The 57,671-nt window shown below is 66.7% G+C and carries 47 protein-coding genes, 3 tRNA genes and 1 pseudogene (1 of these 51 running past the window's edge); 29 read left to right on the top strand and 22 right to left on the bottom strand.

Translation table 11 applies throughout. The features are described from left to right. A protein-coding gene (gene rarD / locus AC5RWD_RS05430) for an EamA family transporter RarD (protein ID WP_494019030.1) crosses the window boundary here: on the bottom strand, nt 1-783 show its 5' portion. Its footprint begins 306 nt before the window's first position; 783 of the gene's 1,089 nt are visible here — the first part of the coding sequence; it begins with the start codon at nt 781-783; its stop codon lies beyond the left edge, outside the window. A 115-nt stretch (nt 784-898) separates the two neighbouring features. Here rarD and AC5RWD_RS05425 point away from each other — a divergent pair, with 115 nt between their 5' ends. From AC5RWD_RS05425 to AC5RWD_RS05395, 7 genes are all read left to right on the top strand, one after another. Further along, complete coding sequence (locus AC5RWD_RS05425) at nt 899-1,897, top strand: DNA topoisomerase IB (protein WP_494019029.1); 999 nt, start codon at nt 899-901, stop codon at nt 1,895-1,897. Nucleotides 1,898-2,115: 218 nt separating this feature from the next. After that, nucleotides 2,116-3,552, top strand: a complete 1,437-nt coding sequence (locus AC5RWD_RS05420; protein ID WP_494019028.1) for an FAD-dependent oxidoreductase — start codon at nt 2,116-2,118, stop codon at nt 3,550-3,552. A gap of 154 nt (nt 3,553-3,706) precedes the next feature. Continuing rightward, a complete protein-coding gene (locus AC5RWD_RS05415) occupies nt 3,707-5,083 on the top strand; it encodes a GAF domain-containing protein (RefSeq protein WP_494019027.1) in 1,377 nt (458 codons plus the stop codon). Between the two features lie 135 nt (nt 5,084-5,218). Continuing rightward, nucleotides 5,219-6,742, top strand: coding sequence for an acetaldehyde dehydrogenase ExaC (exaC, locus tag AC5RWD_RS05410; RefSeq protein ID WP_494019026.1), 1,524 nt, complete (start codon nt 5,219-5,221; stop codon nt 6,740-6,742). A 27-nt stretch (nt 6,743-6,769) separates the two neighbouring features. Next, entirely contained in the window at nt 6,770-7,204 is a 435-nt protein-coding gene (locus tag AC5RWD_RS05405) for a DUF779 domain-containing protein (protein WP_494019025.1), read from the top strand. Nucleotides 7,205-7,576: 372 nt separating this feature from the next. Further along, the gene (locus AC5RWD_RS05400) at nt 7,577-13,087 is read left to right on the top strand and encodes a peroxidase family protein (protein ID WP_494019024.1); all 5,511 of its coding nucleotides are present in this window, start codon (nt 7,577-7,579) and stop codon (nt 13,085-13,087) included. A gap of 249 nt (nt 13,088-13,336) precedes the next feature. Then, nucleotides 13,337-14,884, top strand: a complete 1,548-nt coding sequence (locus AC5RWD_RS05395; RefSeq protein WP_494019023.1) for an amino acid permease — start codon at nt 13,337-13,339, stop codon at nt 14,882-14,884. 41 nt (nt 14,885-14,925) lie between these two features. Here the strand turns inward: AC5RWD_RS05395 and AC5RWD_RS05390 are convergent, their stop codons facing one another. From AC5RWD_RS05390 to AC5RWD_RS05355, 8 genes and pseudogenes are all read right to left on the bottom strand, one after another. After that, entirely contained in the window at nt 14,926-15,561 is a 636-nt protein-coding gene (locus AC5RWD_RS05390; protein WP_494019022.1) for a DUF2461 domain-containing protein, read from the bottom strand. A 100-nt stretch (nt 15,562-15,661) separates the two neighbouring features. Continuing rightward, nucleotides 15,662-15,805, bottom strand: a complete 144-nt coding sequence (locus AC5RWD_RS05385; RefSeq protein WP_494019068.1) for an SGNH hydrolase domain-containing protein — start codon at nt 15,803-15,805, stop codon at nt 15,662-15,664. 65 nt (nt 15,806-15,870) lie between these two features. Continuing rightward, nucleotides 15,871-16,275: pseudogene (locus AC5RWD_RS05380) on the bottom strand (hypothetical protein); the annotation flags it as partial. Nucleotides 16,276-16,451: 176 nt separating this feature from the next. Then, on the bottom strand, nt 16,452-16,730 hold the full coding sequence (locus AC5RWD_RS05375) for a hypothetical protein (protein ID WP_494019021.1): 279 nt from the start codon (nt 16,728-16,730) through the stop codon (nt 16,452-16,454). A gap of 247 nt (nt 16,731-16,977) precedes the next feature. Then, complete coding sequence (locus tag AC5RWD_RS05370) at nt 16,978-17,724, bottom strand: acyltransferase family protein (protein WP_494019020.1); 747 nt, start codon at nt 17,722-17,724, stop codon at nt 16,978-16,980. 213 nt (nt 17,725-17,937) lie between these two features. Then, nucleotides 17,938-18,159 (bottom strand): hypothetical protein, encoded by a 222-nt coding sequence (locus AC5RWD_RS05365; RefSeq protein ID WP_494019019.1) that lies wholly within the window; start codon nt 18,157-18,159, stop codon nt 17,938-17,940. Nucleotides 18,160-18,662: 503 nt separating this feature from the next. Continuing rightward, nucleotides 18,663-20,144, bottom strand: a complete 1,482-nt coding sequence (locus tag AC5RWD_RS05360) for a catalase (RefSeq protein ID WP_306925094.1) — start codon at nt 20,142-20,144, stop codon at nt 18,663-18,665. Between the two features lie 18 nt (nt 20,145-20,162). Further along, entirely contained in the window at nt 20,163-20,636 is a 474-nt protein-coding gene (locus AC5RWD_RS05355) for a Fur family transcriptional regulator (RefSeq protein WP_102973871.1), read from the bottom strand. A gap of 76 nt (nt 20,637-20,712) precedes the next feature. Between AC5RWD_RS05355 and AC5RWD_RS05350 the strand changes: the two genes are divergently transcribed. After that, a complete protein-coding gene (locus tag AC5RWD_RS05350) occupies nt 20,713-21,984 on the top strand; it encodes an MFS transporter (protein ID WP_494019018.1) in 1,272 nt (423 codons plus the stop codon). 40 nt (nt 21,985-22,024) lie between these two features. Next, nucleotides 22,025-22,894, top strand: coding sequence for a zinc metalloprotease HtpX (gene htpX / locus AC5RWD_RS05345; protein ID WP_494019017.1), 870 nt, complete (start codon nt 22,025-22,027; stop codon nt 22,892-22,894). On the opposite strand, the gene AC5RWD_RS05340 is transcribed toward htpX, so the two are convergent. Together AC5RWD_RS05340 and AC5RWD_RS05335 are read right to left on the bottom strand one after the other, a co-directional pair. Beyond that, complete coding sequence (locus tag AC5RWD_RS05340; protein ID WP_494019016.1) at nt 22,887-23,396, bottom strand: GNAT family N-acetyltransferase; 510 nt, start codon at nt 23,394-23,396, stop codon at nt 22,887-22,889. The two genes, htpX and AC5RWD_RS05340, sit on opposite strands and share 8 nt — an antisense overlap. An 89-nt stretch (nt 23,397-23,485) precedes the next feature. Further along, on the bottom strand, nt 23,486-23,977 hold the full coding sequence (locus tag AC5RWD_RS05335; protein WP_306925085.1) for a YajQ family cyclic di-GMP-binding protein: 492 nt from the start codon (nt 23,975-23,977) through the stop codon (nt 23,486-23,488). 197 nt (nt 23,978-24,174) lie between these two features. Between AC5RWD_RS05335 and AC5RWD_RS05330 the strand changes: the two genes are divergently transcribed. Then, nucleotides 24,175-24,408 carry a hypothetical protein gene (locus tag AC5RWD_RS05330; protein WP_494019015.1) on the top strand — a complete coding sequence of 78 codons (234 nt, stop codon included), beginning with the start codon at nt 24,175-24,177 and terminating at the stop codon, nt 24,406-24,408. A 115-nt stretch (nt 24,409-24,523) separates the two neighbouring features. Continuing rightward, a tRNA-Tyr gene (locus tag AC5RWD_RS05325) sits at nt 24,524-24,605 on the top strand. Between the two features lie 138 nt (nt 24,606-24,743). Here AC5RWD_RS05325 and AC5RWD_RS05320 read toward each other — a convergent pair. Beyond that, complete coding sequence (locus AC5RWD_RS05320) at nt 24,744-25,070, bottom strand: transposase (RefSeq protein ID WP_494019014.1); 327 nt, start codon at nt 25,068-25,070, stop codon at nt 24,744-24,746. Nucleotides 25,071-26,453: 1,383 nt separating this feature from the next. After that, nucleotides 26,454-27,614: a LysM peptidoglycan-binding domain-containing protein gene (locus AC5RWD_RS05315; protein ID WP_494019013.1), complete on the bottom strand. Its 1,161-nt coding sequence runs from the start codon at nt 27,612-27,614 to the stop codon at nt 26,454-26,456. A 386-nt stretch (nt 27,615-28,000) separates the two neighbouring features. Between AC5RWD_RS05315 and AC5RWD_RS05310 the strand changes: the two genes are divergently transcribed. Further along, the gene (locus AC5RWD_RS05310) at nt 28,001-28,435 is read left to right on the top strand and encodes a thioredoxin family protein (RefSeq protein ID WP_494019012.1); all 435 of its coding nucleotides are present in this window, start codon (nt 28,001-28,003) and stop codon (nt 28,433-28,435) included. Between the two features lie 121 nt (nt 28,436-28,556). On the opposite strand, the gene AC5RWD_RS05305 is transcribed toward AC5RWD_RS05310, so the two are convergent. Further along, complete coding sequence (locus AC5RWD_RS05305) at nt 28,557-28,835, bottom strand: putative quinol monooxygenase (protein ID WP_003804267.1); 279 nt, start codon at nt 28,833-28,835, stop codon at nt 28,557-28,559. 103 nt (nt 28,836-28,938) lie between these two features. Between AC5RWD_RS05305 and AC5RWD_RS05300 the strand changes: the two genes are divergently transcribed. Beyond that, nucleotides 28,939-30,612, top strand: a complete 1,674-nt coding sequence (locus AC5RWD_RS05300) for an AMP-binding protein (protein WP_494019011.1) — start codon at nt 28,939-28,941, stop codon at nt 30,610-30,612. Between the two features lie 53 nt (nt 30,613-30,665). Here the strand turns inward: AC5RWD_RS05300 and AC5RWD_RS05295 are convergent, their stop codons facing one another. Further along, complete coding sequence (locus AC5RWD_RS05295) at nt 30,666-31,667, bottom strand: DNA-3-methyladenine glycosylase family protein (RefSeq protein WP_494019010.1); 1,002 nt, start codon at nt 31,665-31,667, stop codon at nt 30,666-30,668. A gap of 154 nt (nt 31,668-31,821) precedes the next feature. Here AC5RWD_RS05295 and AC5RWD_RS05290 point away from each other — a divergent pair, with 154 nt between their 5' ends. The 8 genes from AC5RWD_RS05290 to AC5RWD_RS05255 all read left to right on the top strand — a co-directional run bounded on the left by AC5RWD_RS05290 (nt 31,822) and on the right by AC5RWD_RS05255 (nt 40,552). Continuing rightward, nucleotides 31,822-32,226 carry a VOC family protein gene (locus tag AC5RWD_RS05290; RefSeq protein WP_494019009.1) on the top strand — a complete coding sequence of 135 codons (405 nt, stop codon included), beginning with the start codon at nt 31,822-31,824 and terminating at the stop codon, nt 32,224-32,226. A 62-nt stretch (nt 32,227-32,288) separates the two neighbouring features. Beyond that, nucleotides 32,289-33,674: a cystathionine beta-synthase gene (locus AC5RWD_RS05285; RefSeq protein ID WP_494019008.1), complete on the top strand. Its 1,386-nt coding sequence runs from the start codon at nt 32,289-32,291 to the stop codon at nt 33,672-33,674. 105 nt (nt 33,675-33,779) lie between these two features. Further along, nucleotides 33,780-34,943: a cystathionine gamma-synthase gene (locus tag AC5RWD_RS05280; RefSeq protein WP_494019007.1), complete on the top strand. Its 1,164-nt coding sequence runs from the start codon at nt 33,780-33,782 to the stop codon at nt 34,941-34,943. After that, nucleotides 34,940-36,262 carry a glycosyltransferase 87 family protein gene (locus AC5RWD_RS05275; RefSeq protein ID WP_494019006.1) on the top strand — a complete coding sequence of 441 codons (1,323 nt, stop codon included), beginning with the start codon at nt 34,940-34,942 and terminating at the stop codon, nt 36,260-36,262. The genes AC5RWD_RS05280 and AC5RWD_RS05275 overlap by 4 nt, the downstream gene beginning before the upstream one ends. Before the next feature lie 39 nt (nt 36,263-36,301). Then, complete coding sequence (locus AC5RWD_RS05270) at nt 36,302-36,850, top strand: winged helix-turn-helix transcriptional regulator (protein ID WP_494019005.1); 549 nt, start codon at nt 36,302-36,304, stop codon at nt 36,848-36,850. Next, entirely contained in the window at nt 36,847-38,319 is a 1,473-nt protein-coding gene (locus AC5RWD_RS05265) for an MFS transporter (RefSeq protein ID WP_494019004.1), read from the top strand. The genes AC5RWD_RS05270 and AC5RWD_RS05265 overlap by 4 nt, the downstream gene beginning before the upstream one ends. An 89-nt stretch (nt 38,320-38,408) precedes the next feature. Continuing rightward, nucleotides 38,409-39,812 carry a glycosyltransferase 87 family protein gene (locus AC5RWD_RS05260; RefSeq protein ID WP_494019003.1) on the top strand — a complete coding sequence of 468 codons (1,404 nt, stop codon included), beginning with the start codon at nt 38,409-38,411 and terminating at the stop codon, nt 39,810-39,812. Beyond that, nucleotides 39,809-40,552 (top strand): SDR family oxidoreductase, encoded by a 744-nt coding sequence (locus tag AC5RWD_RS05255; RefSeq protein WP_494019002.1) that lies wholly within the window; start codon nt 39,809-39,811, stop codon nt 40,550-40,552. The genes AC5RWD_RS05260 and AC5RWD_RS05255 overlap by 4 nt, the downstream gene beginning before the upstream one ends. 45 nt (nt 40,553-40,597) lie before the next feature. Here the strand turns inward: AC5RWD_RS05255 and AC5RWD_RS05250 are convergent, their stop codons facing one another. From AC5RWD_RS05250 to AC5RWD_RS05230, 5 genes are all read right to left on the bottom strand, one after another. Continuing rightward, nucleotides 40,598-42,283 carry a phospholipase D family protein gene (locus AC5RWD_RS05250; protein ID WP_494019001.1) on the bottom strand — a complete coding sequence of 562 codons (1,686 nt, stop codon included), beginning with the start codon at nt 42,281-42,283 and terminating at the stop codon, nt 40,598-40,600. A gap of 57 nt (nt 42,284-42,340) precedes the next feature. Further along, nucleotides 42,341-43,561, bottom strand: a complete 1,221-nt coding sequence (locus tag AC5RWD_RS05245; protein ID WP_494019000.1) for an acyl-CoA dehydrogenase family protein — start codon at nt 43,559-43,561, stop codon at nt 42,341-42,343. A gap of 75 nt (nt 43,562-43,636) precedes the next feature. Then, complete coding sequence (locus tag AC5RWD_RS05240; protein ID WP_494018999.1) at nt 43,637-45,160, bottom strand: APC family permease; 1,524 nt, start codon at nt 45,158-45,160, stop codon at nt 43,637-43,639. Nucleotides 45,161-45,173: 13 nt separating this feature from the next. Then, nucleotides 45,174-46,394 carry a glutathionylspermidine synthase family protein gene (locus tag AC5RWD_RS05235; RefSeq protein WP_494018998.1) on the bottom strand — a complete coding sequence of 407 codons (1,221 nt, stop codon included), beginning with the start codon at nt 46,392-46,394 and terminating at the stop codon, nt 45,174-45,176. A gap of 2 nt (nt 46,395-46,396) precedes the next feature. Next, the gene (locus AC5RWD_RS05230) at nt 46,397-47,095 is read right to left on the bottom strand and encodes a Tat pathway signal protein (RefSeq protein ID WP_494018997.1); all 699 of its coding nucleotides are present in this window, start codon (nt 47,093-47,095) and stop codon (nt 46,397-46,399) included. A 196-nt stretch (nt 47,096-47,291) separates the two neighbouring features. Here AC5RWD_RS05230 and AC5RWD_RS05225 point away from each other — a divergent pair, with 196 nt between their 5' ends. From AC5RWD_RS05225 to AC5RWD_RS05205, 5 genes are all read left to right on the top strand, one after another. After that, complete coding sequence (locus AC5RWD_RS05225; protein WP_494018996.1) at nt 47,292-47,945, top strand: MOSC domain-containing protein; 654 nt, start codon at nt 47,292-47,294, stop codon at nt 47,943-47,945. Between the two features lie 412 nt (nt 47,946-48,357). Next, the gene (locus AC5RWD_RS05220; protein ID WP_494018995.1) at nt 48,358-50,499 is read left to right on the top strand and encodes a DEAD/DEAH box helicase; all 2,142 of its coding nucleotides are present in this window, start codon (nt 48,358-48,360) and stop codon (nt 50,497-50,499) included. A 283-nt stretch (nt 50,500-50,782) separates the two neighbouring features. Further along, a tRNA-Thr gene (locus AC5RWD_RS05215) sits at nt 50,783-50,854 on the top strand. A gap of 61 nt (nt 50,855-50,915) precedes the next feature. Then, nucleotides 50,916-50,989 (top strand) — tRNA-Met (locus AC5RWD_RS05210). 218 nt (nt 50,990-51,207) lie between these two features. Then, complete coding sequence (locus tag AC5RWD_RS05205) at nt 51,208-52,173, top strand: hypothetical protein (RefSeq protein ID WP_494018994.1); 966 nt, start codon at nt 51,208-51,210, stop codon at nt 52,171-52,173. A gap of 112 nt (nt 52,174-52,285) precedes the next feature. On the opposite strand, the gene AC5RWD_RS05200 is transcribed toward AC5RWD_RS05205, so the two are convergent. Continuing rightward, nucleotides 52,286-53,029, bottom strand: coding sequence for a GmrSD restriction endonuclease domain-containing protein (locus AC5RWD_RS05200; protein WP_494018993.1), 744 nt, complete (start codon nt 53,027-53,029; stop codon nt 52,286-52,288). A 213-nt stretch (nt 53,030-53,242) separates the two neighbouring features. Here AC5RWD_RS05200 and AC5RWD_RS05195 point away from each other — a divergent pair, with 213 nt between their 5' ends. From AC5RWD_RS05195 to AC5RWD_RS05185, 3 genes are all read left to right on the top strand, one after another. Then, entirely contained in the window at nt 53,243-53,806 is a 564-nt protein-coding gene (locus AC5RWD_RS05195; protein WP_494018992.1) for a dihydrofolate reductase family protein, read from the top strand. A gap of 83 nt (nt 53,807-53,889) precedes the next feature. After that, nucleotides 53,890-54,549: an NAD(P)H-binding protein gene (locus AC5RWD_RS05190; RefSeq protein WP_494018991.1), complete on the top strand. Its 660-nt coding sequence runs from the start codon at nt 53,890-53,892 to the stop codon at nt 54,547-54,549. Nucleotides 54,550-54,640: 91 nt separating this feature from the next. Continuing rightward, entirely contained in the window at nt 54,641-56,212 is a 1,572-nt protein-coding gene (locus AC5RWD_RS05185) for a Na+/H+ antiporter (protein ID WP_494018990.1), read from the top strand. Nucleotides 56,213-56,297: 85 nt separating this feature from the next. On the opposite strand, the gene AC5RWD_RS05180 is transcribed toward AC5RWD_RS05185, so the two are convergent. Next, nucleotides 56,298-57,500 carry an ROK family protein gene (locus AC5RWD_RS05180; RefSeq protein WP_494018989.1) on the bottom strand — a complete coding sequence of 401 codons (1,203 nt, stop codon included), beginning with the start codon at nt 57,498-57,500 and terminating at the stop codon, nt 56,298-56,300. Nucleotides 57,501-57,671 lie beyond the last annotated feature (171 nt).

Raw genomic sequence — 57,671 nt, 5'->3', positions numbered from 1 at the left:
GTGGGTGGTCAGCGAGGCAGTCCCGCTTGCCGCGAGGAAAATCATGGTGGCCGCGGCAAGGGGAGCGAGGACGATCGTCTCCACGGTGAGGCTGGTGATGGCGTCCGCACGCGGCCCCACCCGTTTCTTCACGAAGCCGTACAGGCCGAAGCTGACGGCCAGGGTCAGGGCGATCCAGGGCAGCTTCCCGTAGGACACGGTCAGCACCCCCACAGCGATGAAACCGATTCCGACGGCGGCCCACTGCAGCGGCCGGAGCGTCTCCTTGAGGACGAACACGCCCAGGAGGACGGACACCAGCGGGTTGATGAAGTAGCCAAGCGAGGCCTCGACCGCCTGCCCCGTGGTGACGCCGTAGGTGTAGGTCAGCCAGTTCACCGCGATGAGGCCGGCGGCGGCCGCCAGGGTCCAGAGCACGGAGCGGTTCCGCAGGGCCGCGCCCAAAACGCGCCACGCGCGGGTCACCGTGATCAGGAGGGCGCAGAAGATCAGGGACCAGACCACCCGGTTGGCCACGATTTCCACTGCACCAGCCGGCTGCAGAACGTAGAAGTACAGCGGAAGCAGCCCCCACAGACCGTAAGCGCCGATGCCGAACAGAATGCCCGCCGTCGTCTCCTTATCCACAGCCTTGGGCACTCCGGTCCTGGGTGCCCCGTGCGAACCAGGCTTGCCGGTGTGTGGGGTGCCGGGGCTGGTCATGCCCAAGGGCGCGGCGCCTGGTGAGGGGGCAGTTGGAACAGCTGAAGAGAAGGATCCGTCGGGGTTAGGCACACGATCCATAACATCATGCGCGGGAGCGGTATTCCGCCTGGTGCGAACCAAAGACTGCCTGCCGGAGCCAATTAGTCAGTAGGCTTGCCATTATGGGTATGACTCAACGCGGGGCGACGGGTCCATGAGGCTCCGCCACAGCAACGCTTCCGGCCGCGGTTACCGGCGGGTGCGCGCCGGCACTGGGTTTAGCTACAGGGACCTGGACGGTTCCACGCTGCCGCCCGGGCCGGTCCGGGACCGGCTGGAGAGTATCGGAATCCCGCCCGCCTGGACGGACGTGTGGATAGCTCCCTTCGAGAACGGTCACATCCAGGCCACGGGCCTGGACGCGGTAGGCCGGCGGCAGTACATTTACCACCCGGAATGGCGTGAACGGAAAGACCGCGTGAAATTCGACCGCGCGCTCCAGCTCGCCGAATCGCTGCCCACTGCCCGCCGCCTGGTCACCATCGACCTGAGGTCCGACGGAGTTACCCGGCAGCGCGTTTTGGCCGCTGCATTCAGGATGCTGGACAGCGGTTCGCTGCGGGTGGGGTCGGAACGGTACACGAACGAAAACGGCAGCCACGGGCTCGCCACCTTGCTCTGCGCCCACGTCCAGGTCCGCAAGGACTGCCTGTTCCTCAGTTTCCCGGCCAAGAGCGGCAAAACCTGGGAGTCACGCATCGATGACCCGGACCTTGCGCCTCTGGCCCGGACGCTGAAGCGGCGCGGCGGCAACGCGCGGTTGCTGGCCTACAAAAACGGCCGGACGTGGCACCCTGTGACCAGCGCCGACATCAACGGCTACGTCAAGGAACGCACTGGCGGCGACTTCACCGCGAAGGACTTCCGGACCCTGCGCGGCACCGCTGCGGCCGCCGTCAGCCTGGCCCGGAGCGGGCCGCAGAAAACCGAGGCCAAGAGGAAGCGCGCCATCAGCGTCGCCATGATGGAGGCGGCAGCGGTGCTGGGCAACACGCCGTCGATAGCCCGCAAGAGCTATGTGGACCCGCGGCTGCTGGACCACTTCGTTGCCGGCGAGACCATCGACCCGAAGCGGCTGGACTCGGCGGAGTCAGAGCTGCGGGCACTGCTGTACCGTGAGGGCGATGTGGTGGCGCTGCGCAAGAGCGGCTGACCCAGGCGTGCCCGGCACCAGGGCACTCACCGGAGGACGCCCTCGTGACCCGGGCACTCCCCGGGGGACGCGCCAGCGGCCGCGAACCGGTGCCTGCAGCCGCAGGCCGTCACGGACCGCCGTGCGCCGTCACGGGTGGGACGCCCGGCCGGGCGGACAATTAGAATTGAAAACTGCGCGCCGGTGGGGCGCGGTCTCCCGTTCCGGAAGGGCTTACGGTGTCCAACACAGCTGAATCCACGGCCAAGCGCCCGCTCCGCGTCGCGATCGTCGGCGCCGGACCCGCGGGCGTCTATGCCGCGGACATCCTGACCAAGTCCAACGAGGTCAAGGACGGTGACTTCGAGGTCAGCATCGACCTCTTCGAGGCCTACCCGGCACCGTACGGCCTGATCCGCTACGGCGTGGCACCCGACCATCCGCGCATCAAGGGCATCGTCAACGCCCTGCACAAGGTCCTGGACCGCGGCGACATCCGGTTCCTGGGCAACGTCACCTACGGCCGGGACCTCACGCTGCACGACTTCCGCGCGTTCTACGACGCCGTCATCTTCTCCACCGGCGCCATCAAGGACGCCGAGATGGACATCCCCGGCATCGACCTTGAGGGCTCCTTCGGTGCGGCCGACTTCGTGTCCTGGTACGACGGCCACCCAGACGTTCCCCGGGATTGGCCGCTGGACGCCAAGGAAATCGCAGTCATCGGCAACGGCAACGTGGCCCTCGACGTCGCGCGGATGCTGGTGAAGCACGCCGACGAGCTCCTCGTTACCGAGATCCCGGACAACGTCTACCAGGGCCTGAAGAACTCACCGGTCACTGATGTCCACGTCTTCGGCCGTCGCGGCCCCGCCCAGGTCAAGTTCACCCCGCTGGAGCTGCGCGAACTCAGCCACGCCCGCGACGTCGACATCGTGCTTTATCCGGAGGACTTCGAGTTCGACGAGGCCTCCGACGACGCGATCCGGAGCAACAACCAGACCAAGACCATGGTGAACACCCTGACCAACTGGCTCGTCGAGGAGCACGCCGAGTCCGAACAGCCGTCGTCGCGCCGTCTTCACCTGCACTTCCTGCACAGCCCGGTAGAGATTTACGACGACGGCGGGTCCGGCAAGGTTGCCGGCATCAAGTTCGAGCGCATGCAGCTTGACGGCACCGGCAACGTCAAGGGCACGGGGGAGTTCATCGACTACCCGGTGCAGGCCGTTTACCGCGCGATCGGCTACCACGGCTCTGCGCTGGACGAACTGCAATACGACGCCAAGCGCGGGGTCATCCCCAACGAAGGCGGCCGCGTCCTCGACGCCGACGGGAACCCTGTCCCCGGCATTTACACCACCGGCTGGATCAAGCGCGGCCCGGTCGGCCTGATCGGGCACACGAAGGGCGACGCCCTGGAAACCATCGGCTTCCTCCTCGAGGACAGGCTCAGCCTGCCGCCGGCACAAAACCCCGACCCGCAGGCGATCATCGACCTGCTCGAGGAACGCGGCATCGAGTACACCACGTGGGAAGGCTGGAACAGGCTGAACGCCCACGAGGCCGCCCTCGGTGCATCGTGGACGGAAGCCGCCGAGGCCGACGGCGGCGTGGTGCGCGAACGCATCAAGGTGGTCCCGCGCGAAGAGATGGTCCAAATCTCCCGCGGCTAGATCCCCTCCCGGGTGACGAGTTTTTGTCCAGATGATGGCCGTTTGGCACGTTTCAAGTCCCGTTAGACAAAAACTCCAACCACGCGGGCTCTACTGCTGCCCAGTTGGGTGGACTAGACTGTCGCGGGCAAGCGTTCGGGCGAGTGGGAGTTCGATGAAGAACCTGATCCAGCCGGCGGCACCTGAAACTAAGGACTCGGTGCTGGTGCAGCGCAGCGCCCTCGCCGGCCACGAATTCCTGGACACCCACGCACAACCCGATGCCTTCCCAAGTGCCGAAGAGATCCCCGGGCTCCGCCGCCTGATCCGCGAATCCTGGCAGCGGTCCGCCAAGCTTCGGGCCAACCCGGACAACCCCGAGGCGCCGCTGGCCATTGCCGCGGACGAACTGGAGGACTACCGCCGCCAGCACCCCCTGGCCGCCATCATGCCCGTCATCCAGAAACTCCTCATCCGGCCCAGCCACGACAGCGGCCTGCTGGTTGCGGTCGGCGACGAGGTGGGCAGGCTGCTCTGGGTGGAGGGCGATACCGGCGTGCGCAGCCGCGCCGAGGGCATGATGTTCGTTCCCGGTGCCGACTGGTCGGAGGCGACCGTGGGGACCAGTGCCCCCGGGACCGCCCTCGCTTTGGGCCGCGGCATCCAGATTTCCGGCGCCGAGCACTACAAGCGTTCAGTCCACCCGTGGAGCTGCACAGCGGTGCCGTTCCAGGACCCCGATTCGGGCGCGCTGCTGGGGGTCGTGGACATCACGGGCACGGAGGCGGCCGTGGCGCCGCATACGCTCTCGCTCGTGGAGGCCACGGTGGCGGCTGCCCAGGCCCAGCTGCGCGTGGAACGCCTGCAGCTTGCAGCTACCCGGGAACGCGCTAAATCACGACGGCGGCACCAGGGTTCCGGGGCGCCCGGCGGTTCTGCGCGCGAAGGCAGCCTGTATCGCAACAGCCTGCAGCTGCTGGGCCGCGACCAGGCCCTGCTCAGCATAGAGGGCCGCAGCGTGGTGTTGTCCGCCCGGCACAGCGAGATCCTTGCCCTGCTCAGCACCCACCCGGACGGCCTCAGCGCCGAGGAACTGAGCGTCCTCTTGTACCCGGGGGACGGCTCCACGATGACCCTGCGCGCCGAGATGGTGCGGCTCCGGAAGGTCCTGCAGCAGCTGAACCCCGCTGCGGTGCCGGAGTCGCGGCCCTACAGGCTGGCTGTGGAGCTCCTGCCGGACAGCAGCCAGGTACTCACCTGCCTGCAGCGCGGCGCCCACCGGATTGCCCTGGACATTTACCGCGGCGCCGTCCTGCCCCGCTCGGAGGCGCCCGGAATCGTCGAGCTCCGAACCCGCGTGTCCGCGCTGCTGCGCGAGGCCGTCCTGACGGACGGCAGCGCCGAGTCGCTGCTCAAGTACGCGGAGCTGCCGGAGTCCGCGGACGACGTCGACGTCCGCCGCGCCGCCCTGAAGCTCCTGCCGCCGCGCTCGCCCAAGCGGGCCGCCGTCGTCGCCGATCTGGAGCGGCTGGAAGCCGAACTGCGCGTATAAGCGGCGCCCTCCCACCTGCCCCATAAGGCGTGGCCCCAGGTTGCAACCTGGCTGCAACCTGCCCGCTCCTAGGCTCGGTGCATCGGCGATCACCATGACACATCGCCACCGTGTTGCACAGCAAAGGAGCTAGCAATGACCGTTTACGCACAGCCCGGCACCGATGGTTCGAAGGTCACGTTCAAGGACCGCTACGAGAACTGGATCGGCGGCGAGTGGGTTGCACCCGTGAAGGGCCAGTACTTCGAGAACATTACGCCCGTCACCGGCAAGCCGTTCTGCGAGGTGGCCCGAGGCACCGGTGAGGACATCGAGCTGGCCCTGGACGCGGCACACAAGGTTGCGCCGTCCTGGGGCAAGACGTCCGTCGCGGAACGCGCCGCCATCCTGAACAAGATCGCCGACCGCATCGATGAGAACGTCGAACTGCTCGCCGTCGCCGAGACCTGGGACAACGGCAAGCCGGTCCGCGAGACCCTCAACGCGGACATCCCGCTGGCCGCGGACCACTTCCGCTACTTCGCCTCCGCCGTCCGCGCCCAGGAAGGCCGCCTGTCGCAGCTTGACGACGACACCACGGCGTACCACTTCCACGAGCCGCTCGGCGTCGTGGGCCAGATCATCCCGTGGAACTTCCCCATCCTGATGGCCGTCTGGAAGCTGGCCCCCGCGCTCGCGGCGGGCAACGCCGTCGTCCTCAAGCCCGCGGAACAGACTCCCACGTCCATCCTGGTCCTGATGGAACTCATCGGGGACCTGCTGCCGGCCGGCGTAGTCAACGTAATCAACGGCTTCGGCGTGGAGGCGGGCAAGCCGCTAGCCTCCAGCCCGCGCATCCGCAAGATCGCCTTCACCGGCGAAACCACCACAGGGCGCCTGATCAGCCAGTATGCCTCCAACAATCTGATCCCCGTGACACTGGAGCTCGGCGGCAAGAGCCCCAACATCTTCTTCAACGACGTCGCCGAAACCAACGACGCGTTCTACGACAAGGCACTGGAAGGCTTCGCGCTGTTCGCCTTCAACCAAGGGGAAGTCTGCACCTGCCCGTCCCGCGCCCTGGTCCAGGACGACATCTATGACTCCTTCATGGCCGACGCCCTGGCCCGGACCGAAAAGATCATCCAGGGCAACCCGCTGGACACCGATACCCAGATCGGCGCGCAGGCCTCCAACGACCAGCTGGAAAAGATCCTCTCCTACATCGACATTGGAAAGCAGGAGGGTGCCAAGGTGCTCACCGGCGGCGCCCGCGCCGAACTGTCCGGGGACCTGGCCGGCGGCTACTACATCCAGCCCACGGTCTTCGAGGGCCACAACCGGATGCGCATCTTCCAGGAGGAGATCTTCGGCCCCGTGGTGTCCGTGACCCGCTTCAGCGACTACAGCGACGCCATGGGGATCGCCAACGACACCCTCTACGGCCTCGGCGCCGGCGTCTGGTCCCGCAACGGCAACGTCGCCTACCGGGCAGGCCGCGAGATCCAGGCCGGCCGCGTCTGGGTCAACAACTACCACGCCTACCCGGCCGGTGCCGCGTTCGGCGGGTACAAGTCCTCAGGCATCGGGCGTGAGAACCACGCCATGATGCTGGACCACTACCAGCAGACCAAGAACCTGCTGGTCAGCTACAGCGAAAACAAGCTCGGCTTCTTCTAGGGAGCTGACAATGCAAGGTTGCCGCTGATGCCTGAAAACACGCTCGACGCCGCCGTGACGCTGGCCGGGGAGGACTTCTCCCGGGTGGCGCTCACCGCCGAGGCGGTGGAACTGCTGCGGAAGCTGTGGACGCAGCACGGCCCGCTGATGTTCCACCAGTCCGGCGGCTGCTGTGACGGCTCCGCGCCCATGTGTTACCCGGCGGGGGACTTCCTCACGGGGGACTCGGATGTGCTGCTGGGGCGGTTTGATCTCTCCGCTGACGACAGCGGCCGGTCCGGTTCCGCTGACGACGGCGGCCAGCCGCTGGAGTTCTGGATGTCCAGGGAACAGTTCGGCTACTGGAGCCACACCCATCTGACGGTGGACGTGGTGCAGGGCCGGGGGAGCGGATTTTCCGTCGAGGCGCCCGAAGGTAAGCGCTTCCTGATTCGCTCCACCCTCATGGACTGGGCGGTGTAGCGAGGCCGGAGAACACCAGCCGGCAGGACTTTTCCCACTGAAATTGCTAGCTTCACAAGGAACAGGCGGGGCCACTAGCTAGTGGCCCCGCCTGTTCCTTGGCTGTTAATACGCCAGACGAAAACCCCCAATTTGGGTGGCTCAACTGGGCAAAGAGCTACGGTTCGGCCGCTTCCACAAGGTTTTCATGGGCAGGCCAACAGACGATGGCACGGTTACATCCCTCCTAGCGGCAGGTGTGCCATGAAACTCTCAGCCTGGAAGTCAGACGGGGGCGCGGATCAAAGTCGATCCGCATCTCCCACCAATCCACCAACAAACCGGCGTCAACGACGCAAAAAGCACGGCAAGCAGGCCATCTCCTTCCGGACGGTGGCAGCAGTAACCACGCTCATGATGCCCATTGCCATGGGGTTGCCCGTGGTGGCGGCCAATGCAGTGCAGGCACCGGTGGGGGAGGGTTTTACCATCACCCCTTCCGATCTCTCTTTCATCCTTAAGCAGATCAAGATCGCTGAAGCCCACGTGGCCAACACGACTTCAGCCACCGGCCCCTGTGGCGCACTGGTCGGCACGGGCCCCAATCAAATCCCGAGCCCCCTGGTCTCACAGGGCCTCCGCACGGTGGACGGGTCATGCAACAACCTTCAGCCGGGCCAGGAGACGTTCGGCGCCGCCGACCAGAAGTTCCCGCGCCTGACCACGCCGGTGTTCGGCAGTGCTGAGAATGCAACGACCTTTGGCGGTCCGGCCGCCTCCTCGTACAGCCAGAAGTCCGGGACTGTCGTGGACTCCGAGCCGCGGGTTATCAGCAACCTCATCGTGGACCAGACCTCGACCAACCCGGCCGCGGTGGCCGCGGCCGGCAATCCGGTCAGGACGCAGGGCAACACGGGCGCTGTACCCTGCACCACCGACCCGGATCCGCTGGCCACTCCGCCAGTCGAAGGCGTTCCCGCGGACTGCGTGCCGTCCTACAGCACGCTGTTCATCGAGAACGTGACCACTGACGTCGGCCTCTCCCCGCCCTACAACTCGATGTTCACCCTCTTCGGCCAGTTCTTCGACCACGGCATTGACCAGACGGTCAAGGGCGGCGGCACGGTCTTCGTGCCCCTGAAGGCAGACGACCCGCTGCGCACCGTTGGCCCTGACCGCAAAGCAAACACGGGTGACGAGGTTCCGGCGAGCCAAGCCTTCATGGTCCTGACCCGCGGTCAGAACCAGCCCGGTTCGGACGGAATCCTGGGCACCGCGGATGATGTCCAGGACGCGAACAACACGGACTCGCCGTGGGTTGACCAGAGCCAGACCTACACCTCGCACGCGTCACACCAGGTGTTCCTGCGGGAATACGTCAACAACACCGACGGCAAGCCGGTCGCGACGGGCAAGCTGCTCGGCGGCCCTGCCGGCCCCACCGCCGGCGGCATGGCCACCTGGGCCACGACCAAGCTTCAGGCAAAGACTTTGCTTGGTCTCAGGCTCGCAGACAAGGACGTACTGAACGTTCCGATGATCGCGGCCGACGCTTACGGTAAATTCATTCCCGGCCCTGCCCGCGGGTTGCCGCAGTACGTGACGGCGACGGGTCTGGTCGAGGGACGACTCGACGACCCGTTGACAGCCACGGTGGATGAGACCGTACCGGTGCCAGCGAACGTCAGGTACTTTGACACCCCGTTCCTGACGGACATCGCGCACAACGCCGACCCGTCGCCCCAGGACACGGACCGCAACCCCGCGACGCCCAAGGTATCTCCCACGCCGGATGCGGACAACACGGCCTCGGCCGACTTCGCCACCCAGGCACCCGGCACTTACGACGACGAGATGCTGAATGCCCACTTCATCGCCGGTGACGGACGAGTCAACGAGAATATCGGCCTGACCGCGATCCACCAGGTCTTCCACTCCGAGCACGACCGGCTTGTGGGCGCAGACGTGAACCCGGCCGCAGGCAGCATCAAGAACGTCCTGCTCAACGACACGTCGCCCAGCGGCGTCGCGGCACTGGCCGAGTGGAAACTCGCATCCGGTGCCAACGGCTGGAACGGTGAACGCCTCTTCCAGGCGGCACGGTTCATCACCGAGATGGAATACCAGCACCTGGTGTTCGAGGAGTTCGCCCGCAAGGTCCAGCCCGCGATCAACCCCTTCGAGCCGTTTGCGTTCACCCAGACCGAGCTCAACCCCGCAGTCAAGGCCGAGTTCGCGCACGCAGTGTACCGCTTTGGCCACTCCATGCTGACGGAAACGATCTCGCGCAGGAATGAGGACGGAGCCGGCACCGACACCGTGTTTGGCACGTCAGATGACATCAAGGGCAGCCAGAACGACATCTCGCTGCTCGAGGGCTTCCTCAACCCGCCGGAGTACACCAACGGCGGCCCGGCTGGTCCGCTGACCTCGGAAGAGGCTGCCGGCAGCATCATCATGGGAATGTCGGACCAGGCAGGCAACGAACTGGACGAGTTCGTCACGGACACGCTCCGCAGCAACCTGCTGGGCCTGCCCCTGGACCTTGCGGCGATCAATATGACGCGGGCACGTTCAGAAGGCATTCCGCGGTTGAACGTCCTTCGTCGGGAGCTGTTCAACTCCACGAATGACAGCCAGCTCAAGCCCTACGTCAGCTGGGTTGACTTCGGCGAGAACCTCAAGCACCCGGAGTCCCTCGTCAACTTCGTTGCAGCCTACGGCCGGCACCCGTCCATCACGGGCGCCACGACGCTGGCAGGCAAGCGGAACGCTGCACGGCTGATCGTCAGCCCCGCCGCCGGGGAAGTTGCTCCGGCCGACGCCGCTGCGTTCATGAACAGCACCGATGCCTGGGCCAACAACGGCTCGAGCTCAATCACCGGCCTCGACCACATCGACCTCTGGGTCGGCGGTCTCGCGGAGCAGACGGTGGTCTTCGGCGGCCTGCTGGGCAGCACGTTCAACTACGTTTTCGAGAACCAGCTGACCGACCTGCAGAACGGTGACCGCCTGTACTACCTGGCGCGCACCCCGGGCATGAACCTCCGGGCAGCCCTTGAAGGCAACTCGTTCGCTGAACTGATGATGCGCAACACGAACGTGCACAGCCTGAAGGCTGATGCGTTCGCCACCTCGGACTGCAAGTTCGAACTGAAGAAGCTGGCAGGCACACCCGATGGCTTTGCAGCCAGCGGCAACACCGTAGCGGACGATGTGGACTCAGAGTGCGACGAGTCGGCTGTTCTGATCCGTATGGCCGACGGCACGATCAAGTACAGGGCCAGGAACACTGTCGATCCCTCCGGCATCAACGGACAGAGCGTCTACAACGGCACCGCCGGAGTGGACCGCGTCTACGGCGGAAACGACAGCGACACCTTCTGGGGCGGTGAAAGCAACGACATCATCGAGGGTGGTGACGGCGCCGACGTCGCGCTCGGTGGCGACGGCGACGACATCATCACCGACCTCGCCGGCGACGACGTGCCGAAGGGCGGACCCGGCAACGACGCCATTGACGCCGGCCCGGGCCTGGACATCGTCATGGGTGGCGATGGCAAGGACTTCAGCAACGGCGGAGCCAATGCCAACGAGACCTTCGCTGGAACCGGTGACGACTTCATCATGCTCGGTCAGGGCATCGACGCCGCGTTCGGTGACAGCGGGGACGACTGGCAAGAGGGCGGCGACCAGCCTGACCTGATGCAGGGAGACAGCGGAAACCTGTTCTTCCTGGATGATTCCCAGAAGCCCGGACACGACATCCTCATCGGCCAGGGCGGCGATGACGACTACGACATGGAGGGCGGCGACGACATCGGCCTCGGCGGCCCGGGCATCGAAAAGGTTGCAGGAGCCTCCGGTTACGACTGGGAGATCGGCCAGGGCGACCCGCAGCCCCAGGATCTCGACTTGGATCTGCCGCTTGTTCCGCTTGACATCCTGCAGGTCGATGTCCGCGACAAGTTCAATGAAGTTGAGGCCGCCTCCGGCTGGAAATTCGATGACAAGCTCCGCGGCGACGACGTTGTTCCCAGCGACGTGGGCGGTGGAGGCTTCATCGGCTGCAACGTGCTAAACCAGGAGGGCCTCGACCGCATCGCTGGTCTTGACGACCTGGTGCCGGCGCTGAACACTCCCGCGGACACGGTCATTGCTGCATCGGCATCCGGGGATTGCCCGCTGCTCACCCCCGGTTCGAACGTCTGGGGCGGTGGCAACCTCCTCCTTGGCGGCGCCGGCTCTGACCTCCTCGAGGGACGCGGCGCCGATGACATCATCGACGGCGACCGGTACCTCGGTGTCCGGCTGAGTGTCCGCACCGACCCGAACAACCCGGCCACCGAGATCGGCAGCGCCAGCACGGAAGCGCTGGGCCAGAGCGCCATGACCAGCCGTTACCTGAAGGACGCCAATGGCAACCTCACGGGACCGACGCTGCAGGAAGCTGTTTTCGCGGGAACCGTGAACCCCGGCAACATCGTGGCGGTCCGCGAGATCCTCACGGGCTCCGGCGGCACCGACTCGGCTGTGTTCACCGGACCGGAGGCCGACTACACGGTCACCACGACCGGCGGCGACGGCACGCTCGGCTCCCCGGGCTCCACCACCACGGTGACCGACAACGTGGGCACTGACGGCACGGACACCATCCGGAACGTCGAACGGCTGGTGTTCGCCGATACCGTCGCACCGTCGGCACCCGTCATCGGCGCCGTTACGGCCGGCAACGGCCAGGCAACGGTCAACTTCACCCCGGCAGCAGGCGGCGTCGCCACCAGCTTCGAGGTGCGGGTGGTCAACGCAGCCGGAGCCCAGGTAGGCGCACTTCGGACCGCAGACGCTGATGCCACCAGCCTGGTAGTGACGGGTCTGACCAACGGAACCCCTGTCCGGTTCCAGGTTCGGGCAGTGAATCCGATCGGCACCAGCGCCTTCTCGGCATTGTCCAACGCGGTCACTCCGGCGGCACCCGTCCTCGCGGGGGCTCCGACGATCGGCACGGCAACCGCTGGCAACGCGCAGGCCACGGTACGGTGGACAGCCCCCTCGGCTGTTGCCAACGCCGCTGCGATCACCCAGTACCGGGTCCGCGTCTTCGTTGGAGCGGCCACCACGCCGACCCGCGAAGTCACCGTCGGAAACGTGACGAACACGGTGGTAACCGGACTGATCAACGGCACCGGCTACACGTTCGATGTCTCGGCGATCAACACGGCAGGCACGGGAACACCTTCGGCCCGTACGCCGCTGATCACGCCGCGGACTGAGTTCGTGGTTCCGACGATCACCTCCCGGACGCCTGCCTCGGGCGCGACGTCCGTCAGCCAGGCGAACAACCTGAGCGTGACGTTCAGTGAGCCGGTGGCGAATGTCACCACGGGCACCGTGGTGCTGCGGCTCGGCACAACCGTCGTCCCTGCCACGGTCACGTACAACAACACAACCCGTACGGCGACAGTGAATCCGAGCACCAACCTGCTGGCAGACCGCACATACTCGATGGCTGTCTCCTCAGTCCGCGACACAGCCGGCAACACCATGGCGTTCACCTCGTGGCAGTTCACCACCGGGCCCGCCCCAACGGTTGCATCGCTGACACCCGGTGGTGGTGCCACGAACGTGAGCCGCAACGTCAATGTAACGGCGAGGTTCAGCGAGGCAATGACCGGGCTGAACGCGACCACGGTCCGTCTCATTCGGCAGTCCGACAGTGCGGTTACGACTGCGGTATTGTCCTACAACGCCACTACGCGAACCGTGACCCTGAACCCGTCGGCCACTCTGCTGGCTAACACCCAGTACAGGTTCTCACTGACTGGTGGAACCTCCGCCATCAGGGACCTTGCCGGGAACCCGCTGGTATCAGGAGCCTGGATCTTCAGGACAGGCGCACAATAGGGAGCGGCCGGGCTGCAACCGTCAAAGCAGTCGGCAGCCCGGCCTCCCCTCTAAAACGAGTCCTGACTCGTTGTTTCCCGGACCCCACGCCCGGCCCTCCACCACACCGCGCAGCCGCAGCGCGGAGGAGGGCCGGGCGTGGTTTTGCGTGCAGCCGTCTCAGTATTCGGGACAAATGTGGCCGTCCACTGGATGGACACTACACTTGATAGGTCTGTTTCCATCCCCTATCAGGACTGTGGACTTCCAATGAACCTTTTCCGGACCAAATCCATCGAGCAGTCAATCGCCGACGCCGATGAACCCGGACGCACGCTGAAGCGCTCCCTGAGCACCTGGGACCTGATGATCATGGGCGTCGCTGTTGCCGTCGGCGCCGGCATCTTCTCTGTGGGCGCCAAGGCCGCCGCGAACTTCGCCGGCCCTGCCGTCACCATCTCCTTCCTGGTCGCCGCCGTCACCTGCGCCCTGGCGATCATGTGCTACGCCGAGTTCGCCACCGCCATCCCGGTGGCCGGCTCCGCGTACGTCTTCACCTACGCCACCATGGGCGAGATTCTGGCCTGGATCATCGGCTGGAACCTTATCCTGGAGCTCTTCACCGCGGCCGCGGTGATCGCCAAGTACTGGGGCATCTACCTCAGCAAGGTCTTCGCCCTCATGGGCGTGGAAATGCCGCCGGCCATCTCGATCGGCGGCGTGGACCTGTACTGGGGCGCCTTCCTCATCGTGGCCGTCTTCACCGTGCTGCTGGTGCTCGGGACCAAGCTGTCCGCCCGGGTCGGCAACATCTTCACGCTGATCAAGATCGCCGTGGTGGTGTTCGTCATCATCGTAGGCTTCAGCTACGTGAAGTTCTCCAACTACACACCCTTCGTTCCGGCTTCCGAACCGACGGCCAACGCCGGTGCGGCCGACGTCATGAAGCAGTCGTTCTTCGGCTTCCTCACCGGTGCCGCCCCCGCACAGTACGGCACCATGGGCATCTTCGCCGGTGCCGCCCTGGTGTTCTTCGCCTTCATCGGCTTCGACGTGGTGGCCACCTCCGCTGAGGAGGTCAAGAACCCGCAGAAAACCCTGCCCCGCGGCATTTTCGGCGGCCTGGCCCTGGTTACGCTGCTGTACATCCTGGTGTCCCTCGCACTGACGGGCATGGTTCCGTACACGCAGCTTGCCGAGGCTGAGAGCCCCACGCTCACCACGGCCTTCGAGGCCGTCGGCAACACCGATGCCGCGAAGGTGATCGCCTTCGGTTCCCTCGTGGGCCTGACCACGGTGATCATGGTGCTGCTCATGGGCCTGGCCCGCGTGGTGCTGGCCATGAGCCGCGACGGCCTGCTGCCGCGGTCCCTGTCCAAGACCAGTGAGAAGCGTTCGACGCCGGTGCGCCTGCAGATCATCTGCGGCGCCGCGGTCGCCCTGGTTGCCGGGCTCACCAACGTGGACCTGCTCGAGGAAATGATCAACATCGGCACGCTGTCCGCGTTCGTGATGGTCAGCCTGGGCATCCTGGTGCTGCGCAAGAAGCGCCCTGACCTGAAGCCGGCCTTCCGGGTGCCGTTCGGCAAGGTGCTTCCGGTCGTGTCCGCGGTACTGTGCCTGTACCTGATGACCAACCTCGCCGTGGAGACCTGGATCTTCTTCGGCATCTGGCTGGTAGTGGGCATTGCCATCTACTTCGCCTACGGGCAGCGGCACTCGCGCCTTAACGAAAAGTTCGCCGCCGCCAAAGCCGCGGTCGACGGCACAGCAGGCGACCTCGACGACCGGGACGACGACGCGCTGACCAAGGTCTAGCCTGACGCATCTACCTTGGCAACCGCCCGCTGGTGGCTCTGTCACGGGGCGGCATGCCGTCCCACCCAGTCCACCAGCGGGCGGAGCTGTTCCCACCGGGCGGCAATCTCGCGTTCCGCCTCCGCGGAGCCGAGCCAGCCGGGCTCACCAAGGGTGACACCGGCGGAGAGCGACTTGTGCTTAAGCAGCTCGGCGCGGGGATGATCCTTCGGAAAGCCCCGTGGCACGGTTTTCAGTTTCTCCCCTTCGATGGCGAATCCGGCCGCCGCGATGGCATCCACGATGTGCTGCAGCTGTTCGCCGGTGCTCCCAGCGTCCACCGAATTCCGGTAGCGGACCAGCTGCGCGGGTGAGTGCGAGTGGTAGCCGCCGCCAACAAGCAGGCCGTCCGCACTGATCTGGAGGTAATAGCCAACGCCTTCCTGGTATGACGCGAAGGCGCCCTGGGCGGTCTTGTACGGTGACTTGTCCGGGGAGAAACGGACATCACGGTGGGGGCGGAAAATCTTCCCCGGACCAAAGCGCGGCTCAAGGTCCGCGAGGAGCGCCTGGAGCGGAGCTTTGACGGAGTCCTGGTACACCGCGGAGTGGGCCTGCCACCAGTCGCGGTTGTTGTTCTCCTCCAGCTCAGCGAAGAACTTGGTTGCCGCGGCGGGGATGCCCTCGAATGTGCTCATGGTTGAAGCCTAGAGACACTGCCCCGGGCGGGGCCATGGGCGCGGCCGCCTATGTGGAAAATGGCGCAGGCCCGTCAGCCGCCGGACTGCTTCAGCCCGCCTACTTGGGCAACCTGTCTAGCAGCATCGGTGCCAACAGTTCGCTGTAGACGCGGTTGAGGTGGTTCGCGTCGTAGTAAACATTGACGCCGCCCACCATGGTGTAGCACTTGGCCGCATCACAGAAGTAGTCGGTGAAGTCCAGCAGCCTGATGTCCTTGACGTAGCCGCCTTGGCAGCGGTGGACAGCGGATCCTCGGGCTGGGCCACACTGCGGTCCACAGCACAGGCCGCGGGATCGGCGGTGTGGAGGCTGGTGCAGACCGGGGGCCTGAGCGCCTGGTTCAGCGGCGGATCGGCGAGCACATACACTTTTGTGCCCGCGTCGGTCCAGCGCCGCCACGTGGCCTGCAGACCAGCGGTAAACTGCTCCACCTGGGGCTTTCCGGAGCCGTCGTCGACCGTTTGCGCACGGGCAAACATCGACGTGAACACCGCCAGGGGGCGGTCGCGGGCCACCGTTTCGGTAACCTGGTCAGCCCATTCCGAGCAGATCCTGGCCGCGCCGGGGTCGTTCTTCCCCTCGTATGCCTTGAAGACCACGTCCGCCACAGGGCAACCACCGAGGAACGCCGTGTTGACAATCCATCTCGGCCCCCTGCCACTGCTGGGCATGCGAGTCGCCCACCAGCCATACGACCGGTGCCCCCTCCTTTCCCTGCGAGAAGTCGCACCGCAGGTGGGTCTTGGTGCCCCCGGCTTTCAGCTCGTCGCGCAGGCTGCATTCGCCCGGCGACTTCCAGTACTCGTTCTGCTCCGCCATGACCGGAGCCACCGACGGGCCAAAGCGGTCAGCGGAGTCTGCTCCCGGCAGCTGGGCCAGCGGGCCGTAGCAGGGCTGCGGAGTTGCCGGCCCTCTCGAGCTGCAGCTGGAGCACGGCAAGTCCGGCCAGAACGGCAATGCCGATGACCATGGCTGCAAAGGTCCGCCGGGAGGACGCAGCCAGGATCTTCGCGGACTGACCATAGTCCTCCACGAACGTCTTTGTCAGCCCGGCCAGGACCACGGACAGCAGGACGATGACCACCTTGTCCACCGTGCCCAGCGGCCGGGCGAGCGCGAAGGGCACAAGGACGATCAGGGGCCAGTTGCCACAGGTAGAGCGAGTACGAGATGTTCCCGAGGAACTGCACCGGGGCGGAGCCCAGGAGGCGTTTCAGGGCAGGTTCGCGGTTATCACAGCCGGCCAGGATCACCAGGGATGTCCCCAGCACGGGAATTGCCGCAAGCCAGCCCGGGAAGGGCGTGCTGTCGTTGAAGGTGCTGGCGGAGTATGCGATCAGCCTGAGTCCGGCCAGTTCCGCGGCCTTGGCGTATCAGGCCGGAACCCTGAGCCGTGCGGCGGCGAGCGCCACGAGTGCGCCCGCCCCGAATTCCCATGCCCGGACGGGGGTGACGAAATAGCCCTGGTTTGGTGCCAGGCTGATCATGGCCGCGGACGCAACCAGGCTGATGGCGCCACTGCGGCAATTCCCGTGAACAGGACGCGGGCCACGGGCCTTGCCGCGCCGGCGGGCGAACGCGAAAAGGGCCAGAAGCAGCAGAGGCCACAGCAGGTAAAACTGTTCTTCCACGGAAAGCGAGCAGTAATGCTGCGCGACGGTTGCGGACGCCGTCGACGCCGAATAGTCCACCGATCTGGCGGCCAGCATCCAGTTCTCGGCGTACAGCGCCGCCGCCAGGACCTCGTGGGCGGTGTCACCCCAGCGCGAGAAAGGCAGCCAGAGCATGGTTGCCGCGAGGGAGACGGCCAAGACAAGGAACGCCGCCGGAAGGAGGCGGCGGATCCTTCTGGCGTAAAAGGCCGCTAGGCGGATGCGTCCTGTGGACATCCGCTCCTTGAGCAGATGCGACGTGATGAGGAACCCCGAAATCACGAAGAAGACGTCAACGCCCACGTAGGCGCCCGTCAGCTGCGTGGGCCACAGGTGGTTCAGCACCACCAGCGCCACGGCGAGAGCCCGGAGCGCCTGGATGTCGGCGCGGAAGGTCTTCCTGCGCCGGGGACGCAACGAGTTCCCGGCCTGGACGGTGGGCAGGGGCGCAGTTGCGACGGTGCTCATCGGGGTGTCCTTGAGGATTTGTAGACAAGGTGGTCTGGCCGATTTTGCCATCTGACGACGAAAGGCCGCTTTATGGCACCAGCAGACCGTAATGGGTCAGCGGGAGGCATGTGACGATCAGCCTCTTCCCCGCCGGTCCTCGTTCTCCCGGCGGCAGCCCCCGCGCGGATCAAAAGGGCTCGGGCCCGGGAGGACGATGGTTTAGCTGGCCTACTACGGCAGGCAAATGTGCTTCGCCTCAGCGCGCTTCAGGGCCGCGAGCACGGGCAAATCATCTCGGAGCATGGTGTGCTGGTGCGGGAAGCTGGCATCCTCGCAGTCCAGAGCAAGCGACCAGCCGCTGCCCAACCGGATCAGCGACGCGTGCTTGACGTCGTAGTAGCCCTTCTTCATTCCGACAGCGATGCCGCGAGCACCCGCAGACGCTGGCAGCATGTGGAATTGAAAGCGGCTGGTCACCCACGTCTGGTTCTCGGAAAGCGGAAGGCCATGCGACCAGATGTGCAGGAACGGCAGGAGCCGCTCTTCCGGAATGAGGTCCGCCAGTTGCTCGTAGGCGACGCGGTCACTACCCGGTATGGCTTCGACGTAATAGGCGTCAGGGCCCTTGGCGGCGGCCTTTTGGACGGCGGTTCTCGCCAGTTGCGTGGCAGTCCCGAACCGTCCAGGAGCGGCTGTGGGGCGGGGGCGAAACGCTCGATTTCCCTTGTCGCACCGAGGAACGCATCATCCAGCCCCAGACCGATGCCGTACGCTGCTGCGCCGGCCGCATCCAGGGCTGCCGCAAGTCGACTATATGGTCCTGTCACACTGAAGCTGGTGTGGCGAAGGAGGCTCCGGCATGCTCACCAAAAGGTGCCCCCGGGCGCAGGGAACCCCGCCGCGGCTGTGAACGGGTCACTTGCCGGTGGCGGGGTTCCTGTTGCTGCCGGGTGCTGTTAGCCGATCTTGTTGGCGGCTTCTGCGTCGGAGAGCGGTGCTGCGCCGAGGTTGGCGCGGAGCTTGGCGCCGAGTTCGGCGTCAACGTTGGTCCAGTACTGGATGGCGCGTTCCTTGATGTCGGAGCGCTTCACGCCGCCCACGGCACCGGTGATGGTGTCCAGGAAGCGGGCCTTTTCGGCGTCGTTGTAGACCTCGCGGTACAGCGCGCCGGCCTGGACGAAGTCGCCATCCTCGGCGTGCAGGGAGTGCGCGGCGTGCGTCAGCTCGCCGTCGTTCTCCCAGCCGCCGCCAACAGCAGCCGGCTCAAGCGCAGCCGGGCCACCGAACGTGTTCGGTGCGTAGACCGGCACGGAAGGAGCGTTGAACAGGAAGCGTCCCGCGCCGTCCTGGCTGTAGTTGTTGACCTGGTTCTTCGGCTGGTTCACCGGGATCTGGGCGTGGTTGGTGCCCACGCGGTAGCGGTGTGCGTCGGCATAGGAGAAGATCCGGGCCTGGAGCATCTTGTCCGGGGACGCGGCGATGCCGGGCACGAAGTTCGACGGCGCGAAGGTTGCCTGCTCGATCTGCGCGAAGTAGTTCTCCGGGTTCCGGTTCAGTTCCATGGTGCCGACCTTGATCAGCGGGTAGTCCGCGTGCGGCCAGACCTTGGTCAGGTCGAACGGGTTGAACCGGTAGGTCTTGGCGTCCTCGTAGGGCATGACCTGAACGTGCAGGTCCCAGGAGGGCAGGTTGCCGGCTTCGATGTTCTCGTGCAGGTCGCGGATGTAGAAGTCAGCGTCCGAGCCGGCGAGGGCTTCGGCTTCTTCACCGGTGATGTTCTTCACGCCCTGGTTGGACTTGAAGTGGTACTTGACCCAGAACCGCTCGCCTTCGGCGTTGATCCACTGGTAGGTGTGCGAGCCGTAGCCCTGCATTTCGCGCCAGGAAGCCGGCAGGCCACGGTCACCCATCAGCCAGGTGACCTGGTGCGCGGACTCGGGGGACAGGGTCCAGAAATCCCACTGCATGTCGGCGTCACGCAGGTGCGTACCGGGCAGTCGCTTCTGGGAGTGGATGAAGTCCGGGAACTTGATGCCGTCGCGGATGAAGAACACCGGGGTGTTGTTGCCCACGAGGTCGTAGTTGCCCTCGGAGGTGTAGAACTTCACGGCGAAACCGCGCGGGTCACGCCAGGTGTCGGGGGAGCCGTTCTCGCCAGCAACGGAGGAGAAACGGATCAGCATCTCGGTCTCGACGCCGGGCTGCAGGAACGCGGCCTTGGTGTACTTGGAGATGTCCTCGGTGGTCTTGAACGTGCCGAATGCGCCGCCGCCCTTGGCGTGCACCACACGCTCCGGAACCCGCTCGCGGTTGAACTGGGCGAGCTTCTCCACGAGGTAGTGGTCCGTGAGGATGATCGCGCCGTCAGCGCCGACAGCCTTGGAGTGGGCGTCGGACGTAACCGGGGCACCCGACTGGGTCGTCGAAATGGCAGTCATTGTTCTCCTATTTCTTTGTTACTTGTCATTTACGTTTGCAGGAAGTTTTTGGGCCCGCTGGCACTCGCCGCAGATCCCCTGGTACATGACATCCGCGATCTGGATGGTCATGGGATGGGAATCCTCGTTCCAGTGCGGGGTCAGGCACGGGGCATGGCCGACAGCGCAGTCGACATCCTCAACCCGCCCGCAGCTGATGCAGATCGCGTGGTGATGGTTGTCACCCACCCGCGTCTCATACAGTGCAGGGGAGTGCGGAGGTTCGAACCTGCGCAACATATGCAGGTCCGTCAGATCACCCAGCACCACATACACGGACTGCGCCGTCAGTTCCGGCAGTTCCTCGCGTGCAGCCGCCAGGATGTTTTCCGCCGGGGAATGCGGGTGATGCTCGACGGCGGCCAGGACCGCCAGCCGCTGCTTGGTCACCCGTCGGCCGTGGGCACGCAGGGCCGCGGCCCATGCTTCGTGGCTTTCCGGGTGATCGGTCATGACACCATTGAAACACTTATTTTGACTAGATCACAATAAGGTAGGGCTAAGTTTTCGCTGAGGCTAGAGTTGCCGGGTGGGAAAACTTCTGGCTGACATCACTCCGCTGCGCGAGAGCCCGGATTTCCGGCGGCTTTGGCTGGGGTCGGCGGTCTCCAATGTGGGCAGCCAGCTCACCCTCGTGGCAGTGGGCCTGGAGGTATACCGGCTCACCCAGGACAGCCTGTACGTCGGGCTGCTGAGCATCTTTGCCCTGGTGCCGCTGGTGCTGGGCGGCCTGCTGGGCGGGTCCATCGCCGACTCCCACGACCGCCGGACTGTGGCGCTTCTGTCGTCCGCAGTGCTGTGGCTGACCACCGGCGGGCTTGCCCTCCAGGCCTGGCTGCAGGTGGGCAATGTGTGGCTGCTGTACGCCCTCGTGGCCGTGCAAAGCGGCGCCCAGGCGATCAACCAGCCTGCCCGCAGCGCCATCATTCCCGCGCTGTTGCGGAAGGAGCTCCTGCCGGCCGCCAACGCATTGAACATGGTGACGTTCGGGCTGTCCATGACGGCGGGACCGCTGCTCGCCGGCGTCCTGGTGGCCAGCATCGGCTTCGGGTGGACGTACACGCTGGATGTTGTCAGCTTCGTCTTTGCCTTCTGGGCCCTGCTGAAGCTTCCTCCCATGCCGCCCGGCAAGGAGGCGGGCCGGGCCGGAATGCGGTCCGTCGTGGAGGGCTTCCGGTTCCTGGGCACGCGGCCCAACCTGCGGATGACGTTCATCCTTGACCTCATCGCGATGATCCTCGCTCAGCCGCGTGCACTGCTGCCGGCCATCGGCGCCGTCATGATCGGCGGCGGGGAAACCACCGTGGGCATCCTGCTGGCGTCCGTGGCGGTGGGGGCCTTCCTCGCCGGCCTCTTTTCCGGGCCGCTTGGCGCGGTGCAGCGGCAGGGGAGTGCGGTGGCCTGGTCGGTCATGGGATGGGGCGCTTCTTTTGCGGCGTTCGGCCTCGTGGTGGTCCTGGCCGGGCGGTCCGACTCCGGCGGCGTGACCTTCTGGCTGGTTCCGGCGGCAATATGCTGCGGCCTGGCGGGCATCGCGGACTCGGTGAGTGCCGTCTTCCGCACCACCATCCTGCAGGCCGCGACCCCGGACCACCTTCGCGGCCGGCTGCAGGGAGTCTTCATTGTGGTGGTCGCGGGAGGGCCGCGGCTAGGCGACATGCTGGCAGGCGGCGGCACTAAAATTCTTAGTGAGGGCTGGGTCCTGTTGCTCGGCGGCCTCCTGTGCATTGTGGTGGCCTGGACGGTGGCGCGGTGGCAATCCGGCTTTCTGAAGTACGACGCGCGGAATCCCGTTCCGTAGCGGCGGTGCCGGTTCCGACTTCTGAGCTGTGGAGGAAAAATTGCACAATCACCACAACGGGCTGAAAACGGCGGCGCTGTTCGGCGTGCTGTGGGCGATCCTGCTGGGCCTCGGCGCGCTTATTGCCGGCAATACCCGCAGCTCGGCCCCGATCCTGATCATGGCGCTGATCGGCCTGGGCACCACAGCCTACGGCTACTGGAACAGCGACAAGATCGCGCTCCGGTCCATGCAGGCCTACCCCGTCTCCGAAGCCCAGGCGCCACAGCTTTACCGGATGGTCCGGGAGCTGTCCGCCCGCGCCAACCAGCCGATGCCGCGGATTTACGTCTCACCCACCATGACTCCCAACGCCTTCGCCACCGGGCGGAACCCGCAGAACGCGGCCGTCTGCTGCACGGAGGGGATCCTGCAGCTGCTCACCCCGCGGGAACTGCGGGGTGTCCTCGGCCACGAGCTCATGCACGTCTACAACCGCGACATCCTGACCTCGTCCGTGGCGGCGGCGGTGGCCGGCGTCATCACCTCGGTGGGGCAAATGCTGCTCTTTTTTGGCGGCGGGGACAGGCGCAACTCGAACCCGCTGGCCCTCATCGCCATGGCGCTGCTGGCACCGCTGGCAGCGTCCCTGATCCAGGTGGCCATCTCGCGCACCCGGGAGTACGACGCCGACGAGGACGGTTCGCAGCTCACCGGCGATCCGCTGGCGCTCGCCTCCGCCCTGCGCAAGATCCACCAGGGGGTCCAGGCCGCGCCGCTGCCGCAGGACCAGCGGCTGGTCAACGCCTCGCACCTGATGATCGCCAACCCGTTCCGCGGCGGCGGGCTCAGCAAGCTGTTCGCGACGCACCCCCCGATGCAGGACCGCATCAGCCGCCTGGAGCGGATGGCGGGCAGGCCGATTAGCTGACGGCCGCCGCCGTACTTCCCGCCGCTGAAGTATCCGCTGCCGCCGGAGCCAGCGAGCGGGCGTAGCAGACGGAGAGCCGTTCGCCCGCGTACGGCCCGAAGTTGTCGATCCGGCGGTAGCCCTCGCGCTCGTAGAAGCGGATGGCGTCGGGCTGGGCTGTGCCGGTTTCCAGTTTGAGTTCGCTCAGGCCCAGGCGGGCGGCCTCGGCTTCGAGGCTTCGCAAAACCGCCGTGGCGGCTCCGCTTCCGCGGTAATCGGGCAGCACGAACATCCTCTTGATCTCCGCGGATGCGGCGTCCAGCCGGCGCAGGGCGCCGCAGGCGACGGCCGTCCCTTCGCCGTTCCGGGCCACCTGGAACACAGTGATGTCCTCGGCGGTGGGAGCTGCACCGGGCTCGTGGTCGTCGGAACCGTACCGGGCGTCCAGCTCGGCGCGCTGCATGCCGCGCAGCCGGGCGCCGTCCTCGGTATCCCACGGCTCGGGAGTCACAGAGTACTTCACGGGATTCCTCTCTTCGGCTCGGGATGCACAGACGGACTGGCGGCACCCGAAGGCGGGTGCCGCCAGTCCGTTGCGTGCCGGTGAAACCTCTAGCTGCGGAAGTTGACGAACTGAAGGTCTGCCTCGTCAAAGTCCTTCAGCAGGGCCATGGTGGCCTGCAGGTCGTCGCGGGACTTGGACGTGACGCGGAGTTCGTCGCCCTGGATCTGGGACTTGACGGACTTCGGGGCTTCGTCGCGGATGAGCTTGTTGATCTTCTTGGCCAGGTCCTGTGCGATGCCTTCCTTGATGGAGGCCTCCAGCCGGAATTCCTTGCCGGACGCGTAGGGCTCCCCGGTGTCGAGGGACTTGAGCGAGATCCCGCGGCGGATCAGCTTGGACTGCAGCACGTCGAGGACGGCCAGGACGCGCTCTTCCGAGTTCGCCTTCATCAGGATCTTTTCGCCGCTGAAATCGACCTCGGCGCCAACACCCTTGAAGTCATAGCGCTGGGCGATTTCCTTCTGCGCCTGGTTCAGCGCGTTGGCCACCTCCTGCTTGTCTACCTTGCTTACGACGTCGAACGTGGACTCGCCTGCCATGACTCTCCTTTGCTGGTGCATGCGTCGCCCGGGCGGTGAGGCGCCGGGCAGGTGGATATCTGGATTCCAGCGTAGTACGGATGGCAAGGATGTGAAGGTGGGCGGTATTCACAGTTCACTCATAGCCGAGTCATGGCGGGAACGAAGTTTTGGCGCCCGGAGTTGTAGCAGTTGGAAGCCGCTCGGAAGGAAAAGTAATGACCCACAAGGCCGTCCGCTACGTCACCAAGTCAACCGCCGCAGCCGCCTCATCGGTGGCCGCCGCTGCTGTGGCGGCATCCATCATTCTCAGCCCGGTCGCTGACGCCTCCACCCGGCTTGAGGGAGTGCAGGCGGATCTTCAGCGGGCGGTGCAGCTCAACCAGATCACCGAGGAGCAGGCGCTGCGGTTCGAGGCCAAGCTTGCCGGTCGGATCCTCGGCGAAGCCTGATTTTCCGCGCAGTTTCGGCCCGCTGATCCCCGATTTTATTCTTCGGCAGAAGTTCTGTAAGGTTGTCTTGCCGCGGTGATGGAAACAAAGCTGTGGTGATCTTCTTTTGAAGTTCGGCAGATTACCCGAGCGGCCAAAGGGGGCTGACTGTAAATCAGCTGGCAACGCCTACGGGGGTTCGAATCCCTCATCTGCCACATTTGTGATGAGTCGAGACATCCTTCACGGATGAGTCGGGTCGTCGGTTACACCCCGGTCTTCGGACCGGGGTGTTTTTCTTGGTATGCGCTGGTAGTCCGGGTTATAGGATAAAACGTGTGTAAATCCCGGGCGTGTCATGAGCGTCCTGCCCAGCCTATGCGGTGCCAGCGGTCTTCGTCGGCGCTGAGTCCGGTGCAGTAGAGCTCGGGGCCGGGGGCCTTAGTTCTCGTCAGGGCCTGTCCTGGCCGTAACAATGCCTTGCCGGCATCGGTCCTGGGCCGACCAGTCAGGTAAGTGCGCACGTTGCGCTGGACGTGGACCAGGCAGTGCTGCACAGCGGTTTCGGACCAGCACCCGGACAGGGCCGCCGCGATCCCGGATCCGCCGTTGGTGACCACCACCCGCGGGGCGGGGAAGCGTTCGAGCAGCGCCGCCCACGCGGCCTTCATTCTCGGTGTCACACCACTGCCGACCCTGCACATAGTCACCGGCAACAGCGATGAGACAGCACCACGCATCCACGTAGATCGCGTCGACCTGGATCTGGCCGTGGATCTCCGCGATGACCGGGGTCCGTGGGGCGACGTTCCAGCACCATGCCGTGCGCCGACGAACGATCGGGCCGTGCCGAACGAAGCACTCCTTGCCTGGGTCGAGGTGCCCATCAACCAGCCAAGGAACGCCTCCAGCTCCGCGCGGCGACTCACATCAGGGAATTCGCCCGCCACCACTGGGAACCAAGGCAATCCCATACACACGTTTTTGTCCTATAACCCGGTAGTCCCGGGGTCGATGGTGAGTTCGCGGCTGATCTCTCCGGTCGTTGTGTTGTATTGCTAATGGGGACGCGGCGGCATGCAGGAGCATCAGGACGTGTTTGCCGGCGTAGGCCGCCGACCCCGACGTGGTGAAGCCGGCGGGCATAGCGGAGACTGCGTTCCCGAAATGGTCGACGTATCGGCGCCAGTGGTGAATCCATTTTCACATTTACGCAGTAGTACTCAATGGCGCAGTAGCACTCAGAGCGGCCACTGAGAGTGGGCCACCGCGGCCGCTGACTTGGCTCGGCGAAGGCCTGCTCTAAGGTAGTGCCCGGACATGCCCGGCTACCGGATCATTCGGGGAATGTTTTGGAGAACCCAGAACCAGACCCCGGAATTACAGTGGCAAATAAAGTTGGGACCATTCAGGCCAGCGGGGTCGACGTCCCGGAAATATACTTTGGAGCTACGGTCCGGATGAGACCTGCTTCCACGACGGGCAACGGAGGATGGGGGAAGGGTGACGCTGCCGTGGCGGGCGGGCGACACGGTCCAGCGTCGAAGGGGGCGGCTGCGCTCGAGGGAGCAGCCACAATGCCGCTAGCTGCTGTCCGGACCACAGTGGTGTTGGCGCCAGAGCATGCACCAGGGTGAGTCGCGCTCGCGGGTTTTCTGAACTGAAATTACAGGCTCGAATGCGGGCCACCTGGAGCCTGGTGCTATCGTTTTGATTCATCTGGAAACCCCTGAATCACTGACTGCCGCGCGTCCGCATGTTGATGATCTTGACTCGCCAAGTCCCGATTCGGATATGGGAATGGGATTGTGGCGGATTCCCACACCTTGTCACTGTATTAAGTTCCCACACCTTGTCACTGTATTAAGGATGAGGCACGATCTCTAACGTGCCGCCCCCAGCAAGCTGATTCTAGGGGAATTTGGGGCCGGCTAGCACGCGTAGGCACTACGCGTTTTTTTTGGCTGAGGTACTTGTTTCGGCTCCTTTTGCGCAGATTGTTTTGTCCCCGCCGAGGAGACAGACACAGTAGTCCTCCGCCCGGAACCGGATTCGCAAACTGCCGGTCAGTTCAGCGCAATGACAAGCATCTGGGTGGTGCCCGGAATGCAGGTTTGCAGGACTGCCCGGGGGAACCCGCCGAACACCGCGGCGACGTCGTTGGTGGTGCCGGGGTTTGGCACCTGGCTCCGAGCCGAGACCCGGTAGGAGCCGTAGCCCGGAATGGCGACGCGCTCACCGACGCTGATTCCCGAGAACCGCGCCCAGCCGCCACAGAAGTCGTGCTCGGTGATGAAGAGCGAGTATCCGTCGGTGGGTGTGAAGTGGATAGGTCCGATGCAGCTGTCCACCATCGCCTGGCCGCCCGCACCTGCCACGTAGATGGTCCGCACCGTTGGAGCCGGTGCGGGCGCTGGGGCCGGCGCGGGCATCGGTGCCGGTGCGGGTGCCGGAGCGGGAGCCCGTGCCGGTGCAGACACGGCCGGTCCGCTGAGTTTGAGCATCTGGCCCGGAAAAATGATGGAGCTGGGTCCAAGGCCGTTGGCTGCCAGCACACCGCTGGTGCTGACATTGAAGCGTGCGGCGATGGAACTGACGGTGTCGCCGGCGGCCACCCGGTAGGTGGTGGGCTTGGGCGCGGGGGCCGGCGCAACCTTGCGGACGGTTGCGCTTTTCACGGGTGCTTTCACTGCCGCCTTGGCTGGTGCCGTGGCTGTCGCCTTCGGTAGCGGCTTGGCAGCCGGCTTCGAAGGTGCTTCTGCCGGCGCTGTTGTGGCGGGTGCTGCAACGACCGCCTCGGCCGCCTTCGCCGCCGCCCCGGCGGGCGCGCCGGCGGTCGGTGCGGCGGCGGACGAAGCCGCGGGCTTCGGCTGTTCGACGGCGGCCGGTTGGCCGACGGCGGCAGCCGGGCTCCCGCCGTCGGCCGCCACCAGCGCGCTGACGCCCGCCCCGGCCGCCCCGGCCGCCAGCAGGGCAGCGGAGACCGCTGCGGATATGAGCAACACCCGGCCAGCGGGCCTTCCGGCCAGCGGTCCGTGCCTGCCCCGGCGCGGATTGACGAAGCCTTCCGCTTCCGGCTCCCGGCCGTTCAGCTTCGCTGTGCCCAACTTCGCTGTGCCCAACTTCGTCGTGCCCAGCGTCCCTGTACCCAGAGCCAATGCCGGGTGCGGCGGATCGTTGTCCTGGCCGGAAGTGATCGGGGGATCTGGCGTCTCCTGATGGTTCATGGCGGACCTTTGATTCGGGCGCAGGCGGTGTCCGGAAGCGCGTCGGACGGTGACGCGCAGACACAGGAGTCGCTCGTGTCCACAGGGCAGAGCACGGCATATGGGGCGCATTACCGCTATTCATGAGTGCTGCACGTCCGCGAACGTGCCGGCCCCAGCCTGAGTCGAGTGTAGGAAGCGCCACACGGGTGCCGCACGAGTAGGGGATACCTGTTTTTCCGGGAACGGGCACTTGTTTCCCCCGCATGGGACAGGCTGCGCGACGCGCTGCATGAGCGAGCGGGGCCTGGCGGGCGCACTGCGGGCAGAATATTCCCGGTGACGCGGGGAGCGAACAAGGCCCTGGCGCGCGGGACTTACGGCCACGGCTCGCGTACGGTTGAACCATGGCTACCGTTGACATCACAGGTGAACAGTTCGCATCGACCATCGAGGGCAACGACATTGTCCTGGTGGACTTCTGGGCCGAATGGTGTGGCCCCTGCCGCCAGTTCGCCCCCACGTACTCCGCGGTATCGGAAAAGCACCCGGACGTCGTCTTTGCGAAGGTGGACACGGAAGCGGAGCAGCGGTTGGCAGCGGAGGCGGGCATCTCCTCGATTCCCACGCTGATGGCCTTCCGCGAGAAGGTGCTGGTCTTCTCACAGCCGGGTGCCCTGGGCGCCCCGCAGCTCGAGCAGGTCATCGACGCCGTCAAGGCCCTCGACATGGAGGAAGTCCACGCCCATGTGGCCCGCTCCCAGGCCGAGGCCGCCGCAGCAGCGGGCAACAGCAGCAAGGGCTCCGGGCCCCAGGACGGCTCGCAGATCCCCGACTTCTAATCTTCAGCTAAACGCAACGTGGGGACACTTCGCGCCCAATAACCTCGGTTCGTTGGGCGCGAAGTGTCCCCACGCGTTGCTTTATGTAAATGTCCCCACGCGTTGCTTTATGTAAAGGGGACTAGAGGCGTTCCACCTGGACGGGTTCGGCCAGGAGGGCGCTGAGCGATTCATTCAGGTCCTGCAGGGCAATGCCCTTGGAGTGCGCGTCGAGGGCCTCCTCCGACTCCCACCGTTCTGTCAGGACCAGCTTCTCCTCCGTCGCCTCGGTGAGCTCATAGCGGATGCAGCCGGGCTCGTTGACTACCTCGTCAATGGCGATTTCCAGGGCGAGCTTCACGCGGAAGAACTCGCCGTCGTTGGGGATGAACGTGGCCTGCAGGTCGATGGGTGCACTCATGGATTTCACAATACCGGCCGGCGCGAGTGCGCCCGGACCCGTTACGCCAAACGGGCCGGCCGGATTGCTTCTCTAGCACCGGGCGGCTTGATAGCGTGCCATCATGCGCGCTTACACCGCCGGGGACGCGGACGTCCCCCTGCTCGAGGAGACCATTGGCGAGAACTTTGAGCGCGTGGTGGCGCAGTTCCCCCTGCACGATGCGCTGATCGAGGCTGCCGCCGTGCCGGGCGCGGACGCCCGCCGGTGGAGCTACACCAAACTGAACGACGACGTCGACCGTCTTGCCCGCGGCCTCCTCGCCCTGGGCGTCGCGAAGGGTGAGCGAATCGGCATCTGGAGCCCGAACTGCGCGGAGTGGACCATCCTGCAGTACGCCACGGCGAAGATCGGCGCGGTCCTGGTCAACGTGAATCCGTCCTACCGCAGCCACGAGCTGGAGTTCGTGGTGCCGCAGAACGGCATGCGGATGCTCGTCATGGCGCCGTCGGACCGGAACAGCGACTACGTGGGGATGGCACGCCAGGCGCTCGCCGGGTGCCCTGACCTCCGCGAGCTGGTGTTCCTGCCGGATTTTGAATTGGACGGGCTCGACGCCGGCGTCCCCCTGGGTGAGCAGGAGCTCACGTACGCTGAGCTGCTCAAGCGGGCGGACGCCGTCGGGCATTCCGAACTGAAGGCCCGCATGGCAGACCTCGGTCCGCACGATCCGGTCAATCTGCAGTACACGTCCGGAACCACGGGTTTCCCCAAGGGCGCCACGCTGACGCACCACAACATCCTCAACAACGGGTATTCCATCGGCGAGTTGCTGGGCTACACGGAGCATGACCGGGTGGTGATTCCGGTGCCGTTCTACCACTGCTTCGGGATGGTGATCGGCAACCTGAACGCGCTCAGCCACGGTGCCGCGACGATCATCCCGGGACGCGGGTTCACGCCGGCCGCCACGCTGGAGGCGGTGCAGGATTTCGGCGGCACCTCCCTGTACGGGGTTCCCACCATGTTCATCGCCGAACTTGCGCTGCCCGACTTCGCCTCCTATGACTTGTCCACGCTCCGCACCGGGGTGATGGCCGGCTCGCTGTGCCCCATCGAGGTGATGAACCGGGTGATTTCCGAGATGAACATGAAGGACGTGGCCATCTGCTACGGCATGACCGAGACGTCACCGGTGTCCACCATGACCCGCACCGGGGACACGCTGCAGCAGCGGACGCAAACCGTGGGGCGGACCATGCCGCGGCTCGAAAGCAAGATCATCGACGCGGCCGGGGAGGTGGTGGAGCGGGGCGAGATCGGGGAGCTGTGCACCCGCGGCTACGCCGTCATGCAGGGGTACTGGAACCAGCCGGACAAGACTGCCGAAGCGATCGACGCCGACGGCTGGATGCACACCGGCGACCTGGCCCGCATGGACGACGACGGGTACGTGGTGATCGAGGGCCGGATGAAGGACATGGTGATCCGCGGCGGCGAGAACATCTACCCGCGCGAGATCGAAGAGTTCCTCTACACGCATCCGTCCATCCAGGATGTGCAGGTGATCGGGGTGCCGGATGCCAAGTACGGGGAGGAACTCATGGCCTGCATCATCCTCAAAGCCGGCGCGGCACCCCTGGACGAAGCGGCGGTGGCCGAGTTCTGCCGCGGCAAGCTGGCGCACTACAAGGTTCCCCGCTACGTTGAGGTCCGCGACAGCTTCCCCATGACGGTGTCCGGAAAGATCCGCAAGGTGCAAATGCGCGAGGAAGCCGCCGCGCGGCTGGGCCTCTAGCGCGGACGGACAGTGCGGCCCTGCCCGGGGGCTTAAGTGTACGTTCGCGCCTGTCAGTGGCGGCGGTGGTCCTGGATGGTCATCCGCGGGCCGAAGGTGGGTTTCCGGAAGCCGCTTAGACCCAGCATGCGGACCACCCGCTGCCGGTGCCCCTTCCACGGTTCCAGCAGGGCCAGCATGCCGGCGTCGTCCGTCCGCCGTCCGGTGAGCGCTGCTCCGACGTATGCGGCCAGGTGGTAATCACCCACCGCGATGGAGTCGGGGCAGCCGTGCGTCCGCTGCACCACTTCGGCGGCCGTCCACACGCCGATGCCCGGGATGGTCTGCATTTTGGCGGCCGCCTCTGCCGCCGGGAGGGACGCCAGGCGTTCAAGGGCGACGGCGGAGCGCAGGGCGCGCATCACAGTCGCCGACCGCTGCGGGCCAACTCCCGCTTTGTGCCACTCCCAGGAGGGAATGCCGAGCCATCCCTCAGCGGTGGGCCGGACCAGCAGCCCGGGAGGTGCGATGGTACCGGTGCCGGGGGCAGGCGTTCCGTGGCGGTACATCAGGTACCAGAAACCACGCCGCGCCTCGATGACGGTGACTTTCTGCTCCAAAATGGTGGGCACGAGCGAGTCAACCATCCGCCCGGTGGACGGGAGCCGGACGTCCGGGTTCCGGCGTCGGGCCTCACGGACCATGTGGGGGAGCGTCAGGGAGAAGGAAGGCGCGTCGAACGACGACCAGTCGTCACCGGCGCCGAGGAGCCGGGGAACGCCTGCAAGGGCAGCGCCTGAGCCGGGGCCCCAGGCCTGGGCGTCGATGCAGGGGCCGCCGTTGCCGTCCGGCGCGAATCCCGCCGGACCGTCCACAGTGAGCCGCAGCGTCACCGGTCCCTCCGGCGTCGTGAACGCCATCCACAGCCCGTTCGGCCGCGAGGAGAAGGAGGGGTCACCATTGCCGCGCATCAGAATGCCCAGGGTGCGGTGCAGGTCATACGGACCGCCCGGATGCCACCTGAGGGACGCATCCGCCGCGGCTGCCAGCCGGGCGGGGGCGTCAGCAATGGTCATACAAACATCGTCCCACGCCGGGCCGACAAACTTGCCGCCGGTCCCGCCGGAAGGGTTTCCCCGGGCCCTTATCCGGGGACGGTGCCCGGGTCTACAATCCCGAGTGTGGCGCGGGTCCGCCGCGTCCCTTTCCTTCGAGTTGTAGGTGATCGCAATGGGTGGAGTGGTGCATTTTGAAATCCCCGCGGACGACCAGGACCGAGCGAGGAACTTCTACAATCAGGCCCTCGGCTGGCGGATCGACCCCATGCCGGAGATGGACTACAACGTGGTGATCACCACGCCGATGGACGAGAAGACAGGCAGGCCCACGGAGCCGGGCGCCATCAACGGCGGCATGATGGCCCGGGACGGGGAGCTGACCACGCCCGTCATCACCGTGGACGTCGAGGACATCGATGAGACCCTGCGGACGGTCGAGCAGCTGGGCGGTTCCGTGGTGAGGGCCAAGGAGACCATCCCGGGCATGGGACACTACGCCTACTTCAAGGACACCGAGGGCAACATCCTGGGGCTTTGGGAGAACCTCCCCGCTGATGCCGGCGGTGCTTCCGGCTAATGCCGCCGGGGCTGGCGCGTGCCCGCGCGGGTCCCGTGGTCCAAGACGGTAAGTTGGTACCCATGAAGTACGCCCAGTCTGTCCTGGACCTCATCGGCAACACCCCGCTCATCAAGCTCAACCACGTCACCGAGGGCATCAAGGCCACGGTCCTCGTGAAGCTGGAATACGTGAACCCCGGCGGATCCATCAAGGACCGCATCGCGGCCAAGATGGTCGAGGAAGCCGAGCGCGACGGCAAGCTCAAGCCCGGCGGCACCATCATCGAACCCACCTCCGGGAACACCGGCGTGGGCCTTGCCCTGGTCGCCCAGCAAAAAGGGTACAAGTGCATCTTCGTGGTGCCAGACAAGGTGGGCGAGGACAAGCGTGCCGTCCTGGAGGCCTACGGCGCGGAAGTGGTGGTGACGCCCACCGCCGTCGAACCTGACAGCCCGCAGAGCTACTACGGCGTGTCTGACCGCCTGGTCACCGAGATCCCCGGCGCCTACAAGCCGGACCAGTTCTCCAACCCCGCGGCGCCGCTGAGCCACTACGAAACCACCGGCCCGGAGATCTGGCGGGACACCGACGGCAGGGTGACGCACTGCGTCATCGGCGCCGGAACCGGCGGCACCATCACCGGCACCGGCCGCTACCTCAAGGAGGTGTCGGCCGACCGTCCGGAGTCCGCCGGCGGCCGGGTCAGGATCATCGGGGCAGACCCCGAAGGCTCTGTCTACTCAGGCGGCACCGGGCGCCCGTACTTCGTGGAGGGCGTCGGCGAGGACATGTGGCCCGCCAACTACGACAAGTCGGTCCCGGACCAGGTTCTCGCCGTGAGTGACGCCGACTCCTTTGAAATGACCCGGCGCCTGGCCCGCGAGGAGGGCCTGCTGGTGGGCGGCTCCTCCGGCATGGCAGTGGTGGCAGCCCTGCGCACCGCCCGGGATCTCCCCGAGGACGCCGTGGTGGTGGTGATCCTGCCCGACTCCGGCCGCGGCTACCTGGCCAAGATCTTCAACGACCAGTGGATGCGCTCCTACGGCTTTCTTTCCGGCGGCGAGGAAACATCCGTGGGCGAAGTCATCAAGTCCAAGACGGGCGAGCTGCCGGACCTGGTGCATATCCACCCGAACGAAACCGTCCGCGACGTCATCAACATCATGAACGAGTTCGGCGTCAGCCACATCCCGGTCCTGTCGGCGGAGCCGCCCGTGGTGATGGGCGAAGTGCTGGGCGCCGTGGACGAACGGAGCCTGACCGCCAAGCTGTTCCGCGGCGAGGCCAGGCTGACGGACAAGATCGCCGAGCACATGGGGGACAAGCTGCCGGTGATCGGCTCGCTCGAAACCATCTCGGCCGCCCGCGAGCTGCTCTCCGACGTCGATACCGTGATGGTGACCTTCGTCGGTGCCCCCATCGGCATCCTGACCCGCCACGACCTCCTCGCGTACCTCAGCAACTAGACCCGTGGGCTGAGACTGTCGGTCCGGTGGTTGAGCCTGTCGAAACCTTGATCTCGACAAGCTCGATCAGCGGTGACAAGCTCGGCCAGCCTCGAAAGGATTTTCATGTCTGCCTCTGAAAACCAAGGATTCAACACCCGCGCCGTGCACGCCGGCCAGGATTTCGAGCCCCGCACCGGCGCCGTTGTTCCGCCCCTGCACTTCAGCTCGACCTATGCCCAGGACGGCATCGGCGGGCTGCGCGACGGCTACGAGTACGGCCGCGGCACCAACCCCACCCGCGACGCCCTGCAGGAACAGCTCGCCGCCCTCGAAGGCGGCACGCACGCCTACTCCTTCAGCTCGGGCCTGGCTGCCGAGGACTCGCTGATCCGCGCACTGACCCGGCCGGGCGACCACATCGTGCTCGGCAACGACGCCTACGGCGGAACGTACCGGCTGATCAGCCGCGTGCTGGGCGAGTGGGGCATCGGCAACACTCCCGTGGACATGTCCGACCTCGACGCCGTCGCGGCCGCCGTCGCCGCCAACAAGACCCGCTTCGTCTGGGTGGAGACGCCGTCCAACCCGATGATGAAGATCACGGACATCGCGGCACTGGCCAAGGTGGCGCACGACGCCGGGGCCCTCCTGATCGTCGACAACACCTTCGCGTCGCCCTACCTGCAGACTCCGCTCGCCCTGGGCGCCGACGTCGTGGTCCACTCCACCACCAAGTACATCGGCGGCCACTCCGACGTGGTGGGCGGTGCGATCGTGGTCAAGGACGCCGGCCTGGCCGAGAAGATCGGCTTTGTGCAGTTCGCCGTTGGCGCCATTTCCGGCCCCATGGACGCCTTCCTCACCACGCGCGGGCTCAAGACCCTCGGCGTGCGCATGGACCGGCACAGCGACAACGCGCAGGCCGTGGCCGAATGGCTCCTGGAACGCCCCGAGGTGGAAGCGGTCCTGTACCCGGGCCTGCCCTCGCACCCCGGCCACGAGCTGGCCAAGAAGCAGATGAAAAAGTTCGGCGGCATGATCTCGGTGCAGTTCAAAGGCGGCGAGGCCGCTGCCCGCAAAGTGGCCGAATCGACGTCGGTCTTCACCCTGGCTGAATCGCTCGGCGGCATCGAATCGCTGATGAACTACCCCTCCGAGATGACGCACGCCTCGGTCAAGGGCACCGAACTGGCCGTCCCCCTGAACCTGATCCGGCTCTCCTGCGGCATCGAGGACGTCGAAGACCTCATCGCCGACCTTGAGCAAGCCTTCACGCACATCCAGTGACGGCCTCCGCGCAGACGCAGGAAGGCGCCGGCACCCGGCAGGAAACCGGCAGCCCGGGTAAAGCTCGCCGCCCCCTCCTCGGCTGGCTCGCGACGGCGGGCGGTGCTGCCGCCGTCGTCCTCGCTTTGGTGTGGCTGTACGCCGGGTATGCCCCGGCCATGAACGACTTCGAGGTCTACTACTACGGCGGCACCAAGGTGCTGCAGACCGGCGAGGCCGGCATCAGCGAGCTGTACGCGCCCCGGGACGGGCTGCCGTTCACCTATCCGCCGTTTGCCGCGCTGCTGTTCGCCGGCCTGGCCACCATGAGCCTGGGCCAAAGCGGGCAGCTCTTCATCTGGGCCGCGCTGGGCGGGGCCGCGGTGGTCTCCGCCTGGCTTGCCCGGCACTACTTCGGGATGACCCGATGGCGGGACGCCTTTGCGGACTGGCGGTTCCGGACCGTGGCGCTGGCCGGGACCGGGGCCATCGTGCTGCTGGGGCCCTGGCGGGACACCTTCGTGTTCGGGCAGATCAACATCATCCTGATGGGCCTGATCCTGGCCGACTTCGCGCTGCACGGAAAATCCCGGGCCGGCGAGATCCGCTGGCCCGCCGGCCTGCTGATCGGGATCGCTGCCGGCATCAAGCTGACACCACTCGCGTTTGGCCTGTATTTCCTGGTGCGCCGCGATTTCAAGGCCCTGGCCTGGATGGCGGCCGGCTTCTTCGGCTCCATCGCCGTGGCCTGGGCCGCCCTGCCGCACGCCTCCGTGACGTTCTGGACCAAAATCCTGCCCAACACCGGGCGAATCGGCGACCCGGGGTACGTGGACAACCTGTCGCTGAAGGGCCTGCTGCTCCACTTCGGCCTGCCGGATTCGGGATTCACCAGCCTGCTCTGGCTGGTGCTCGCGCTGGCCCTGGCCGGACTCACTGCGCTGGTGATCCGGTGGGCGGTGGCCGTGGAGGAAAACTTCGTGGCGGTGTCCGCGACTGCCGTGCTCATGCTCCTGGTCAGCCCGGTCTCGTGGTCCCACCACTGGGTGTGGATCGCGGTGGCACTGCCGTCGATGGCCTTCGCCATGCACCGCGTTCCCTCCCGGACCGGCCTGATGCGGCTGGCCGGCTGGCTGGTGGTGGCGGCATCGGCCGTGGCCTTCTACCTCGCGCCCAAGGACCTTGCGATGGCCGCCGGGGCCGAGGTATGGGGCGTGAACCCCCGGACGCAGTGGCCGCTGATGGTCTCCAGCCAGGGCGTGCTGTGCGGCGTGGCCCTGCTGGTGTACTGGGCCGCCGCCTACCGGCCCTCACGGACAGGGATCCGCTCCTATCGTTAGAGCCTAGCTTTCTTGAAGAAAGTCAGCTATGGTCGCTGCATGGCTCTCCGCTCCGACTGGTCCCAGCGCAACTGCAGCATGGCCCGCGGCCTGGACATTTTCGGTGACCCGTGGGGCATGCTGGTCCTCCGCGAGGTCTTCTTCGGCAACGGCCGCTTCGACGCGATGAAAACGCGCCTCCAGGTGGCTGACTCGGTCCTTACCCGGCGGCTTGCCTCCCTGGTGGAGTCGGGTTTGCTGACAAAACAGCCCTATGACGACGGCGGCCGCACCCGCCAGGAGTACGTCCTCACCGCCAAAGGCGAGGACGCCCTGCCAGTGCTCAACGCCGTCGTGATCTGGTCCGAAAAGCACCTGCAGGCGCCGTCGGAGCAGGCCCACATGTACGTCGTCCACGCCACCTGCGGGCAGCGCACGGGGTCGGCCGACACCTGCACGGAATGCGGTGAACGGCTCACCGCGGAGAACACCAGCTGGCACAGCCTGACACGCAGCGAGGAACCATTCCGGCTGGCGACGGCCCACAAGCACACCGACAAACCAGCCGCCCGCGTTCAAGGCGGCGGAGAAAAAGGAACAGCCGCATGAGCACCCCCGAGGAGCCCCGGGTTTTTGTCCGGATATCGCGCCCTGAAGGGGCATTAGAGGACGATATCTGGACAAAAACTCCGGAGGAGACAGGCGCTGGCAGCCAGGAGCCGGAGAATGGGCCGAAGAAACGGCGGCGCCTGCACCCGGCGTGGACCGTGGCGGCGGTGGCGTTCCTGGCGCTCGTGGGCGCCGCCGGGTTCCGTGCCGCGCCCGGGGTGCTCATGGTGCCGCTGCAGCAGGAGTTCGGCTGGTCCACCACGGTGCTGTCGGCCGCGGTCAGCATCAACCTCGTGCTGTTCGGGCTCACGGCTCCGTTCGCCGCGGCCCTCATGGAAAGGTTCGGCATCCGGGCCGTCACGGCCGTCGCGCTCGCTCTGATCGGCGCCGGCAGCGCCCTGACCGTGCTGGTCAACCAGTCCTGGCAGATCCTCCTCACGTGGGGCCTGCTCATAGGACTGGGCACAGGTTCCATGGCCTTGGTGTTCGCGGCCACCATCGCCAACACCTGGTTCACCAAGAGCCGCGGCCTGGTGATCGGCATCCTCACCGCCGGCAGCGCCGCCGGCCAGCTGGTCTTCCTGCCGTTCATCGCGATGCTCGCCCAGGACCCGGGCTGGCGCCAGGCCTCGCTGCTCATCGCCGCCGGGGCGCTGGCCGTGGTTCCGCTGGTGCTGAAGTTCCTGAAAAACTCACCGGCCGACGTCGGGGTGTTGCCTTACGGCGCCGAGGAACCGTCCGGCTCGGCCGAAGGAACGACGGCGGTTGCCCCTGCCGGGGCAGCGAACGGAAGCGCCGCCGGCGATGCGGCTTCGGAACCCCGCCGCAACGCCGCCGTCCGCGCCCTGCAGGTGCTGCGGCGCGCCAGCAGGAACCGCACGTTCTGGGCGCTCGCGGCCGGGTTCGCCATCTGCGGCGCCACGACGAACGGGCTGATCGGCACCCACTTCATCCCGTCCGCCCACGACCACGGCATGCCCGAAACGACTGCCGCCGGCCTGCTCGCCGCCGTCGGGATCTTCGACATCCTGGGCACCATCGCCTCCGGCTGGCTGACCGACCGGTTCAACCCGCGGATCCTGCTGGCCGTCTACTACCAGTTCCGGGGGATCGGGCTCCTGGTGCTGCCGCTGCTGCTGGGCTCGTCGGTCCAGCCCAGCATGATCGTGTTCGTCGTGATCTACGGCCTCGACTGGGTGGCCACCGTTCCGCCCACCGCCGCGATCTGCCGCCAGGTGTTCGGTGCCGACGGCAGCGTGGTGTTCGGCTGGGTGTTCGCGGCGCACCAGCTGGGCGCCGCAGCAGCCGCCCTGGCCGCCGGGGCCATCCGCGACGCCACTGGCCACTACACGTATGCGTGGCTGGGCGCCGCCGCGATGTGCACCATCGCCGCGGTTATTAGTGCCACCATCCGCAAGGACGCCGGACGGCCAAAGCCCGCAGCGGTGGCAGTTGCTTCAGTAGACTGAGCGGGGCGCCCTCGGGCGCGGCTCTTGCGGCAGAACGCGCTACGCGTCCCGGAGGCGCTCAAAGCCTGACTACAGCTGGGGGACACTGGATGGCACTGCTTACTGCCCGAACCAAGGATGATGGACCCGCTGGCCGGGGCGATCATTCAGCGGAACCGCGCCAGTCTGCGGAACTGCGGCTGGCTTCGGGACCGCGGCTCGGCGGCCGCTGGCCCGCGCTCGCCGCCCTCGCCGGTCTCGAACTGGTAGCCCTGCTGGCCCTACTCGCCGCCGCCGTCTTCGTCGCGTCCCGGCTGGACGCCTGGGGCGACAAGGGCCTGGACTTCAGCGTCTACTGGTACGGCGGCAAGATCCTCAACGACGCCGGCCTGGCGCCGTCGGGCCTCTACCAACCAACGGTGAACTGGGCAGGCGGGCCGGAACTGCCCTTCACCTACCCGCCGTTCGCAGCGCTGCTCTTCAGCCTGTTCGCCAGGCTGCCGCAGGCCACCGCGCTGCTGCTGTTCAACGCCGCCGGCGTGGCGGTGGCCGCCTGGGTGGCCGCGCTCGGCGTGCGCTACTGGAACAGCAAGCCCGGCTGGCGGAGCACCTTTGCCTCCCCGACCTTCCGGTCCGCGCTCAACCGTCTCGGCGCCGTCGTGCTTTTCCTGGCTGTCCTGAACCTGGGGCCGTGGCGCGAAACCCTGGTCTTTGGCCAGATCAACATCCTCCTGCTGGGGCTGATGACGGCGGACCTGCTGTCCCGCAGCCCGCGTTGGCGGAACGGCGTTCCCGGCAGCGGCTTCCTGGTGGGGGTGGCGGCCGGCATCAAGCTCACGCCCCTGGTCTTCGGCCTGTACTTCCTCATGCGCAAGGACTGGCGCGGACTGCTGAACATGGGCGCCGGCTTTGCCTTCACGGTGCTGCTCGGCGGGGTGCTCCGCCCGGCCGAATCCCTCAGCTTCTGGCTGCAGATACTTCCCGACACGTCCCGGATCGGCGGCGCCGGCTACGTGGACAACCTTTCCATCAAGGGCGCACTGCTGCACTTCGGGATTCCGGCGGACGCCGTGAACGTGCCCTGGCTGCTTCTGAGCCTGCTGGTTGTGGGTCTGGGCGCCGCCCTCATCAGGACCGCCAGCAGCCAGGGAGCCAGGGTGGTGGCCATTTCCGCCACCGCCCTCACCATGCTGCTGGTCAGCCCCGTCTCGTGGTCGCACCACTGGGTCTGGATGGCGGCAGTGCTTCCGGCGTTCGCCTGGACGCTGCGCGAAACTCCGCAGCGGCACCGGCTCTCGCGCTGGGCAATGGGCGCCGTCCTGGGCGTGTCCACGGTGGTGTTCCTGTTCTCGCCCAAGACCATCGGCACGGTCCTGGGCGCAGAAAACCTCGACCTTCAGACGCCGGTGCCGTGGATCATGGCCTCCAGCGCCGGGGTGTTCTGCGCGCTCGCCATCATGGTGTGCTGGCTCGTTGTCCTCCGGCGCGACGCCGTCGCGGAGCTGGCGGAATGAGCACCGCACTGGTTACCGGAGTCGGCCGCCTCGCCGGAATCGGCGCGGGGATCGCCCGCCAGCTGGCCGCCGATGGCTGGGACCTGGTGCTGACCTACTGGCAGGACTACGACGCCCGTATGCCCTGGGGAATCCAGCCGGACGACGTCGGCCGGCTCACCGCCGAACTGGAGGCCATCGGTTCCAGGGTGGTGGCGCTGCCCGCCGACTTCCAGGACCCGGCCGCTGTGGACCGGCTCATGGCAGAGGCGGCAGCGCAGGCTGGGACGCTCCAGGGCATGGTGCTCAGCCACGCCGAATCCGTCGACTCGGGCATTCTGGACACCACCCTCGAAAGCTTTGAGCGGCATTTCGCCGTGAACACCCGTGCCAGCTGGCAGCTGATCCGCGCCTTCGCGCAGCAGGCAACGGACGACGGCGGTGCGATCGTCGCGCTGACCAGTGACCATACGGCGTTCAACCTGCCGTACGGTGCGTCCAAGGGCGCGCTGGACCGGATCGTGATCGCGGCGGCGCGTGAGCTTGGACCGCTCGGTATCAGTGCCAATGTGCTGAATCCCGGACCCGTGGACACCGGCTGGATGGATGACCAGACCCGCGAAGGGCTGGCCCGGCACCAGCCCGGAGGCAGGCTGGGCACCCCCGCCGACGTGGCGGGAACGGTGGCTTTCCTGCTGTCCCCGGCAGGCCGCTGGGTGTCCGGCCAGCTCATTAAGGCCGACGGCGGGTTCTCGGCCTAACGCATTTGGCGGCAGAGCCGCTGAGGTCAGCGCTGCTTCTGGTAGCTAGAACGGGGTAGTGCCGCGCATCCGGCGGGGGCGCCCGTCCGGGTCCACTACCAGGCGGTTTGCAGCCTCCGCCCAAAGACGATGCAGGGGCGGCACGGGTTCTGGCGTGTGGTGCCGCACATGGCCCCCGGGGCGTGGCGAGCGGCGCCCGGCCCTGTGCCAACGGTCCAGGGCATCGGCGGCGGCGTTCCACAGTTTGAGCCCGTGCGCCGGGTCTTGGAGCTGGGGGTCATTCTGGTCCAGGCCGAGGTGTTCAGCCCAGAGTTGGAGCCGCAGCCTGGCGGCCAACGGCCGGGAAGCGCCGGGGTCTGCGTCGGAGTCCGAGTCTGCGCCGGGCGGTTCCCCGTGACCGGCAGACGTGTCGATCACAGCGCAGGTGAGCTCGCTGTCAGTGGTCCAGGACCGACGGTTGAAGTTGTCCGATCCGCAGGTGAACCAGGTGTCGTCGATGATGCAGATCTTGGCATGGACATAGATGGGAGTCCCGGCGCTGTTTTCCAGGTCAAACACCCCGACTCTGTCGGGTGCAGCCTGGCGCATCCTGCTGATCGCCCGCATTTGCCCCACCCGCTTGGGCGGCCCTCCGAGAAAACCGTCAGAGTCCGGGTAGCGGGGCACGACGGCGATCACGTTCAGTTCGGGGTTATGTTCGAGGGCCGCCGCGATTCCGGCCGCAACCTCTTCCGACCACAGGTACTGGTCTTCGATGTAGATTAGCGAGCGGGCCCGGGCAAAGGCTTTCGTGTAGGCCCGGGCAACGCTCCGCTCACCTTTGGGCGCGAACGGGAACGGCGGATGCTTCATTCCGTAGGTGCGCAGCAGCTGCACCGCGTGAGGTCCCGCAGGTGGTGGGGGCGGCGCGGTGGCTGGGAGCGGTTCGGGGTGCCGGGGCATATCGGCCAGGCGTTGCAGCAGCATCCGGTACGGTGTGCGATGGTCCAGGGGATGGGGGTCATTCCACCGTTCGGCGAACAGATCCAGCACGTCCGCCACAACCGGGCCGCGCAGCTCGAGCGCGGCATCGTGCCACGGAGGCCGTTTCCCGTACCGGGGATCCATATCCACCGCCTGCGGGTCTCCCGCGTGTTCGGCGTCGTCCCGGCGGCTGTGGGAAAGGTCGATTCCGCCAACGAACGCAACATCCCGCGACGGGTCGTCCCGCGGGCGGATGACGAATAGTTTCTGGTGATGGCAGCCGAAGAGGCGCACACGCTGATCCAACAGCACCTCGCCGCCGGCGTCATTGATCTGGCGGCTGAGGAGCTCATTGGACCGGTTACTCATGGGGGCAGCTATGCGCTCTCCGTGGGACCTCCAGATCAGGCCGCGCACTTCCACTCCCGCCCGGGCTAACCGCGCCAGCAATTCGCCGATCGCCGGCCCGTCCGCCGTAAGCCGTTCGTCGGAATCACCACGCCAGTCGGTGAACCACACGCGGTCTCCGGCATTCAGAGCCGACAGCTCCTCAAGCAGCCGGGCGAAATAGGTCGCCCCATGAATCAGGGGCCGCACGAGGTTGCCCTCCGACCAGGCCGGGGATTCGGCACCGCCCGCGTGCACGTCGGTGGCTGTGTTCCCCCGCTCAGCGCCACTCAAGAACCAGGCACCGGCACTACTGTCCACTCGATGTTCCCCGGTCATTCCGATCCTTCCCAAGGCCAGGAAATCGTCAGCGTCGGCCATGTGCCCAGTATGCTCCCGGCAATGCGGCCCCAGCGAGACGAGAGCCAAACGTTGGGCTCACCGGAACGCCGGGAGCCCGGTGATGTGCTGGCCGAGGATCAGGGTGTGCACCTCGTCCGTTCCTTCATAAGTCCGCACCGACTCAAGGTTGGCGGCATGCCGCAGGGGCGAATAGTCCAGCGTGATGCCATTGCCGCCCAGAATGGTCCGGGCCTCCCGCGCCACCTTGATCGCCTCGCGGACGTTGTTCAGCTTGGCCAGCGAGATCTGTTCCGGGCGGAGCCGGCCGGTGTCCTTGAGCCGGCCCAGGTGCAGGGCCAGCATGGTGCCCTTCTGGACCTCGGTCAGCATGTTCACAAGCTTCTCCTGCGTCAGCTGGTAGCCGGCCAGCGGCTTCCCGAACTGCAGGCGCTCCATCGAATACCGCAGCGCCGCCTCATAGGAATCACGGGCCGCGCCCATGGCACCCCAGGCGATGCCGTACCGTGCCTCGTTGAGGCAGCTGAACGGGCCGCTCAGTCCCCGGGCACCCGGCAGCAGCGCCTCCGGACCCAGCCGGACGCCGTCGAACGTCACATCGCACTGGATCGAGGCGCGCATGGACAGCTTCCGCCCGATCGGCGTGGCGGTGACGCCCGCCGTGCCAGCAGGCACGAGAAACCCGCGGACGCCGTCGTCGGTCCTTGCCCAGACCACCAGGACGTCGGCGACGGAGGCGAGCCCAATCCAGCGCTTGGCGCCGTCCAGGACCCAACCGGCGTCCTCGCCCGTCCCGTCCCGCCGCGCGGCGGTGGTCATCGACGACGGGTCCGAGCCAGCCGTCGGCTCGGTCAGCGCGAAACAGCCGATCACCTCGCCGGCGGCCATGCGGGGGAGCCACTCCTGTTTCTGGTCCTCGGAGCCCCACTTGTGGATAGCGCTCATCGCCAGCGACCCCTGGACCGAGACGAACGTACGGATTCCGGAATCACCGGCCTCCAGCTCCATGGCCGCCAGGCCGTACTCGACGGCGGACCGGCCGGGACAGCCGTAGCCCTCCAGATGCATGCCCAGGACGCCCAGTTCACCCAGCTGCGCGGGCAGGTGGAGAGGGAAGACACCCTGCTCGTACCAGTCCGCGATGTCGGGGCGGATCTGCTGGTCGGTGAAGTCCCGGATCCGCTGCCGCAGGGCCAGCTCATCCGGGGTCAGCAGGGAATCCAGGGCCAGGACATCCGAAGGGTCCGGGAGGCCGTACTCGGCCGAAGCTTCCGCAGGATCAAGGGCGTCATTGCTCATTGCAGCATCCTACGTGCCCGGTGATCCCGGGCCGCGGCATTGGCCCGTCCCGCGGCCTGGTCTGCCGGCCGCTTCCTACCGGTTAGCAGGAACCCGCGTCCCGTCCAGGAAGTACCCGCGGGTTGACGGCAGGAACCGGCAGACCGCGGCCAGCACCACGCCCAGGGCCAGCAGCACCACGCCGCTGACAAAGGCCCCGCCGACGCCCAAGATCTGCGTGTTTCCGTAGGCCGGATCCCACATCTGCGCCGCCGAGACGAAGAACGCCGCCGTCAGCAGCAGGGCCCCGAGCAGGGGAAGGATTCCGCGGAACCACAGGCTGCGGGCAGACTCGCGCAGAGTGTTCCGGAAGTACCAGGCGCAGGCAAAACCGGTGAGGGCGTAGTAGAAGGCGATGAACAGGCTGATGGAACTGATGGAATCGGACAGCAGGTTCTCGCTAAGGAAGCTCATGGCCACGTAGTACACGACGGCCGCGGCGCCCATCACCTGGGTGGAGAAGCCGGGGGTCTGGTTCCGTTCGTGGACCTCCCCGAACTTCGGCGGCAGGGCCCCGTGCACGCCCATCGACAGGGTGCCGCGCGCCGTGGGCAGGATGGTGGTCTGGGTGGAGGACAGCACGGATGCCAGCACCGCCACCACAATCAGCCAGCCCCACGGACCCAGCACCACGTCCTTCATCGCCAGGAACACGTCGTCCTGGTTCTCGGTGTTGGCCAGCCCGATTCCCTCCGTCCCCACGGACGCGTACATCATCACCAGCAGCGCCACCGAGACGTAGATGGCCACCAGCACGAAGGCCGAGATCACCGCCCCGCGGCCCGGAGTGGTGGCCGGGTTCTCGGTCTCCTCGTTCACCGCCAGGCAGGTGTCCCAGCCCCAGTAGATGAACAGGGCCAGCAGGATGCCGTGGACCACCGCGCCGGGGTCGGCGAACGCCCCAGTCGGGTTGAACCATTCGACGTCGAACGGCTGGCCCGCCGGCGCATCGCCGGTCAGGCCCGCGATCCTGGCGATGATGGCCACGGCGAAGATGCCGAGCGAGATGTACTGGACGTAGGTCAGGGTCCGCTGGACGTGCTCACCCAGCCGGATCCCGCGGTGGTTGACGAGGGTCATGAAGGCGATGAAGACGACGCCGGTGACGGTCACCACCGGCTTGTTCCCTGCCAGGGACCCGTCGCCGACGAGGAGCCAAAGGTACTGGCCCGCCACCTGCGCCAGATTCGCCAGGACCACGACGCCGGCCAAAGCCACGCCCCAGCCGCCCAGCCATCCGGCCCAGGGGCCGAAGGCGCGGCGGGCCCAGATGAAGGTGGTGCCGCAGTCCGGCATGGCGCTGTTGAGCTCGCGGAACGCGTAGGCGATGAACAGCACGGGAATGAAGCCCAGGACCAGGATCAGCGGGGTGTAGTTCCCGTTGACGGCCACGATCAGGCCCAGCGTGGCGGCCAGCGAGTACACCGGTGCGGTGGAGGCGAGGCCCAGCATCACGGAGTCGCCAAGGTCCAGGATCCCGGCGCGGAGTCCCTTGCCGGGAACGGCACCGCCAGGCTGGCCCCCGGCGCCGCCGGCCGCCGTCGTCGTTCGGGTTCTCATTGGGCACCTGTTCTCATAGCGCAATACCTGCCTTGTTCGCGTTGGCCTGGGCCGCCTGGACGCTCAGCGGCGCCGGCGCGTCAATGGTGTTCGGGACGAAGCGGCAGAAGTAGTCGGTGACCGGGCCGTCGGACTCGCGGATGCCGCAGCCCACCGATTCACCGTCCACCACCCACAGGCCCAGGACCGGATGGTTGCCGTCGAAGTCGGGGAGTGGATGGTACTGCTGGTAGCACCAGCCCTCGCGGCCGTAGCCGCCCGGCTTCTCCAGGCTGATGCCCTCCGCGTGGATCCGGATGTTGTCGCCTTCGCGGCCGTGCAGTGGCTTGGCCACCCACTCCTGCAGCGGGCCCGGATCGTTGAGGTAGGCCGGGAGCAGGTTCGGGTGGTTCGGGTAGAGGTGCCACAGGGCTGCCAGGAGTGCCTTGTTGGAGAGCAGCATTTTCCAGGCCGGCTCCACCCAGCGGGGATTGTGCGAGCGCTGCAGCAGGCGGTGGCCGAACGGCTCCTTCATCATCAGCTCCCAGGGGTAGAGCTTGAAGATGGTGCTGATCATGAAGTTGTCCATGTCCACGAAGCGGTTCAGGTTGGGGTCCCAGCCGATGTCCGACATGTTGATGCCGATGGTGGTCCACCCGGCCTGGCTGGCGACGTCCCGCATGTAGGCGGCCGTCATCCAGTCTTCGCCTGACTCCTCGGCTTCGGAGTGGGCCACGTGCAGGGTGCTCATCCCGGTGCGGTACTGCAGCTTCTTCCACTGCCGGATCAGTGCCTCGTGGATCCCGTTCCACTGGTCCTTCTCCGGGAAGACGTCCTGCAGCCAGAACCACTGGGCCACGGCCGCCTCGATGAGGCCGGTGGGAGTGTCCGCGTTGTACTCAAGCATCTTGGCGGCACCGCCCCGGCCGTCATAGATGAAATCGAAGCGGCCGTAGATGTCCTGGTCCCCGGCCTGCAGTGACTCCGCGGCCAGTTCCAGCGCCTGGGGGCCGATGCCAATGGGGCCCATCGCGCCCGTGGCCAGGAACTTCGCCGCCTCCAGGCACATCCTGTGCATGTCCTCGGCCGTGACCTCCAGCGCCTCCACCTCGTCCATGGTGAATTCGTAGAACGCGGCCTCGTTCCAGTACTCGATCTTCTTGCCGCCGGGCAGGCTGGTGGTGGAAAACACCAGGCCTTGCTCTTCAATCTTCTGCTTCCAGTCCGGCCGGGGCTCCGAGAGCAACCGCTTCACGCCTAGCCTCCCGTGCTTCCGCCCTTGGAGCTGCTGCCGAAGCCGCCCCTGCTGACCGTGCCGCCCTTGCTGCTGTAACCCGTGGCCGCCTTGGCCCCCTGCGGCACCGTCCTGGTGAAGTTCGGGTAGGCGGTCCTGTTCTGGCCGATGCCCGGCACGCTGGCCCCGCGTGCGTAGAAGTACCAGGCATAGAGGGCCCCGCCGCGCCCGGCCGAGCTGTTGCACTGGGTGTCCTCGACGCGCTCGCCGGTTTCCTCGTTGAAGCAGACCTGGGCGTAGTCGGGGTCCTGCTCGTTGCTGGCCACGATCGCCGTGATGGTGCCGGCCAGGAGCGCGGTGACGCCGAGGCCCACCACCACCGTGCGGCGCTGCGACCGCTTCTTCCGGGCTGCAGCATCGCGCTCGCGGTCACGCGCGAACGGATCGAAGACGGGGGTGGGCTGGGGGAAACCGGGTTGCTGCCGGGCCCCGTCTCCCGGGGCTGCATTGCCCGGGGTTGCCGTAGCGGGCTTTCCGTTGCCGGGCTTTCCCCGGCCTTCCTCTCCCGGCGTGCCAGGGGTCAGCAGCTCGGGGTGGAGCTCAGGCTTGGGCACCTGCCAGGGCGGCGGCTTGGCCGGACCGCCGGACAGGGCGTCCCCGCCGGACCTGTCGTCGTTCCGGCCCCCGTCAGCGTCCTTGCTCGGGTCCTTCTCCGGGTCCATGGTTCCCCCTGCTGCTCCATGCTGTTGGCGGCCGGGCCGCAAGGCTGCGGCCGGCGGAACCGGCTGTCCGTCCAGCCGGCAAATACTGCAGCAAGCCTAGTGGCTGGAGGGTGCTGCGGTGAATAAATTTCCACACCGACCCGTCCCGCCGGAAACACCAAAAGCGCTGGTCAGGCCGAGAACCTACACTGGTGCCATGCATACAGCCACTCTTCTTGCCGTTTGCCGGGTCCACCAGCTTCTTCCGGACGAGGGAAGCGTGGGCGTTACCGCCATCGACAAGCGACCCGTGGACGGGCCGGTGAAGGTGCACAAGCTGGGTTTGCACGGTGACATCCAGGCCAGCCGCATCCACCACGGGGGAGAGGACCAGGCGCTCTACGCCTATTCCCAGGCCGACGCCGACTACTGGGTCGGCGAACTGCAGCGCGAACTGCCGCCGGGGATTTTTGGTGAGAACCTGCGCGTGGCGGGCATCGAAACCACGGGCGCCGTCATCGGTGAACGCTGGCGGATCGGGCTGGACGTTGAGGTTGAAGTCACCTCGCCGCGTGTTCCGTGTGCCACCTTCCAGCGGCGCATGGATGAGGCGCAGTGGGTCAAGCGCTTTACGGCGGCAGGCCGGGTGGGCGCCTACCTGCGCGTCATCAAAACCGGCTCCGTGCAGGCCGGCGACCACATCCACCGACTCTTCGTGCCCAAGCATGGAGTGACCATCGGCCGCTGGTTCAGCGAGCCGGACGTCGACGCCATCGAGGCGCTGCGCGACGCCGAGGCCGACGGCGAAATCCGGCTGCAGCCCGAGTACCACGACCGGTTCGAGAAGATGCTCCGCAGCGTGGGCCGCTAGCACAGAGGCTCTGCCGCAGTTCCGCAAAAACCACGCTTGTGCGCAAGGTCACCGCCCTCGCCGTGGCTCCGGTTAGCCTGCGGGCCGCGGCATGCCTTACACTTGAAACATCCCCCACTCCGGAAATCCCTTATTCCTGCCCAATTCTTGAGGCAGGACTGGCAAGTGTTGGGGCCCGCAAATGTGATGCGGGCATTTTCATAGGGAGAGCCGGCTGAAGAAAACGCTGTACAGACTGCTGGGATAGCAGCCAAGAGATGCAGTGCGAAGTCCTGCCACGGGATTGCGAAAGCGCCGGACTTCTACGTGACCGGCCGGTCAATGTATGCCCGGCACCCACGGCACATGTACTGCGGCTCCGCTCACCTCGGGTTGTGCCGCCTGGCCCCCTATGGATGAGGAATCTTCACCTATGCCCGAAAATCACGACAACGCCACCGAGACGGCGACCGCCGCAACCGCCAACGTTGAATTCACCGAGGCTGCTGTCCCCGCAGCCGAGCCCGCCGAGGCCGCAGCCCCCGCTGAGACCCCCGAGACTGCTGTGACTGCAGCCGAGGCCGCAGCCCCCGCTGAGGCCCCTGCCGCCCCTGAGGCGGAAGAAGAGGGCGTCCGTTTCGCCGACCTTGGCATTGACGGCCGCGTCCTGGCGGCCCTGCAGGACGTTGGCTATGAGAAGCCGTCCCCGATCCAGGCAGCAACCATCCCGCTGCTGCTCGAAGGCCGCGACGTCGTGGGCCTCGCTCAGACCGGTACCGGTAAGACTGCAGCATTCGCAGTACCGGCGCTGTCCCGCCTGGCCGAACTCCACGACCTGAACGGCCCGTCCCGCAAGACGCAGGCCCTCGTTCTTGCCCCGACCCGTGAGCTCGCACTCCAGGTTGCCGAGGCCTTCACCTCCTACGCCAAGCACATCGACGACTTCACGGTCCTCCCGGTGTACGGCGGCTCCGCCTACGGGCCGCAGCTGGCCGGCCTCCGCCGCGGCGCCCAGGTTGTTGTCGGTACGCCCGGCCGCGTGATCGACCACATCGCCAAGGGCTCCCTGGATCTCTCCGAACTGCAGTACCTGGTGCTGGACGAGGCCGACGAAATGCTCCGCATGGGCTTCGCCGAAGACGTGGAACAGATCTTCCAGCAGACCCCCTCGGACCGCCAGGTGGCACTGTTCTCCGCCACCATGCCGAGCCAGATCCGCCGGATGTCCAAGCAGTACCTGAACAACCCGGCCGAGATCTCGGTGAAGTCCAAGACCACTACCGGCGCCAACACCCGCCAGCGGTACCTGCAGGTCATGGGCCCCCACAAGCTCGACGCACTGACCCGCATCCTTGAGGTTGAAGAGTTCGACGGCGTCATCGCCTTCGTCCGCACCAAGATGGCCACCGAGGACCTGGCTGACAAGCTGAAGTCCCGCGGTTTCCAGGCTGCCGCCATCAACGGCGATATCCCGCAGCAGCAGCGCGAACGCACCGTTGACGCGCTGAAGGAAGGCCGTATCGACATCCTGGTGGCCACCGACGTCGCGGCTCGCGGCCTTGACGTTGAGCGCATCAGCCACGTGGTCAACTACGACATCCCGCACGACACTGAGTCCTACGTCCACCGCATCGGCCGCACCGGCCGTGCAGGCCGTTCCGGCGATGCCATCCTGTTCATGACGCCGCGGGAGAAGTACCTGCTGCGTTCCATCGAGAAGGCCACCCGCCAGCCGGTGGAGCAGATGCACCTGCCCACGGCCGAGACCGTGAACACGCTGCGCCTTGGCAAGTTCGCCGAGCGCATCACGGAGACCCTCGCCTCCGAGGACGTTGCCCCTTTCCGCGACCTCATCGCCTCCTACGAGGAAGAGCACAACGTGCCGGCGGCAGAAATCGCCGCGGCACTGGCGGTCATGGCACAGGGCGGCCAGCCGCTCCTGGTCAAGGAACTGCCGGCTGCTCCTGAGTTCCAGAAGCGCGAACGGTCCAAGGACGGTTTCGGCTCCCGCGGCCCGACCCGTGCGCTGACCGAAGGCAATGCCACCTACCGGATAGCCGTCGGACGCCGCCAGCGCGTCATGCCGGGTTCCATCGTGGGCGCCATCGCCAACGAGGGCGGCATTTCCTCGTCCCAGATCGGCGGCATCGACATCCGCTCGGACCACTCCCTCGTGGAGCTCCCGGCTGACCTGAGCCCGGAGCAGCTGCGTGCCCTGTCCCGCACCCGGATCGGCGGCGAGCTGATCAACCTCGAGCTGGACAATGGCCGCAGGCCTTCCGGGGGCGACCGTGGCGACCGCGGTGGCTACCAGGGCAACCGTGGCGGCGGCAACTTCAAGGGCGGCGGCGGTTTCAAGAAGGAATCCCGGAAGAACGACGGCGAGCGTTCCTCCGCTGACCGGGGCGGCCGTTCGTACAGCGAGCGTTCCGAGCGCAGCTTCGGCGGCGACAGCGGCGCCAGCCGCGGTCAAGCGAGTGATTCCCGCTTCGGCGGCCACGGCGACGGCGCACGCAAGCCCCGCCACGGCAACGAGGGTGGCCACCGCGACTTCAACCGCAAGGGCAAGTGGTAATCACATCTTCGCGATAAATCGCGTGATGAATGATGCTGTGGTGAATTCCGCATCCGCATAGAAACAGGCCGGCTGATCAGCCGGCCTGTTTCTATTTAAGGGCGCCCTGCCGGGCTGCGTGTTCGCTTCGTCACATCCGCGTCCCCAAAGGTGCCGCAGGGGCATCCGGAGGGGCCACGCAGTCCGCTCCGAGCCCGTATTTCCGGGGTTTTTCGCCCCAGGGAACCTCCTTCCGCCGCCGATTTGTTGAGTGTGAAATCTTCCGGTAGAGTATTTACTCGTTGCCCCCCTAGCTCAGTGGTAGAGCGCGTTCTTGGTAAGAACGAGGTCACCGGATCGATTCCGGTGGGGGGCTCGGAATGAGGGCCTGTGTCAAGGCGGTCTTGACCGGCTTGACACAGGTTTTTCTCATTCGTGGCGGTGTAGCTCAGTTGGTTAGAGCGCACGACTCATAATCGTGAGGTCGGGAGATCGAGCCTCCCCACCGCTACAGAATCTGCAGGCCAGAGGCATTCAGCCCCTGGCCTGCTTTTGTTTTTGGGGCAGGGCCCATCCGGCCCGCACCGGCTCCCTTACCCAAGACTTGTGCGCCCCCCCATTCAGGGCTGGCCGCCACAGCCTAATTCCAAGTTTCCGTTCTTAGGCTCGGCAGCATTACCGGCCGAGGTGCACACCCCGGCCGCAGAATGTGCCCGTGGGGGGAACACAGTGGAGTGGTTTGGTGAAGGCGGCGTGGACCGCCGTGCGCTTCTGAATCTGGGGCGGTTCGCGGCGGCCGGTGGAGGTCTCCTGGCCCTCGCCACCGTCACCGCAGGGCCGGCGTCGGCAACAACAGTTCCAACTGTGCCGGAGCCCGAGGTGGCCCCAACGCCGGCACCATCCCCGCTGCCCACAGAACAGCCTGCCCCGAAGACCGCCCCTGCCCTTAGCAAGGCGGATGTGGGGCTCTCGGCTGTGGACAACACGTCCGACGCCGACAAGCCGGTTTCCGCGGCCCAGCAGGCCGCCCTGGACCTCAAGGCAGACGAGACGGGCATCGTCCGGGGCACAGACGGCCGGCGCTACCGGATGGTGGCCTGCGCCATCCGAAACACCGGCCTGGGATTTTCCTTGATCGAGGACGACCGGCACACGCCCGTGGGCGTGGTGTCGACGGAGAATGCCCTGGATGACATGTCCGTCACCATCCGGATGGGGTTCGACGGCCTGAAGGTGAGCTCCGTGGTGGTGGTTGCCGACGAGACGCTGGCTGCCGCGGGTTACCAGCTTGGCGCGTCCGTCGGCCTGAACAGCATCAGCATCCAGGCCTCGCAGCCCGCAGGGTTGGGGGACTACGTCTCGTGGAACGGTTCTGCCTGGGTCTCGCTCAACGGGCTGGTCACGTCCACGACGATGAACAAGAGCACGGGCCTCATCACCTGCACCCATGCAGCCATGTCCGCGCCCTACGGCGGCTCCGTCACATCGAGGAGCCTGACCAAGCGGGCCTCCATGGAGGGCATGTCCGCCACCTCCACGAGCCTCTACCTGGTGGACAACGCCGGCATGCCGGTCAAGACCCCCACCAAGGACAACCGGTTCTGGCTGACCCGCACGGGTGCCCGGAGGGTGCCCATGTCCGAGCTCGCCGTACCGTCCGCGAACATCTGGGTCTACGGGATGTTCGAGGTCTGACCAAAGCCCCGCACTGCCTTTGCGGCGGTGCGGGGCTACTTGGGTGCGGGGCTTTGGCTGCGGGGCGGGGTATCTGGCTGCGGCTGATTGGCTGTCGGGCTCCCGCGCAGGCCTACGCCCGGGTGACGCCGATGCGCACGTTCGGGCAGGAGTCTGCCAGACGGATCAGGGCGGCCTTCTCGGCGCTGTCCACCCGCAGGCCCCACCGGATTTTCACGGCGATCCAGTTGCCGATGTACTCGCAGCGGTTCGCGGGCGGCATCCACGCCTCCGGACCCTTGGCCTGCTTGGCGGAGTTCAGTGCTGCCGTCTGCGCGTTCAGTGACCGGCCGTCGCCCATGTCGTTGTAGAACGCCACACGGCGCGCCTGCGACCAATAGCGGGCGCCCGAGCCCCACGCCTCGTGGACGGGAACGGTGTGGTCGATCTCCACGGCCGACGCCAGTGTATGCGTGCGGTTGTCCCACCGGGTCACCCAGCGGCCCGTGCGCACCGTGCACCGGCGCGCAGTGGTGTACGTTGCGGTGGCCTTCGCCTCCTGCAGCAGGACCTCGGCCCGGGTGTTCTGGCAGTCGCGGTTGGTGTCCAGCCAGGTGCCGAAGTAGCGGGTCCGGTCGTAGCTTGCGTTGTTCTCCGCGGCCACAGTGAGGGCACGGGCCGCGGTCCGCAGCGGCGCGGAATAGTAGGTGGCAGCCTCGGCGGGGACTGCCAGGCCGGTGAGCAGCAGGCCGGCGGCCACGGCGGTCGCGGACAGCGACCGGACCCAGGGGCCGGACCTGGCGGACGCGGCGATGGCCACCACCCGGCGTCGGGCCTTTTTGAACGGGCCAGTGTGATTGTGCGTGCCTAGCGGCATGATTCCCCCATGATGGTTCCTGAAACGGTACGAGTTGCTTGATGCGTCAACCAGCAGGCCAGCCGGAACAGGGGAGAACCGGATCCTTGATCAGCTCTTGATGGAATCCTGTGGCAACGCTGCGGCTGGCTCCGGAATTAGCGGAACCGTTGTCATCCGGGCGCCGTAACCCTAAGGTCGGACTGCACACCGCAACGGACAACAGGAGCCGGCATGGCCAGACTGATCTACTCGGGACTCATGTCCGTCGACGGCTACATCGCGGACCGGGACGGGAACTTCGACTGGGCCGAGCCGGACGCCGAGGTGCATTCCTTCGTCAACGAGCTTCAGCGGCCGGCGGGCACGTACCTGCTCGGCCGCAGGATGTACGAGGTGATGGCCGTCTGGGAGCACCCGGAGGACTTCGGCGAGATCCCCGGGTACATCCGCGAGTTCGCCGACCTCTGGAAGGCAGCGGACAAAGTGGTCTTCTCCCGCTCGCTGGAAGAGGTGACCACCGGCCGGACCCGGATCGAGCGGGAGTTCAGCGCCGATGCCGTCGCACGGCTCAAGGCAGGCGCCGGCAGGGATCTGGCAATCGCCGGCGCGGAAATCGCCGCGGTGGCCATCCGGGCCGGGCTGGTGGACGAGTTCCAGATGTTCCTCTCGCCCGTGGCGGTGGGCGGCGGCAAGAGTTTCCTCCCGGATAACGTCCGGCTCCGGCTTGAGCTGCTTGAGGAGCGGCGGTTCGGCAACGGCATGGTCTTCCTCCGCTACGCCAACCGGACGGGGTGAACGGACAAACCGAAGCGGCAGGCGGCGCCAGCCTGCGGCAGGGCGCGCCTGCGGCACAACCGCTCCTGGGACACAATGGGGACATGACCCGCATCGCAATCATCGGCGGCCACGGCAAGGTGGCCCTGCAACTGTCCGCCCTCCTCACGGAACAGGGGCACAGCGTCACGTCCTTCATCCGCAACCCGGACCATGCGGCGGATGTCGCCGCCACCGGCGCGTCGCCGTCGGTCCTTGACGTGGAAAAGTCGACGACGGCGGACATCGCCGCCGCGCTCCGGAACCACGACGCCGTGGTCTGGTCAGCCGGCGCCGGGGGAGGCAACCCGGCCCGCACCTATGCGGTGGACCGCGACGCCGCCATCCGTTCCATGGACGCGGCCGCGGAGGCCGGCGTCGGGCGCTACGTGATGGTGTCCTACTTTGGCGCCGGCCCGGACCACGGCGTTCCCGAGGGGCACAGCTTCCACGCCTACGCCGAAGCCAAGGCCGCCGCCGACGAGTACCTCCGCGGCACCAACCTCCAATGGACCATCCTGGGGCCGGGGTCGCTGACCGAGGGGCCGGGGAACGGGCTGATCGACGTGAACCCCGAAGACGCCAGTTCCGGCACGCAGACATCGCGCGCCAACGTGGCCGTCGTTGCCGCCGCGGTGCTGGACCTGCCGGAAACGGCCGGCCGCACCATTGAATTCCGCGACGGCACGCAGCCTGTTGCGGCCGCGCTGGCCGCCATGCCGTAGCCCAGATGTAGGGCCGCAGTGTCCCCGGTAGGGTTGAAAGGCACGGCCGCCCTCCGCCCGAGGCGTGGCGCACTCCGGGGAAAGTGGGCACATGGACCAGTTGGCACTCATCATCGGGCTCCTGCTCGCCACCGTGGTGGCCGTGGGCCTCGGGGACCGGCTGCGGCTGCCCTATCCGGTGCTGATGCTGCTCCTGGCCGTGGCGCTGACATTCATCCCTGGCTTCCCGGACATCGAGATTCCGCCGGAGCTGATCCTGCCGATCTTCCTCCCGCCGCTGCTGTTTGCCACGGCCCAGCGGAGCTCCTGGGCCGTCTTCCGGGTCCGGTGGCGCACGCTCATCATGCTCGCCGTGGCCCTGGTGGTCATCTCCACCGCGGTGGTCGCGGGTGCTGCCTGGCTCATGATTCCGGGGATCGGCATTCCGGCCGCCATCGCGCTGGGAGCCATGGTGGCACCGCCGGACCCTGTGGCGGTGGAGTCCGTTGCCGGCCGCGTGCACATGCCCCGGCGCCTGATCACGGTGCTGCAGAGCGAGGGGCTCTTCAACGACGCCGCCGCCATCGTCATCTTCCAGGCGGCTGTTGCCGCCGCCGTCGGCGGCACCAGGATAGGGCCCGACGTCGTCCTCAAGTTCGTCGTGGGAGCGGCACTTGCCGTCGTGGTCGGCGTTGCCATGGGCTGGCTGACATCGCTGATCACCCGGCTGGTGGCCTCCATGGTGGCCCGCAGCGCAGTGACGCTGGTGGTGCCGTTTGCCGCCTACATCCTCGCGGAGGAATTCCATGCCTCCGGCGTGGTCGCGGTGGTGGTCACCGCCCTCGAGATGCAGCGCCACACCCGCCCGCAGGACGCCGCCGAGCGGGTGACCAGGACTGCGTTTTGGGACGTGGTGGAGCTGCTGGTGACGGGGCTCGCCTTTGGGCTCGTGGGGCTCGAGATCCAGGACGTGGTCCGGGCGGAGGGTACCGGCATTCTGGGCATGGCGGGGACCGCCGCTGTGGTCTGCGTTTTGGTCTTCGCTGTGCGGTTCGGCTGGCTTGGTCTGCTGGCTCTGTCTGCCCGCCACCGCACGAACCTGCTGCAGCCGACTTCCGCCAAGGAGGTGCTGATCCTGACCTGGTGCGGCATGCGCGGGCTGGCCACCCTGGCACTTGCGCTGGCGCTGCCCCTCACTCTGGCGGACGGCACGCCGTTCCCGGCGCGGGACCAGGTACTCGTCACCGCCTGTGCGGTGCTGCTGGCGACTCTCGTGCTGCCGGGTCTGACCCTGCCATGGCTGATGAAGGTCCTGAACGCGTCCCAGGACGGCACGGAAGAGCGCGATGCGGCGCGGCTCCTGGCCCGCCGTGCACAGGCGGCCGCTGTTGCCGCGCTCAAGGACCACGAGCTCGTGAAGGAGCTGCCCCCGGAGAAGGTGGCGCTGGTGAAGGAGAAGATGACCCGGCTCCACGCCGAACTGCTGGACGGAAGCCTACGCAACGAAAGTCTGGCCGAGAAGCGTGAGCGGGGAAGGGAGCTGGCCATCACGGTCCAGACCATCGCCCTGGACGCCGCGCGCCAGGAGGTCGTCGCAGCCCGCAGCGAACCTGACATGGATCCCGAGGTGGCGGACAGGGTGCTGCGCCAGCTCGACCTGCGGACCATGATCATGCCGGAGTAGAACAGTGCGAACGTACACTTGGGGCCCCAAAACTGCGTGTTTTAGGGCGCCAAGTGTACGTTCGCGCCTGATTTACGCGGTTGGTTCAACCCGGGGCGTTGAGCTCCAGGTCCAAGGTGTTCGCCTCCACGTAATCGAGGGCACGCCGGACCGCGCCCACAGTCACGATTGAATCACCCAGCGGAGAAACCGCCACCCGCGGCGGGGTGGCCGTGAATTCCGGCAGCCGGGCCGCAATCGGCTCGAGCAGGACCCCGGCAGAGTTGGCCACGGCCCCGCCGATTACTACGAGCTCGGGGTTAACCAGGGTGGCCACCGAGCCGATGACCCGGGCCATCCTGTCGGCCAGCCGGTCCAGGATTTTCTGTGCCTGTGCGTCGCCGGCAGCCGCCGCGGCAAAGACGTGCTCTGCTTCGGGCCCCGTGGCCGCGTGGTCGCGGAGGGACGTCTTGGCGGTGCCCTCCAGTACCTCCGCGGCCCAGGCCCGCGCCAGCGTTGCGATGCCATAGGTGTCGCCCACGCCCTTCACCAGGTCCAGGTAGGCGAGTTCACCGGCACCGCCGACGCTGCCATGCAGCAGGCGGCCGTCTTCGATGACGCCCGAACCGAAGCGTTCACTGGCCAGGATCACGACGACGTCGTCCACGCCCGCGGCCGCGCCCCGCCACCGGTCACCGAGGGCGGCGAGGTTGGCGTCGTTCTCCAGCAGCACCGTCCATCCGTGCAGCCTGTCCAGCGCGGACTTGAGGCCGACGTCGAACAGCCCCCAAAAATGCTGGGCCGCCAGGATGTTGCCTTTCCGGTCCACCGGGGCGGCGATGCCGGCGCACACGGCCAGCACGGCGTCGGGGGAGGCCCCCACGCTGTGCAGCGCCATTGCTGCGGCCCGGTCAATGGCCGCAACGCGTTCGTCTGCGGACATCTCCTCAATCTCAAACGGCTGGCTGGCCCGTCCCAGCGCCTTGCCGCGGAGATCGGACACCACCACCGTCGCCTTCGAGAAGCCCACGTCCATTCCCAGGACGTAGCCTGCCCGCTCGTTAAGTTCGAACCGTCGGGCGGGCCGCCCCTTCTGGTAGCCGCCAAAGGCGCGCTGGTTCTCCAGTTCGGTGATCCATCCGCGCTGCATCAGGTCCTCGCACACGGAAATGGCGGTGGCCCGGGTCAGGCCGGTGGCCTGGATGACCTCAGTCACCGTTACCGGACCCGAGGCGCGCATGAAATCCAGGACTGCTCCGGCGCTCACGCGGCGAAGCAACTGGGGCGTGGCCGCCGTCATCTCGGACATGGTGTTGACCTCCTTGTGCTCTGCCCCACATAATACTTGAGGAACTAAATTTAGATTCCATATAAACTCTTTCCGTGGGCCGGACGGCCGCCGCCCAGGGGATTCTCCTTCCAGCTTTTCCTCCAGCCTTTTGCAAAGGAGCAACTGTGAACAGCCCTTCGTATTGCCTCG

The sequence above is a fragment of the Arthrobacter sp. CMU6 genome (assembly GCF_059090205.1).
The sequence above is the reverse complement of the archived record's forward strand: the minus strand, read 5'-3'. Positions and strand labels throughout refer to the sequence as shown.

Excerpts from the sequence above, each read along its gene's own strand:
- AC5RWD_RS05355 (WP_102973871.1), bottom strand. The coding sequence starts at position 20,636 with ATGACCGATCACCCGGAAAGCCACGAAGCATGGGCCGCGGCCCTGCGT.
- AC5RWD_RS05330 (WP_494019015.1), top strand. The coding sequence starts at position 24,175 with ATGACCCACAAGGCCGTCCGCTACGTCACCAAGTCAACCGCCGCAGCC.
- AC5RWD_RS05250 (WP_494019001.1), bottom strand. The coding sequence starts at position 42,283 with ATGGCCGACGCTGACGATTTCCTGGCCTTGGGAAGGATCGGAATGACC.
- AC5RWD_RS05180 (WP_494018989.1), bottom strand. The coding sequence starts at position 57,500 with ATGTCCGAGATGACGGCGGCCACGCCCCAGTTGCTTCGCCGCGTGAGC.
- AC5RWD_RS05300 (WP_494019011.1), top strand. The coding sequence starts at position 28,939 with ATGCGCGCTTACACCGCCGGGGACGCGGACGTCCCCCTGCTCGAGGAG.
- exaC (WP_494019026.1), top strand. The coding sequence starts at position 5,219 with ATGACCGTTTACGCACAGCCCGGCACCGATGGTTCGAAGGTCACGTTC.
- AC5RWD_RS05195 (WP_494018992.1), top strand. The coding sequence starts at position 53,243 with ATGGCCAGACTGATCTACTCGGGACTCATGTCCGTCGACGGCTACATC.
- AC5RWD_RS05405 (WP_494019025.1), top strand. The coding sequence starts at position 6,770 with ATGCCTGAAAACACGCTCGACGCCGCCGTGACGCTGGCCGGGGAGGAC.
- AC5RWD_RS05265 (WP_494019004.1), top strand. The coding sequence starts at position 36,847 with ATGAGCACCCCCGAGGAGCCCCGGGTTTTTGTCCGGATATCGCGCCCT.
- AC5RWD_RS05290 (WP_494019009.1), top strand. The coding sequence starts at position 31,822 with ATGGGTGGAGTGGTGCATTTTGAAATCCCCGCGGACGACCAGGACCGA.
- AC5RWD_RS05255 (WP_494019002.1), top strand. The coding sequence starts at position 39,809 with ATGAGCACCGCACTGGTTACCGGAGTCGGCCGCCTCGCCGGAATCGGC.
- AC5RWD_RS05190 (WP_494018991.1), top strand. The coding sequence starts at position 53,890 with ATGACCCGCATCGCAATCATCGGCGGCCACGGCAAGGTGGCCCTGCAA.
- AC5RWD_RS05370 (WP_494019020.1), bottom strand. The coding sequence starts at position 17,724 with ATGAGCACCGTCGCAACTGCGCCCCTGCCCACCGTCCAGGCCGGGAAC.
- AC5RWD_RS05225 (WP_494018996.1), top strand. The coding sequence starts at position 47,292 with ATGCATACAGCCACTCTTCTTGCCGTTTGCCGGGTCCACCAGCTTCTT.
- AC5RWD_RS05245 (WP_494019000.1), bottom strand. The coding sequence starts at position 43,561 with ATGAGCAATGACGCCCTTGATCCTGCGGAAGCTTCGGCCGAGTACGGC.
- AC5RWD_RS05310 (WP_494019012.1), top strand. The coding sequence starts at position 28,001 with ATGGCTACCGTTGACATCACAGGTGAACAGTTCGCATCGACCATCGAG.
- AC5RWD_RS05315 (WP_494019013.1), bottom strand. The coding sequence starts at position 27,614 with ATGAACCATCAGGAGACGCCAGATCCCCCGATCACTTCCGGCCAGGAC.
- AC5RWD_RS05335 (WP_306925085.1), bottom strand. The coding sequence starts at position 23,977 with ATGGCAGGCGAGTCCACGTTCGACGTCGTAAGCAAGGTAGACAAGCAG.
- AC5RWD_RS05280 (WP_494019007.1), top strand. The coding sequence starts at position 33,780 with ATGTCTGCCTCTGAAAACCAAGGATTCAACACCCGCGCCGTGCACGCC.
- AC5RWD_RS05285 (WP_494019008.1), top strand. The coding sequence starts at position 32,289 with ATGAAGTACGCCCAGTCTGTCCTGGACCTCATCGGCAACACCCCGCTC.
- AC5RWD_RS05185 (WP_494018990.1), top strand. The coding sequence starts at position 54,641 with ATGGACCAGTTGGCACTCATCATCGGGCTCCTGCTCGCCACCGTGGTG.
- AC5RWD_RS05220 (WP_494018995.1), top strand. The coding sequence starts at position 48,358 with ATGCCCGAAAATCACGACAACGCCACCGAGACGGCGACCGCCGCAACC.
- AC5RWD_RS05230 (WP_494018997.1), bottom strand. The coding sequence starts at position 47,095 with ATGGACCCGGAGAAGGACCCGAGCAAGGACGCTGACGGGGGCCGGAAC.
- AC5RWD_RS05260 (WP_494019003.1), top strand. The coding sequence starts at position 38,409 with ATGGCACTGCTTACTGCCCGAACCAAGGATGATGGACCCGCTGGCCGG.
- AC5RWD_RS05395 (WP_494019023.1), top strand. The coding sequence starts at position 13,337 with ATGAACCTTTTCCGGACCAAATCCATCGAGCAGTCAATCGCCGACGCC.
- AC5RWD_RS05240 (WP_494018999.1), bottom strand. The coding sequence starts at position 45,160 with ATGAGAACCCGAACGACGACGGCGGCCGGCGGCGCCGGGGGCCAGCCT.
- AC5RWD_RS05390 (WP_494019022.1), bottom strand. The coding sequence starts at position 15,561 with ATGAGCACATTCGAGGGCATCCCCGCCGCGGCAACCAAGTTCTTCGCT.
- AC5RWD_RS05425 (WP_494019029.1), top strand. The coding sequence starts at position 899 with ATGAGGCTCCGCCACAGCAACGCTTCCGGCCGCGGTTACCGGCGGGTG.
- AC5RWD_RS05365 (WP_494019019.1), bottom strand. The coding sequence starts at position 18,159 with ATGCTGCCAGCGTCTGCGGGTGCTCGCGGCATCGCTGTCGGAATGAAG.
- AC5RWD_RS05305 (WP_003804267.1), bottom strand. The coding sequence starts at position 28,835 with ATGAGTGCACCCATCGACCTGCAGGCCACGTTCATCCCCAACGACGGC.
- AC5RWD_RS05200 (WP_494018993.1), bottom strand. The coding sequence starts at position 53,029 with ATGCCGCTAGGCACGCACAATCACACTGGCCCGTTCAAAAAGGCCCGA.
- AC5RWD_RS05295 (WP_494019010.1), bottom strand. The coding sequence starts at position 31,667 with ATGACCATTGCTGACGCCCCCGCCCGGCTGGCAGCCGCGGCGGATGCG.
- AC5RWD_RS05270 (WP_494019005.1), top strand. The coding sequence starts at position 36,302 with ATGGCTCTCCGCTCCGACTGGTCCCAGCGCAACTGCAGCATGGCCCGC.
- AC5RWD_RS05415 (WP_494019027.1), top strand. The coding sequence starts at position 3,707 with ATGAAGAACCTGATCCAGCCGGCGGCACCTGAAACTAAGGACTCGGTG.
- AC5RWD_RS05360 (WP_306925094.1), bottom strand. The coding sequence starts at position 20,144 with ATGACTGCCATTTCGACGACCCAGTCGGGTGCCCCGGTTACGTCCGAC.